Origin of the sequence: Futiania mangrovi, from assembly GCF_024158125.1 — a bacterium.
Taxonomy (GTDB): domain Bacteria; phylum Pseudomonadota; class Alphaproteobacteria; order Futianiales; family Futianiaceae; genus Futiania; species Futiania mangrovi.
Genome location: NZ_JAMZFT010000004.1, coordinates 221876 through 275805 on the forward strand (window position 1 = coordinate 221876; position 53930 = coordinate 275805).

Below are 53930 nucleotides of genomic sequence, written 5' to 3' on the forward strand. Positions count from 1 at the left end.
CGGTGATCTGTTCGGTGTGCACGGGCGCGGTCCTGCTCGCGGAGGCGGGATTGCTCGACGGGCTCAACGCCACGACGCACTGGTCTGCGGTCGATCTCATCCGGACCTGCTATCCGGGCGTCCAGCTCGTTCCCCAGCGGATCCTGACCGCGGCGGGCGACGGCGACCGCATCGTGACGAGCGGCGGTGCGTCGGCGTGGGAGGATCTCGCACTCTATCTCGTCGCGCGCTTCTCCAGCGGGACGGAGGCGGTGCGCATCGCCAAGATCTTCCTGCTCGGCGATCATTCGGAGGGGCAGCTGCCCTTCGCGGGCGCACGCAAGGCGCGCCGCCACGACGACGCCCTCGTGGGCGATTCGCAAGCCTGGATCGCGGACAACTACCACCGGCCGAACCCGGTCGCGCGCATGGTGGAGCGGTCGGGCCTGCCGGAGCGGACGTTCGTGCGCCGCTTCCGGGCGGCGACGGGCTATGCGCCGATGGACTATGTCCAGACGCTGCGGATCGAGGAGGCCAAGCACCTGCTGGAGACGACCGCCCTGCCGGTCGAGGAGATCGCCGTCGAGGTGGGTTACGAGGACCCGAACTTCCTGCGACGCCTGTTCCGCCGCCGCGTCGGCATCACGCCCGCGAAGTACCGCCAGCGCTTCTCCCGCGTGGTGCGGATCGCCGCCGGCTGACGGGAGTGCTCAGACGGCGGGCAGGGCGGGTTCGAACGTGTCGGGGCTCGCCCGCCGCCAGCGGTCGAGATAGCCGAACCGGTCCTCCTCTCCGCGCAGCAGGAAACCCTCCGGCATATAGGGATAGACCTCCTCGCCCGTGACCATGTCGCGGTCGCGTTCCCGCATCAGCAGGTGATGGGGCAGAAATGCGCCGGGGTGGGAGAGGCCTGCCGCACCCGTCATCTCCGCCAGCGCCTTCAGCGTGTTCTGGTGGAAGCGGAACACGCGCTCCGACTTGTCGGGCACGTCGAGGGCGCGCTGGCGCAGCGTGTCCTGCGTGGCGACGCCCACGGGACAGCGGTTCGTATGGCAGGCCTGCGCCTGGATGCAGCCGACAGCGAACATGAAGCCGCGTGCGGAGTTTGCCCAGTCGGCGCCAAGCGCCAGCGCCTTGGCGATGTCAAAGGCGGTGACAAGCTTGCCCGATGCGCCGATCCTGATGCGCTCGCGCAGTCCCGTCCCGCGCAGGGTGTTGTGCGCAAACGTCATCCCCTCGATCAGCGGCATGCCGACGTGGTTGGCGAATTCGAGCGGGGCAGCGCCCGTGCCGCCCTCCTTGCCGTCGATCACGATGAAGTCCGGCACGACGCCGGTTTCCAGCATCGCCTTGACGATGCACATGAACTCCCGCCGGTGACCGATGCAGAGCTTGAAGCCCACGGGCTTGGCCCCGGACAACTCCCGCAGCCGCCCGACGAACTCCATCAGGCCGGTCGGGGTCGAGAACTCGGGGTGTGCGGAGGGCGAGACGCAATCCTGCCCCATGGGCACGCCGCGCGCCTCCGCGATCTCGGGCGAGATCTTGGCGGCGGGCAGCACGCCGCCGTGGCCGGGCTTGGCGCCTTGGCTGAGCTTCACCTCAATCATGCGGATCTGCGGGTCGGCGGCCTGGTCGCGGAACTTTTCTGCGTCGAACCGGCCCTCCGCGGTGCGGCAACCGAAATAGCCCGAGCCGATCTCCCAGATCAGGTCGCCGCCGCCCTGCCGGTGATAGCGGCTGATGCCGCCTTCGCCGGTGTCGTGCGCGAAGCCGCCCTTCTTCGCGCCGATGTTGAGCGCGAGGATCGCGTTGGCCGACAGCGCGCCGAAACTCATGGCCGAGATGTTGTAGAGCGACGCCTCATAGGGCTGGCGGCAGTCCGGCCCGCCGATGTGCACGCGGAAGTCATGGTCCGCGATATGCTTCGGCACGACCGAGTGCGTGATCCACTGGTATCCCGCGTCATAGACCCGGGCCCGGGTGCCGAAGGGGCGCTTGTCCTCCACGCCCTTGGCGCGCTGGTAGATGAGGGAGCGTTCGTCGCGCGAGAACGGTTCCTCGTCCTGGTCGCTCTCGATCAGGTACTGGCGGATCTCGGGCCGAATCCCCTCGAACAGGAAGCGCATGTGGCCGAGGACCGGATAGTTGCGCAGGATCGCGTGGCGGGTCTGCAGCAGGTCGCGCACGCCGAGGACGCTGAGCGCACCGAAGAACACGAGCGGTACCGCGAACCACGCGCTCAGGGCCAGTCCGACGAGTGACAGCACGGCAAGCACACACACGCCCGCGAACACGACATAACGTTCCATGGCGTGCTTTCCCCCGCTCGCTTCGTCCCTGACCGAACGGTAGCACCGCCGCACTCGCGCGACCAAGAGCGACCCATGCCGTTTGCCCGGATGGCCTGCGTCCCTGTATGGATGGGAAAACAACAAGGGAGGCGGCCCATGATCCCCTTTTCCATCCTAGACCTGTCGCCGATCTGCAAGGGCGATACCGCGGCGGACTCCTTCCGCAACACGCGCGACCTCGCGGTCCATGCGGAGGGGTGGGGCTATACCCGCTACTGGCTGGCCGAGCATCACAACATGCCGGGCATCGCGAGCGCGGCCACGGCGGTGGTCATCGGCCATGTCGCGGAGGCGACGAAGACGATCCGTGTCGGTGCGGGCGGGATCATGCTGCCGAACCATGCGCCGCTCGTCGTGGCGGAGCAGTTCGGCACGCTCGCCACGCTTTACGGGCCGCGCATCGACCTTGGCCTCGGGCGCGCGCCCGGAACGGACATGATGACCGCGCGGGCGCTGCGCCGCGGCCTCGACGGCAGCGACAATTTCCCGCACGACGTGGTCGAGCTGATGCGCTACCTGGCCGACGACACGGACGCGGGCGATGCAGGCCGGAAGGTGCGCGCGGTGCCCGGAACCGGCACCAACGTTCCCGTCTGGATCCTGGGGTCGAGCCTCTATGGCGCGCAACTGGCCGCGCACCTGGGGCTGCCCTATGCGTTCGCCTCGCACTTCGCGCCGGCCGCCCTCGACCAGGCGGCGGAAATCTACCGCGAGACGTTCCGCCCCTCGGCACATCTGCCAAAGCCGCACTTCATGATGGCGATCAACGTCTATGCCGCGGAGACGGAAGCGGAAGCGCTGCGCCTGAAAAGCTCCCAGCAGCAGGGCTTCGCCAATCTTCGGCTCGGGCGCCCCGGCCCGCTGCCGCGCCCGGTCGACGACATCGCGGCGGTGCTGGGGGGCGCGACCCTCTCCATGGTGGAGCAGGCACTTGCCGTCTCCGCGACCGGCACGCCCGAGATGGTGCGCGCCGATCTTGCCGCGCTGATCGCCCGCTACCGGCCCGACGAGGTGATCCTTGCGGGCCAGATATTCGATCACAAGGCGCGGCTTGCGTCCTTCGAGATCGCGGCGGACGTCATGCGTGCGCTCGACGGGGTTGCGGCGGTCTGACGCGCGCATCCCGCGCCGGGCCGCCATGCCGAGGGGGAAATTGACAAGGGCGCGCCCGCGTCCCTAACCTAACGGACGTTAGAAAACTGTCCCGCGCCGTGCCTGAAGGCAGAACGACAGGAACCGCAGGGACGAGGCGACCAGAGAAACGCAAGGGAAGGAATGCCTGACATGGGTGGCAACGCCGGCGACCGCTACGCGGCCTATACCAAGCTGAAGATCGACTATCCGGCGGAGCGCGTGCTGCGCATCACCTTCAACCGCCCGGAAACCTACAACTCCGTCGACGCCGAGACGCATACCCAGATGACCGACATCTGGCGCGACATCGACCGCGACCCGGACATCAACGCCGTGATTGTGACGGGCGCAGGCAAGGCGTTTTCGGCGGGCGGCGACTTCTCGCTGATCGAGCACATGACCGGCAACCACGAGGAACTGATGAAGACGTGGAAGGAGGCCAAGGACCTCGTCTACAACGTCATCAACTGCAACAAGCCGATCATTTCCGCGATCAACGGCCCGGCGGCGGGTGCCGGGCTCGTCGTGGGCATCCTCGCCGACATCTCGATCGCCGGGAAATCGGCGAAGCTGGTCGACGGGCACCCCCGCCTCGGCGTCGCGGCGGGCGACGTGGCGGCGATCATCTGGCCGCTGCTGTGCGGCATGGCCAAGGCGAAATACTATTTGCTGACCTGCAAGCCCGTGTCGGGCGAGGAGGCCGAGCGCATCGGCCTCGTCTCCATGTGCGTGGAGGACGACAAGCTTCAGGAAACGGCGCTCGACATCGCGACCGACCTCGCCAACGGGGCGCAAAGCGCGATCCGCTGGACGAAATACTCCCTCAACAACTGGCTGCGCCAGGCGGGGCCGATCTTCGACACCTCGACCGCGCTGGAGATGCTGGGCTTCATGGGCGAGGACGTCCGCGAGGGCGTGAAGTCGCACCGCGAGAAGCGCAAGCCGCAGTTCCGCAAGGACTGCCCGATCTGAGACGACGGCCGAGCTGAAAAGAGGGGGCGGGCCTGCCGGTCCGCCCCTTCGCGTGTCAGCCTAATGCTGCGTGAAGCGGGGCGTGCGCCGTCCCTCGAAGGCTGCGAGGCCCTCGCTCACGTCGTCGCCCTGCAGATGCACGATCACCGCGTCGCGCTCCATCCTGATGCCGCCCTCGAGCGGGCAGTCGAGACCCTGGCGCGCCAGCCGTTTCATCTCCGCGAGCGCCGGCCTGCTGCGCGTCGCGAGCGTGCGGGCATAGGTCATCGCCTCTTCCTCGAGGCTCGCGAGAGGCACCACCCGGTTGACGAGGCCGATGGAAAGCGCCTCGTCCGCCTCGATCCAGCGCGCGGTCAGCAGCAGGTCCATCGCCCGGCGCAGGCCGACGAGACGGGTAAGCCGCTGACTGCCGCCCCACCCGGGGACGAGGCCGAACTGCGCGTGCTGATCGCCGAAGCGCGCGACGTCTGCCGCGATGCAGACGTCTGCCGCGAGCATCAGTTCCAGCCCGCCCGCAAGGCACAGGCCCTGCACCGCGCAGACGACGGGCAGGGGAGACGCCTCGAGCCCTGCCAACGTCGCGTTCCCGGTGTCGATGAAGGTCGCAAGCTTGCCGGCATCTGTGCGGATCCCCTTGACCTCGGCGAGGTCGGCGCCGGTGCAGAAATGCTTGCCCTGCGCGCGCAGGAGGATCGCCCGGACGGCTGGATCCGCCTCGAACCCGCGCCGCGCGGCGTCGATCGCCTCGTGCACCGCGCGGGAGAGGCAGTTGAACTTGTCGGGCCGGGCCAGCTCGATGACGCCGACGCCGTCCTCGCTCCAGGTCTTGACGGGTTCGCTCATCGCCGCCTCACGCCTTCTTGTCGTATTGAAGCGCCACGCGGCCGGCCTTTTCGCGCGCGATCACCAGCTTCTGGATCTGCGCCGTGCCGTCGCCGATCTGCAGGCCGAGCACGTCGTTGTAGCGCTGATGGTGCGGCAGGTCGGTCGTGTAGCCATAGTGGCCGTGCAGGATCAGGCACTGGTGCAGGATCTCGCAGGCGGTCTTGGGCACGTACCATTTGCACATGGCGGCCTCGGCGGTGTGCCGCTCCCCCCGGTCGCGCAGCGCCAGCGTGTGGTAGCACAGCTGCCGCATCATGGTGAGCTGGGTTTCCGCTTCCGCCAGCGGGAAGCTCACGCCCTGGTATTGCACGATGGGCGCGCCGAACGCCTCGCGGCCCTTCACATATTCCCATGTCTCGTCGACCGAGGCCTGCGCCGCCGCGAGGCACTCGAGCCCGATCAGCGCGCGCGAGAAGTCGAAGCCGACCATGATCGTGCTGAACGCGCGGTCCTGCTCCGACATCATGCATTCGGCGGGGACGTACACGTCGTCGAAGAAGGCCGAACCTCGCGCGACCGGCTTCGTGCCGATGTCGTCGAAAGCAGTGCGCGTGATGCCCTTATCGCTGAGGTCGACGAAGAAGGCGCTGACGCCGCGCGAGGCTCCCGCAGGATCGCCCGTCCGTGCGAAGACGACCGCGGCGTCGGCCTGGGTGGAGAAGCTCATCGACGTCTTTTCGCCGTTGAGCCGCCAGCCATTGCCCGACCGCTCCGCGCGAAGCTGAAGGTTCGCCGCGTCAGAGCCGCCGCGCGGTTCGGTGAGGCCGAGGCCGATGATCGCCTCGCCGGCCGCGACCCGCGGCACCCACTCCTTCGCGATGTCGGGCGAGGCGTGCTTGGCCACCATGCCACCCATCAGCGAGGCCAGAAGCTGGACATAGCTGATGTTGAAGTCTGCGTAGGCGATCTCCTCGATGATGACGCCGGCCGTCACCGAGCTTTCGCCCATGCCGCCGTATTGCTCGGGCAGGTCGCAGCCGACGAGACCGAGCGCCCCCATTTCCTTCACCAGTGCGCGGTCGATGTCGTGTGTGCGTGCGCGCTTCAGATAGCTGGGGGCGAGTTTTTCCCGCGCGAAGCGGCGTGCTGCCTCGCGGTAGGCCTGCTGTTCTTCGGTCTGCTGGAACGGTGCGGTCATGGGGTGTTCCTTCACCTCGGTGTCGTGGGGCCGTGCAGCCGGGCTAGACGCAGGGACAGGACCGGCCGCCCGGGCGGCAACGGCCGCCGCGCGTGCTTGTGGCGCGCGGCGGCGATGTTCAGCCGTGCATGGTCAGGCCGCCGGAGACCGAGATGGTCTGCCCGGTGATGTAGCCTGCGTCGTCGCTCGCCAGGAAGCAGACGATGCCCGGATAATCCTCGGGCTGGGCCAGGCGGCGCAGCGGGATCGCCCGCTTCAGCCCCTCGACGATCTTCTCGCCGCTCTCTCCTTGCGCCACTTCGGCGAAGAGGGGGGTGTCGGTCGGGCCGGGCGCCACATTGTTCAGCGTCACGCCGGAACGGGCGAGTTCCCGCGCCACGGTTTTGGTGAAGGCGATGAGCCCGCCCTTGCAGGCGGAATAGACCGCCTCGCCCGAAGACCCGACGCGGCCGGCGTCCGAGGCGATGTTGATGACGCGGCCGGCGCGGCTTTCCACCATGTGCGGAAGAACCGCGTGGTGCATGTTCAGCGCGCCATAGAGATTGATGTCGATGACCTTCTTCCAAAGGTCCATGTCGGTCTGCAGGAAGGGGACGATGCGGTCCCAGCCCGCGTTGTTGACGAGAATGTCGATGCGGCCGGCAGCCGCCAGTTCGCCGACTGCCTTGTCGACCTGGCCGCGATCGGTGATGTCGACCGTGAAGGCGCGGGCCTTGCCTCCGTTCGCCACGATCTCGTCGGCAGTCTTCTGCGCGCCCTCGCCGTTCATGTCGAAGATCGCGACATTCGTGCCTTCTTCGCCGAAGCGCCGGCAGATCGCGCGACCGATACCGCTGCCGCCCCCGGTGACGATGGCTGTCTTGCCGTTCAGGCCCCTCATGGCTATTACCCCTCCCCGTGCTTGGCTGTGTACCGCCAGCTTGGCGGCCGGCATGTGCCGCGCCTTTCTTGTTTCTAACGTGTGTTAGAATTTAGTAGGGTGCTGTGGCCGCTGTCCAGAAGGAACTCGCCCGATGACCATGCAGGCGATGCAGACCGCCCGTGTCGTGCCGATGAAGAAGTCGGACCGGACCCGCGAGGAGATCCTGCGCAGCGCCGCGCGGCTGTTCCGCGACCGGGGCTATCACGCTTCAACGCTGCGCGAGATCGCGCAGGAGGCGCAGATCAAGGCCGGAAGCATCTATTACCACTTCGGCTCCAAGGACGAGATCATCGACGAGGTGCTCGACCTCGGCCTGCGGGAGGTCTTCAATGCCGTGCACGCGGTCATGGAGGCGGACCGCGACAATCCCGACCACCGCGCGCGGATCGGGCGGGCGATCCGGGAGCATCTTAACCTGCTTGTCGCACATGGGGAGTTCACCTCCGCAAACATCCGGATCTACGGGCAGCTGCCGGAGGACGTGCGTGCCCGCCACCGGCCCTTGCGGCGCCAGTACGCCCAATTGTGGGAAGACCTCCTGAGCGAAGCGCGGGATGCAGGTGCGGTGCGAAGCGACATCGAGATCGTACCGCTGCGCCAGTTTCTGCTGGGCGCCCTCAACTGGACCGTCGAGGTGTTCAGGCCGGACCGGGGCTCGCTCGACATCCATGCCGACCGGTGCATGGCGCTGGTCCTCGACGGGATCAGCACGGGCGCACGTAATCGCTTGTAGGGCTTTCTAACGAGTGTTAGTTTTTTCCCGAGGGTGCGGCACAGGAACCATATAACGACCGCGCCCCGCATGGGGAGGAACGGCTCTTGACGAACAAGGGCGCGGACCCGGGCTTCGGCTTCGGGGAAGAGAAGTTGCGCGACACGCCAACCGTTTACAGGCCGGGCCTGTTTTCCGGGCAGACGGTCGTTGTGACGGGCGCGGGAAGCGGCCTCGGAAAGGCGATTGCCACGCTGTTCGCGCGTCTCGGCGCCACGCTGGCGATCTGCGGCCGCAACGAGGAGAAGCTGGCGGCCTCGGCGGATTTCCTGCGCGGTTTCGGCGGCGAGGTGACAGCGCTGCCCCTCAACATCCGCGACCAGGAGGCGGTCGAGGCCTTCGTGGCCGAGATCTGGGACCGGCACGGCGGGATCGACGTGCTGGTGAACAATGCGGGCGGCCAGTTTCCCCAGGCCGCGCTCGACTTCAAGCCCAAGGGTTGGCTCGCGGTCGTCGACACCAACCTCAACGGCACCTGGTGGGTCATGCAGGCGGTGGCCCGCCGCATGGTCGAGGCCGGCCGGCCCGGCGCGATCACCAGCATCGTCGCCGACATCTGGCGCGGCATGCCCGGCATCGCACACACCTGCGCGGCGCGGGCGGGCGTGATCTACCTGTCGAAGTCGGTGGCGGTCGAATGGGCGCCCCATGGCGTCCGGGTCAATTGCGTGGCGCCGGGCTGCTGCGAATCGACGGGCTTTTCCAACTATCCGCCAGAGGGCACCGCGACCTACTGGGAATCGAACCCGTTCCTGCGCCCCGGCGACGAGTGGGACATTGCGGAAGCCGTCGTCTATCTCTCCGCACCCTCGGGCAAGTTCATCACCGGAGAGGTCGTGACCGTCGACGGCGGCCAGCAGATGTGGGGCGACCCCTGGCCCACGGGGCGGCCGGAGTATTTCCGGTTGAAGGAGGGCGGGCCGGCACTGCCTGGCAGGGAGGGCGAGGGATGACCGGCCGGTCGCCGATCCTCGCCTGCGAGGGGATCGAGCGCCGCTTCGGCGGGCTTGTCGCGGTGACCGGTGTCGACATGCATATCAGCCACGGCGAGATCTTCGGTCTCGTGGGCCCCAATGGCAGCGGCAAGACCACGCTGACCAATGCGATCACCGGCTTCTATCCGCCCAACAAGGGGCGCGTCCTGCTCGACGGGACGGACATCACGGGGATGCCGCCGCACCGCATCGCCGCACAGGGCGTCGCCCGCACCTTCCAGAATCTTGCCCTCTTCAACGGTCTGACCGTGCTCGACAACATCCTGCTGGGCCGGCACGTCCACATGCGGCCGAGCGTGTTCCGGACCGCGCTCTACTGGTGGCTCAGCAAGCCGGAGGAGATCGCCCACCGCGAAGCCGCCGAGGAGATCATCGAGTTCCTTCAGCTGCAGGGCATCCGCAACGAGCTTGTCGACGGCATCCCCATGGGTCTGAAGAAGCGGGTGGAGCTTGCCCGCGCGCTCGTCTCCGAGCCGCGCCTGCTGATCCTCGACGAGCCCATGGCGGGGATGAACCAGGAAGAGAAGGAGTACATGGCGCGCTTCATCCTCGACGCGCGCGACGAACGCGGCGTGAGCGTGCTGCTGATCGAGCACCACATGGACGTCATCGTGGGCGTCTGCGACCGGATGCTGGCGCTCAACTATGGCGAAATGATCGGCATGGGTGTGCCGAAGGACGTCGTCGCCGACCCCCGGGTGGTCGAGGCCTACATCGGGGGCACCCATGACGCAGAGTGAGCCCCGCGTGATCACGTCCACACCATTGCGCCAGGGCGGCCCGTCGCCGGAGACGACATTGCTGCGGCTGCTGGCGGAGAATGCGCGCACGCACGGTGCCGACGTCGCCTTCCGCGAAAAGGACCGGGGCATCTGGAAGGAGACAAGCTGGGCCGCCTTCTACCGCGAGGTGTTGTGTGCTGCCAGCGGGCTGGAGGAGCTGGGCTTCGGCCAGGGGGATGCGCTCCTCATCCTCGGCGACAACCGGGTCCGGCTCTATGCGGCGATGCTGGGGGCAGCGGCGCTGGGCGGCTACGCGATGCCGGCCTACCCGGATGCGACCATCGAGGAACTTCGCCACTTTGTCGACGAAGCGAACATCTCTGCCGTTGCCGCCGAGGACCAGGAGCACGTCGACAAGGCGCTGGAGCTTGTAGCGGCCGGCTACGACATCCGGCACATCATCTATGACGACCCGCGCGGCATGGGCCACTACAACTTCCACGGGCTGAAGTCGTGGGCCGACCTGCGGCGCGCCGGGGAGGACCGGCTGGCCGCCGATCCCGCGCTCGAGGAGGATCTGCTCGCGCGCTTCGGGCCGGACGGTCCCGCGGTGTTCATGCATTCCTCGGGCACGACGGGCAAGCCAAAGGGCATCGTGCTCACCCAGCGGAACCTGCTCACCGGCGTGCGCAGCGCCTACCAGGGCGGTGCGTTCGACGAGGGGGAAGAGGTCCTCGCCTATCTGCCGATGGCCTGGGTCGGCGATTTCGCGGTGACGATCGCGGCGGGCATCGCCTGCCGCTTCGCCATAAACATCCCCGAGCAGCAGGAGACGATGCTGCGCGACATGCGGGAAGTGGCACCGACCTTCTATCTCGCCGCGCCGCGCAGCTGGGACAATCTGCTGACCGCGATCCAGGTGCGGATGGAGGGGTCCACATCGCTCAAGCGCTGGATCTACAGGGCCTTCATGGGGCGCGCGATCGCCGCGGAGAACCGCCTCCTCAAGGGTGGGGAACCCGGGCGGTGGGAATGGCTGTGGCGGCGTGCGGGCGAATGGCTGGTGTTCGGGCCCATCAAGGATCAGTTCGGCTTCTCGCGGCTCAAGAATGCCCTTACCGGCGGCGAGGCGATCGGCGAGGACACCTTCGTCTTCTACCGTGCGCTCGGCATCAAGCTGCGCCAGCTCTACGGCCAGACCGAAACCAGCGCCTTCAACGCCATCCAGCGCCCGGACGAGGTGCAGTTGCACACCGTTGGCCGGCCGCTTCCCGGCGTCGAGGTGCGGATCGCCGGGGATGGCGAGATCATGGTGCGCAGCGAGAGCGTCTTCGGCGGCTACTTCCAGGACCCCGTGGCATCGGCCAAGGCACTGGAAGACGGGTGGCTGCACTCGGGCGACGCCGGTTACCTGGAGGACGACGGTCACCTGGTCGTGCTGGGCCGCCTGTCGGAGGTCGTGCACACCGCGGCGGGCGAACGGTTCGTGCCGAATTACATCGAGAACCGCATCAAGTTCAGCCCCTATGTCCGTGACGCAGCGGTGGTCGGGGCGGGCCGCGACACCCTGGCGGCCATGCTGTGCATCGACTTCGATGCCGTCGGCCACTGGGCGGAGATGAACGGCGTGCCCTACGTCTCCTACGCCGACCTGTCGCAGCGCGCGGAGGTGCAGGATCTTCTCGCCCAGGCCATCGCACGTACCAACGAGGCACTCCCGGATGCGCTGAAGGTCCGCCGTTTCGCCAGTCTGCACAAGGAATTCGACGCCGACGACGGCGAGATCACGCGCACGCGCAAGCTGCGCCGCAACGTCGTCGAGCAGCGCTATGCCCCCGTGATCGAGGCGCTCTACAGCGACCGGACCGAGGTCGAGGTCGAGGCGCGGATCACCTATGAGGACGGCACGACGGGCGTCATCGCGCGCACGCTGCGCCTGCGGGAGGTCTAGATGGAAGCGGTCTTCGTTCTCGAACTTGCAGCCAACGGGGCGTTGACGGGCCTGCTCTACTCGCTCGTCGCGATCGGCCTTGTGCTCATCTACAAGTCGTCCTCGGTGCCGAACCTCGCGCAGGGCGCGCTGACCATGATGGGCGCCTATCTCGTGCTGGCCTTCGCACAGCAGGCGGGCGCACCGCTCTGGCTGGCTATCCCGCTCGCCATGGTCGCCATGTTCGGGGCCGGCCTGGCGATCGAGCGGGTGGCGCTGCGCCAGCTCGCCGGGCGCCCGATCGTGATGATCCTGATGCTGACACTCGGCATCGACATCTTCCTGCGCGCAACGATCATGGCGATCTGGGGCGGCACGTCGCGGCCGATGGGACTGGGGGTGAGCTACGATCCGCTCTTCGTCGGCCCGCTGCTGATCAGCAGGGTGCACCTGATCGGTGCCAGCATCACCGTGGGCGTGTTCCTGGTGTTCCTGTTCTTCTTCCGCACCCGGCTCGGCATCCGGCTCAGGGCGATCTCGGACGACTACACCGCCTCCTGGTCGGTCGGCATCCCGGTCGAAGGCGGCATCGCGCTTTCGTGGGCGCTGGCGGCAGCGGTCGCCACGGTGGGCGGCGTGCTGTGGGGCGAGGTGCAGGGCGTCGATCAGGCCTTGTCCTTCCTGCTTCTGAAGGCGCTGACGGTGGCGGTCCTCGGCGGCCTCGACAGCGTCGGCGGCGCCGTTCTGGCGGGCATCCTGCTGGGCGTGTTGGAGAATGTCGTTTCCGCCTACCTGGATCCGCTGGTCGGCGGCGGCAGCCGTGACCTCGTGGTCGCGGCGGTCCTGATCCTGACGGTGATGATCCGCCCGCACGGCCTGTTCGGCCGCCACGACATCGAGAGGGTCTGACCGGTCATGTTCTTTCGCCAGGCAGGCATCAAGCACACGGACTACGGCGCCGACCGGGAGCTGTTCCCGATCCCCGCGGACCGCTACATGCTGTGGGGTCTCCTCGCACTCGCGGTGCTCGCGCCCGTGCTGGTGAGGGATCTCACGCTCAACAGCTATCTCCTGCCGTGGCTGATCTGGACTACAGCGGCGCTTGGTCTGAACCTCGTGCTCGGCTGGGCCGGGCAGTTGCATCTGGGCTACGCGGCGGTGATGGCGGTCGGCGCCTATTCGGGCGTACACGCGGCCCGCTTCGGCCTGCCGTGGGAGGCTGCGATCCTGATTGCCGGCCTTTCGGCGTCGGTCATCGGCAGCCTGTTCGCCGTGGCCGCGCTGCGGGTGAAGGGCCTTTATCTCGCACTCACCACGCTCGCCATGCAGTTCGTCATGGACTGGGTGCTGACCCACTCACCCGACATCACCGGGGGCAGCCACGCCTCGCTTCAGGCCCCGCCCTTCCGCCTGCTCGGGCAGCGGATCGACACCGACGCCGGCCTCTATTACGTCGCGCTCGCCTGGTGCGTCCTCGTCACGATCTTCCTGCTCAACCTGCGGCGGACGGCACTGGGCCGGGCGCTGGTCGCGGTGCGCGAAAAGGATTACGCGGCGGCGATCCTGGGCGTGAACAGCTTCCGCTACAAGCTGGTGGCGTTTGCGGCCTCGGCCTTCATCGGGGGCATCACCGGGCTTCTGCTCGTGGCCTGCTTCTATTTCTCGGTTTCGCCGGAGCAGTACAACGTCAACGTCTCGATCCAGGTGCTGGCCATGGTCATCATCGGCGGCCTGGGGAGCATCATCGGCTCCTATTTCGGGGCGGCGCTCATCCTGCTGACGCCTGGCATCGCGAACGGACTTTTTGCGTGGGGCTCGGAGCTCCTCGGCCTGCAACTCAGCCCGGAGACGCTCGCGCATGTCCCGAACGCGGCCTATGGCGCGCTGATCGTGGGCTTCCTGATCGTCGAGCCCCTGGGGCTCGGCAAGATCTACGGCAACATCCGGAATTATTTCCTCGTGTGGCCGTTCGGATACGTGAAGAAGTAGGGGGCGACATGACAGCCGGCACAGAAGCCCCGCCGATCCTGTCCCTCATCAATGTCGAGGTCATCTACGACTTCGTGTCGATGGCGGTGAAGGGAGTGTCGCTGACCGTGCCGGAGGGCGGCATGGTCGCGCTCCTCGGCTCCAATGGCGCGGGCAAGAGTACGACCCTCAAGGCGATCAGCGGGCTGCTCAAGGCCGAGCGCGGGCGCGTCAGCCGGGGCGAGGTGATCTTCCAGGGCCGGCAGATCGGCGACGTGCCGCCGCAGGCGCGGGTCGCCATGGGAATCGTCCAGGTGCTGGAGGGCCGCCGGGTGTTCGAGCACCTCACGCCGGACGAAAACCTCGAGGCAGCAGCGGCCCGCAGCCTGTCGGGCAGCCAGATCGCCGCCGAGAAGGACCGGATCTACGGCTATTTCCCGCGCCTCTTCGAACGGCGGCATGCCCAGGCGGGCTATCTGTCGGGCGGCGAGCAGCAGATGCTCGCCATCGGCCGGGCGCTGATGACGCAACCCAAACTCCTGATGCTCGACGAGCCGTCCTTGGGGCTTGCGCCCTTCCTGGTGCGCGAGATCTTCGAGATCATCCAGCGCATCAACCGGGAACAGGGGTTGTCGGTCCTGCTGGTCGAGCAGAACGCGCTCGCCGCGCTGGAGATCGTTTCGCACGGCTACCTGATCGAGAACGGGCGCGTCGTCATGCACGACACGGCAGAGGCCCTGCGCGCCAATTCCGACATCCGGGAGTTCTACCTTGGTGGCTCGGAAGGCAAGAACTTCCGGGACATCAAGCACTACAGCCGGCGCAAGCGCTGGCTGACTTGAGCGCACGACGCAAGACAAGCCGGTTCGCAACGAAACCGGCCGGACGAGGGAGGAAACCATGACACTCGCAAGACGCATTGCAGGCGTGGCGGCAGGGATCGGCCTCGCGGCCGCCTTTGCCGTGCAGGCCCAGGCAGCGGAGCCGGTGAAGTTCGGTATCTGCTACGACCTCAGCAAGGCCTACACGTTCATCTCGCCGCAGGTTCTCCAGGGCGCCAGGGACCTTGCGACCCTGACGAACATGAAGGGCGGTATCGAGGGGCATCCCATCGAGATGGTGGTGCAGGACCACGGCAACGAGCCGCAGCGCGGCATCGAGTGCTATGAGCGGCTGAAGCGGGAAGGCGTGATGATCTTCGACATGCTGTCGACGCCGGTGTCCATCGCCGTGTTGCCGCGGATCATGCAGGACCAGAACATTCTCCTGCAATCGCTGGTCGGGCGCGGCGACGCGGTCGACGGCGAGGTGTTCAAATGGGTGTTCCCGGTCGGACCGACCTATTGGGGCCAGGCGGCCAACGACATCGAGTTCATCCGCCAGAAGAGCGGCGGAAAGCTGGAGGGCGTGAAGGTCGCCTTCGTCTATCTCGACTATCCCTTCGGCCAGGAGCCGATCGGCATCCTCAAGAAGCTGGCGGAGAAGGAAGGCTTCGACCTGCAACTCTTCCCCGTGCCGCTGCCGGGTAACGACCAGGCCACGACATGGAGCCAGATGCGCCGCTTCCAGCCCGACTGGATCATCAGCTGGATGTTCTCGAACGCGCATGTGGTCGCCTCGCGCGAGATGAAGCGCAACGGCATTCCGATCTCCAAGTACCTTTCGGTCAACTGGCTGAACGAGGTCGACATCCGCAACATCGGCCCCGAGGCGGCGGCCGGCCTGAAGCGCGGAACGAACGTCGCGGGCGGTCAGGAAGTGCCGATCATCGCCGAGATCATCGACAAGGTGTACGGCGCCGGCAAGGGTGCGGGCGACCGCAAGGCGATCGAGGACGTCTACTACAACACCGGCGTCGCGATCTACTCGGTCGCGTTCGAGGCGGTGCGCAAGGCCATCGCCGACCATGGCTTGCCGCTCACCGCGGAGAAGGTGAAGGCCGGGTTCGAAAGCCTGAAGGAGTTCGACGCCAACGGCTTGCTCGCGCCCGTCACGGTCACCGCCAGCGATCATGGCGGCGGCGGCAAGACCCGCGTTGAGACATGGGACGGCACGAAGTGGGTTCCGGAAACGGACTGGCTGTCGGCCTATACCGACGTGGTGTGGGAAAAGGTCCGCGAAGAGAGCTCGAAGTTCGCCAAGGACCAGGCGAAGCAGTAATCCCTTGCCGGGGGCGCAGACCGCTTGCGCCCCCGGCATATCCCGCCTTACGGGGCCGCGCGGGGCCGCCATGCGATCCGACATGCCATCGGCATGCTGGACAGGCGGCGCGAGCTGTTGGACACTTGTCCGTACAGCTACGTATGACGCCGCGTCACGGTGCGACCGTGACAAGAAGAGCGAACCTGGGAGGTGACATGACCGTTCGACCGACGCGCCGTTTGCGCGAACTTCTGGCTGGGCCGGATCTTGTGATCGCGCCGGGCGTTGCGGACGCGCTCAATGCGCGGATCGTGGCCGAAACCGGCTTCGACGCGATCTACATGACAGGAGCGGGCACGACTGCCGTGCGCCTCGGCATGCCGGACGTGGGCCTAATGACCATGGTCGAGATGGCCGACAACGCGGGCCGCATTGCCGACGCCTCGGGCCTGCCGCTCATCGCCGACGCGGACACCGGCTATGGCGGGCCGGTCAATGTCATGCGGACCGTCCGGACCTTCGAGAAGGCGGGCGTGGCCGGCATCCACATCGAGGACCAGCAGTGGCCCAAGCGCTGCGGTCACCTGGCCGGCAAGACGCTGATCCCGGCGGAGGAAATGGCAGCGAAGATCCGGGCCGCGTGCGACGCGCGCCATGACGACGACTTCGTCATCATCGCGCGGACCGACGCGCTCGCGGTGGATGGGATGAACGCCGCGCTCGACCGGGCTGCAATCTACGAGGAGGCGGGCGCCGACCTGATCTTCGTCGAATCTCCCCGCAACATGGAGGAGATATCGGCGATCCCGCGGGCGCTCACCAAGCCCGCGCTCTTCAACATGGCGTCCAGCGGCAAGACCCCATTCCTGTCGAAGGAGGAGATCGCGGCCGAGGGCTTCAAGCTGGCGATCTACCCCAACTTCGCACTGCTCTCGGCGATCTCGGCGGTGCGCAAGACGCTGGGCGAGCTGAAGCGGACCGGCACCGTCAGCCACATCGTGAACGACATCGCGTCCTTCCGCGAGTTCTTCGACCTGATGGGCATGAAGCAGGTGCAGGAAATGGAGGCCCGCTACGGCATCAACGAAGCATCGCGCGTCGACTATTGAGCCCGGCGGCGTGCGGACACCAAGGGCGGAAGCCGCCTGACAGGGAGGAGACCACAGTGAAGAAGACCCTAGCGCTCATCGCGGCCGGCCTGATGGCCATGGCAGGGGGCCTTGCCCCGGCCGCCGCACAGGATGCCAAGGACTGGCCCAAGGACGACACGCGCATCCGGATCGTCGTGCCCTTCGGCACGGGCGGCAGCACGGACCGGCTCGCCCGCTCCATCGCGTCCTTCCTGCCGAACCATCTGAACGACACGCCGGTGACCGTGGTGAACAAGCCCGGCGCATCCGGCTCTGTCGGCTCGGCCTGGTTCATGCAGCAGCCTGCGGACGGCGGCTGGTTCCTGGTGACGCACGCCGTTCCCTATCTCGCCAACAACATCCTCGTGATGAACGCCCCGGTGAAGTGGGAGGACTACGAGTTCATCAACATCCAGTGGCCGCAGAGCCAGCTGTTCGCGGTCGGCAAGGACACCGGCTACACGACGCTGAAGGAACTGATCGAGGACATCCGCAACAATCCGGGCAAGGTCAGCTCCTCGATCCTGCATGGATCCGGCGCCCACCTGCAGCTCCTCATCATGCTCGACAAGCTCGGCATCCCGCGGGACAACGTGCGCTGGGTGACCTACCAGGGCGGCGGCCAGCAGCGCGCGGCTGTGGCCGGCGGCAACGTCACCTTCATGTCGACCTCTGCCGACGGGACCGAGGGGATCAAGGACCTCATCACGCCGCTCGCCATCCATTCCGAGGCCGAGGATCCGAACTGGCCGGGTGTGCCGCTGGTGAACGATGTGCTTCAGAAGGAGTACGGCATCACGGTGCCGGGTGTCGGCAACACCTATGCCTCGCTCGTCGGTCACAAGGCTTTCCGCGAGAAGTATCCGGAGCGCTGGGAGACCTTCGTGAAGGCCTACGAGGAAATGCTCAAGAGCGAGGACTACCAGAAGTTCGCCGAGCGTTCGGCCCTCGGAGCCCAATGGTTCGGGCCCGAGAAGTCCACCGAGATCCTCAATGCCGGTTACGCGGTCATGGAGGAATACAAGGACACCTTCGAGAAGTAACCACGTATCCCGTGCGGACGGGCCGGCGGCGCCTCGGCGCCCCGGCCCGTCTGCCGACCGACGGAGGGGTCTGCCATGAGCCGTCTGCGCCTGCGCGCGCCGTCCTGGGGCCATCTCGCCTTCATCGGTGCGGCCGCGGCTTTCCTGATCTGGTACTTTCTCGATGCGTACGGCGCGTCCTCGCGTCTCGAGAACCTGATGCTGATCGCGCCCGCCACTGCGATCGGGCTCGGGCTTTGCCTGTTTCTCGCCGCGGCGGAGTTCGTGACCGTCGAGGGAGCGGCACCGCGCACGGCGCTGCCTGCCGTCGACCCGCGCGTGCCGCTGTTCATGGCGCTGCTGGCGGCCTACGTGGCCGCGCTCGTCTACGACCTTGGCTTCGACGTGGCGAGCTTCCTCTTCCTCGCGGCGTCGCTGTGGGTTCTCGGGGAGCGGCGGCCGACCCTGCTCGTCGTCTTTCCCGCGGTCTTCACGGTGCTGATCGTGCTCGGCATGCAGGAATTGCTGAGCATACCGGTGCCGACCCTTCTCTTCGATGACATGTGAGAGGCACCTGACATGATCGACATGGCCGGTGTCGCTGGCGCCGTCGACATCCTCACCCACAATGCGGGTGCCTGGCTCGTGGTGCTGCCGGGGTTGCTGATCGGGTTGATCTTCGGAGCGGTCCCGGGCCTCTCGATTTCCATCGGAATGGCGATCTTCCTGCCGCTCACGCTCTACATGGATTTCCTGCAGGCCATCCTGTTCCTGACCGCGATCTTCACGGGCGGCGGTTTCGGCTGTGCGATTCCTGCCATCCTGATGAACATCCCGGGCACATCCGCCGCGGTGGCCACGACGTTCGACGGCTATCCCATGGCGCGGCGGGGCGAGCACAACATTGCGCTCGGCGCGGCGCTCGCCGCCTCCACCATCGGCACGGGGCTCAGCTATCTCGTGCTGTTCCTGTTCGTCTCGCCGATCGCGTCTGTCGTGCTGCGGCTGGGTCCGTCCGAGATGTTCGTGGTGGCGATCTGGGGCATGTCGCTGATTGCCGTGCTGCGCGAGCGCTATTTCGCGCGCGGGCTTCTGGCGGGCGTTCTCGGCCTGCTGATCGGCACGATCGGGGTCAGTGCGCTCGGCTCCTTCCGCGGGACCATGGGCTCGATCTACCTGTTCGACGGGGTTCCCGCGATCCCGGCGCTGATCGGGCTGTTCGCGGCCTCGGAACTCTTCAACCTGATCCGCACGGACTACCTGGTGGCCGACGAGGAGAAGCGGCGGCTGAACCTGCGCGGCATCCTCGCGGGCGTGCGGCTGGCGCTGCGCTACCCGGTCGAGATCCTGCGCGGCGGCGTGATCGGCAGCCTGATCGGCGCGATCCCGGGCGTCGGCTCGTCGGTCGCGAATCTCGTCTCCTACGCGGATGCCAAGCGACGCGCGGGCGCGGGCGGCAATTTCGGAAAGGGCGATCCGCGCGGGGTCATCGCGTCCGAAAGCGCCAACAGCAGCTCCGAGGGCGGCTCCATGGCGACGCTGCTCGCGCTCGGCATCCCCGGCGGCGGCGGCACGGCGATCATGCTCGCGGCCTTCGCCACGCATAATGTGACGGGTGGCCCGCGTTTCCTCGCCGACAACACCGACGTGGTCTACGCGATCATCTTTGGCAACCTGGTGCAGGTGATCCTGTTGCTGATCGTGGGGCTGGGCTTCATCTTCGTCGCCAGCGCCATCGTGAAGGTGCCGCTGCGCCTGCTGGTGCCGACGGTGATGATGATGGCGCTCCTGGGCTCCTACGCCTACACCGGCAGCATCGCCGGGCCGGTCACGGTCGCGGTGTTCTCCGCGCTGGGCTGGGTCATGCGGCGCTACGAGTATCCGGTCGCGGCGACGGTCATCGGCATCCTGCTCGGCGGCATGATCGAGGGGGAGATGCTGCGCACCTACCAGCTCGCGAGCGGGCAGTTCGCGGAGTACGTGATGGGCCGGCCGGTGACGCTGATCCTGCTGCTGCTGCTGGCCGCGTCCCTGGCCCTGCCCGCCGTCCGCACCTACCGCCAGCGCAACGCGCTTCTGAAGGAGAAGGCCTGAGACCATGTCCGAACCCAGGACGATGTTCCAGAAGATCTGGGATGCCCACCGCGTTCTCGACGACCCGGCAAGCGGGGAGACGCTGCTCTACGTCGACCGGCTGCTGCTGACCGATTCCTCGTCCTTCCACGCCTTCGACATCCTGGAGAACGAGGGCTGGACCGTGCGCCGCCCGGCCCAGGTGTTCGGCGTGCCCGACCATTTCTCGCCGAGCGGAGGGCGCACGCTCGACGCGGTGGACGACGCCGACCGGCGCGCGCGGATCGAAGACCTGAAGCGCAACTGCGCGCATTGGGGCATTACCCAGTTCGGCATGGACGACAGGCGCATGGGCATCACCCATGTCGTAGGGCCCGAGCAGGGGATCACGCTGCCCGGGACCATCGTGCTGTGCGGCGACAGCCACACCTCGACCCACGGGGCGCTCGGCGCGCTCGCGTTCGGCATCGGCGGGCAGTCGGCCCACGTGCTCGCGACCCAGTGCCTGTGGCAGAAGCCGCTCAAGACGCTGCGCGTGAGCGTGAACGGCACCCGCGCAGCCGGCGTGACCGCGAAGGACGTGATCCTGGCCGTCATCCGCGAGGTGGGGGCGGGCGGGGCATTCGGCCATGTCGTCGAATACGCGGGCGAGGCGGTCGAAGCCATGTCGGTCGAGGAACGGCTGACCATCTGCAACATGACTATCGAGTGCGGCGGGCGCGGCGGCCTCGTCGCCCCGGACGAGAAGACCTTCGCCTATCTCGAAGGCCGCCCGTACGCCCCGAAGGGCGCGCTGTGGGACGAGGCGGTCGCGGCCTGGCGCCAATTGCCGAGCGATCCGGGCGCGCGCTTCGACCGGGAGATCGCACTCGACGCCGCCGCCATCGCGCCCATGGTGACGTGGGGCAATACCGCGGCCGACGGGCTGCCCATCGACGGACATGTGCCCGACCCGGCGGGCGAGCCCGACCCAGACCGCCGCGCGGCGATGCAGCGCGCGCTCGACTACATGGGCCTCGCGCCCGGAACGGCGCTCAGGGACGTGACGGTCGACCATGTCTTCATCGGCTCCTGCACGAACGGCCGGATCGAGGATCTGAGGGCCGCCGCCGCGGTCCTGAAGGGGCGCAAGGCGAAGGTGCCGGCACTCGTGGTGCCCGGATCGGGCCTCGTGCGCGCGCAGGCGGAGAAGGAGGGTCTCGACCGCATCTTCATCGAGGCCGGCTTCCGCTGGGGGCATGCCGGCTGCTCCATGTGCGTCGGCATGAACGGCGACACGATCGGGGCAGGCAAGCGGTGCGCCTCGACCTCGAACCGTAATTTCGTCGGCAGGCAGGGACCGGGCGCGCGCACGCATCTCGTCAGCCCGCCCATGGCGGCAGCCGCTGCGGTCACGGGCCGCCTGACCGATGTGCGCGACCTGATGTCCGAGGGAGGTGCGGCATGAAACCCTTCACCCATCACGAGGGCGTGGCCGTTCCCATGGACGCGCTCAATGTCGATACCGATCAGATCCTGCCCGCGCGCTATCTGCGCAAGCGCAAGGCCGATCCCGACTATCACCTCTACCTCTTCCACGACCTGCGCTTCGATGCCGAGGGTGCGGAACGGCCGGAGTTCATCCTGAACCAGCCCGCATGGCGCGGTGCCACGGTGATCGTCGGCAACGAGAATTTTGGCGGCGGCTCCTCGCGGGAGGCGGCGGCCTTCGCGCTCGACGCCTTTGGCGTGCGGTGTGTCATCGCACCCAGCTTCGGCGACATCTTCTTCAGCAATTGCCTGAAGAACGGCATCCTGCCGGTGCGGGCCTCGAACGAGGCATGCGCGCGCTTGCGCAAGATGCTGCACGCCCGTCCGGGTGCGACGCTCTCCATCGACCTCGAGGCGCAGACCGTCACCGACCCGGAGGGCGGGGTGCTCTCCTTCGATCTCGACAGCTTTGCCAGGCGCAACCTGATGAAGGGCCTCAGCCCCATCGGCCTGACTATGGAGCACGACCCCGAGATCGCGGCGTTCGAGCAGGCCTACGCGGCGCGCGCGCCCTGGGCCGTGCTCTGAGGCCAGGTGGCAGAGGCAGCCGGAATGGCAGACGCTCGCGCACAGGGGACATGGGACTATATCGTCGTCGGTGCGGGCAGCGCCGGCTGCGTGCTGGCGAACCGGCTGACGGCGGACGGGCGCACGCGCGTGCTGCTGCTGGAAGCGGGCGGCGAGAACCGGCATCCGCTCGTCTCGATCCCGGCGGGCTTCTACAAGCTGCTGACGGACGCGCGTTTCAACTGGCGCTTCGCGACCGAGCCGGACCCGGCGGTGGGCGGGCGCAGCATCGCCATTCCGCGCGGCAAGGGGCTCGGCGGCTCCTCGGCGATCAACGGCATGATCTATGTGCGGGGCCAGCCGCTCGACTATGACGGCTGGGCGCAGCTCGGCAACCGCGGCTGGTCGTGGGAGGACGTGGAGCCTGTCTTCAGGCGGATGGAGGACACGCGCATCCCGTCCGCCGATCCCGCGATCCGGGGACGGGGCGGCATCCTGCCGGTGCAGGAGGTGCGCGAGAAAACCCCGCTGATGGACGCTTTCGTCGCGGCGGCGGAGGCGGCGGGCTACCCGCGCAACCCGGACTATAACTCGGGCGACCAGGAAGGCTTCGGCTATTATCAGCTCACCCAGTCCGGGAACCGGCGGGCGAGCGCCGCGGACGTCTACCTCGCCCCGGCGCGCGGGCGGGAGAACCTGACGATCCACACCGATGCCTTCGCACAGCGTGTGCTGCTGACGGGGCGCAAGGCGACGGGCGTGCGCTACCGCCGAGGCGGAGAAGTCGTCGAGGCCCATGCCGCGCGCGAGGTGATCCTGGCTGCGGGTGCGCTGCAATCGCCGCAGCTTCTGGAACTCTCCGGCATCGGCGACGGCGACCTGCTGCGCGGGTTCGGCATCGAGGTCGTGCACCACAGCCCCGGCGTCGGCGCCAACTACCGCGACCATTACGCGACCCGGGCAAGCTGGCGGCTGCGCGACGTCGTGACGCTCAACGAGCGCTCGCGCGGCCTGCGCTTCCTCGGCGAGGTCGCGCGCTACTACCTGCAGGGGCGCGGCATCCTCACCCACGGTGCGGGCATCGCCTTCGGCTTCGTGCGCACGCGCGAGAACCTGGCGACGCCCGACGTGCAGTTCTTCCTGGCCGACGCGAGCTATGCCGACCCGGCGACGCGCGACCTGCACCGGCAGCCGGGCATGACGCTCGCCATCCAGCCCTTGCGGTCGGAAAGCGTCGGCAGCGTGCACGTCCGCTCCCCCAACCCTGAGGATCCGCCCGCGATCCGGCCCAATTTCTTCACGGCCCGCAGCGACCAGGAAAGCCTGATCGAGGGCATGAAGATCGGCCGCCGCATCGTCGAGCAGGTGCCGCTCAAGCGCTACCTCGACCTCGAACTCACACCCGGCAGGGACGTGCGGACGGACGAGCAGTTGCTCGCCTACGGGCGCGACACCGGGCAGACCATCTATCACCCGGTCGGCACGGCGAAGATGGGCGTCGACCCCATGGCGGTCGTGGACCAGCGGCTGCGGGTGCAGGGGATCGAGGGCCTGCGCGTCGTCGATGCCTCGGTCATGCCGACCATCGTGTCGGGCAACACCAACGGGCCGGTGCTGATGATCGCGGAGCGCGCCTCGGCGATGATCCTTGAGGACGCGCGGGCCTAGTCCGCGAGGCTGGGCCGCGCGCGGCGCACCTCGCGGTTCAGGAAGGCCGCGAGGATCGCCTTCAGGATGTCGCCGGGGATGAAGATCAGCACGACCGTCACGGCCTTCAGCAGCGACATCTGCGTGATGAGCGAAAGCCCGACGACGCCGAAGCCGTAGAGCACGACGATGCCTCCGATCGCGCTGGCGAGGATGCCCGAGAGCATCGGCCCCATTGCCGCGAACGCCCGGTAGAGCAGGCCGATGACGATGGCGGCGACCGGCCAGCCGACGAGGAAGCCCACGGTAGGGCCGACGAAGACGCCGAGGCCGCCGCGCCCGCCCGCAAGCAGGGGTGCACCCAGCGCCACCACCGCGATGAAGACGAGGACGGCGGCCGCCCCTCTCCAGGGGCCGAGGATCAGGCCGGCGAGCATCACGCCCAGCGTCTGCGCCGTGATCGGCACGCCGCCCGCGAAGGGAATGGTGATCTGCGGGATGAGGCCGAGCGCGGCAATGAGGGCCGCGAACAGTGCGACGCGGGCGACGGTGGTTTCCATGTCTCTATCTCCGGTCGAAGCCGCCGCGCGCGGCCAGCGCCAGCGCGGCATGGTCCGCATCGTCGAGTGCGGACAGGATGAAGGGGGTGACGAGCCGCCAGGTTGGACGGCGCGGCGAGCGGGCGCGCCAGGCGAGCGTCAGCATCCGCCACCGCTCCGCCAGCATGGGTGCGAAGCGCAGCGTCATGGTGATGGCGACGGCGATGGGGCGCGTGGGGATGCCCGCCCAGCGTAGAGGCGCGAGCAGCCGGTCGAGGACCGCCAGCATCTGCGACAGCGCGGTCGATGCCGAGACGAGCGTCGCCAGCAGCACGAGGATGCCGATGCGCAGGCAGACCGCGAGGCCGAGCATCCAGTCGCCCAGCAGCCCGTGTGCTAGGAAGGCGAGCGCGAGCATGATCCCGATGGGCTTCAGCGTGCGTAGCAGGCCGAGCGCGCCGACGCCCCCCAGCAGCGCGAGCACGCCCGCGAGAAGCGCGCCGAGCACGAGCGGGTCGGTCACGAGGAAGAGCGCGACGCTCGTGAGCGCGAGCGCCGCAAGCTTCACGCCCGCGGGCATGGCGCGCAGCCAACGCGCGCGTATCGTCACGCCGACCATGCGCTGTCCGCCTGTCCTTCCGCCTGCATCGCCGCCAGGAAGGCGGGCAGCACGTCCGCCGGCGCCCCGTCCGCGCGCACGCGGCCCGCGTCGATCCAGAGGACGCGGTCGAAGCTCTCCACGGTGTCGGGGTCGTGGCTGATCATGACAGTTTGCTGCGGCAATTGCGCGATGAATGCATCGAGCCTGATCCGCGTCGGGATGTCGAGGCCCGTGTAGGGCTCGTCCAGCAGCAGCACGCGCGGCTCCATCACCAGAACCGCGAGAAGGCAGACGAGCCGGCGCTGCCCTTCGGAGAGCGTGGAGACCGCGCGGTCACGCCAGCCGGCGATGCCATGCGCCTCCATCAGCGCGAGGGTCGTCCGCTCCGCCTCGGCCTGGGGCACGGCGTTCTCGGTCAGGCCGAAGGCGATCTCCTCCAGCACGGTCGGGCAGAGGATCTGGTGGTCGGAGTTCTGGAACAGGAAGCCCGCGACGGACAGCGAACCGAAGTCGCGCTTCGCGGGATCGATGCCATAAAGCCTGACGGTTCCCGCATCCGGGCGGATCAGGCCCTTGATGACGCGGGCGAGCGTGGATTTTCCCGATCCGTTGCGGCCGACCAGCGCCACCCGCCGCTCGGTCATGTCGAGAGAGATGCCGTCGAGGATGGCGCGCCCGCCCCGAACAACGCTGACGTCTGTCAGGTGGATGCCATCGGTTGCGCTCACGCCCTTCCCATCATCATGCGATAGCGGATCTGGTCGAAGACGACCGCCAGAATCAGCAGCCCTCCGAGCAATACCATCTGCATGTAGGAACTGACCTGCGCAAGGTTCATCCCGTTCTGCGCCAGCACGATGAAGAAGGCGCCGAGCACCACGTTCTCGACCCGCCCGATGCCGCCGCGCAGAGAAACGCCCGCGATCACACAGGCCGCGATCGATTCCAGCGCGATCGTGCCGCCGAGGTTCGCCTCGCCCGATTCGACGCGCGCGGTGAGCAGCAGGCCCGTGAGCGAGGCGATCAGCGCGCAGATGCCATAGGCCACGATCAGCGTGCGCCTCGTGTTGATCGCCGACAGAAGTGCGGCCTTCGGGTTGCCGCCGACCGCATAGATGTGTGCGCCGATGCGCATGCGCGCCATGAAGACCCACATGATGGCGATGGTGAGGATTGCCACGAGCACGGGAACCGGCACGCCCCACACCCTGCCGAAGCCGAAGAAGTTTCCGAACTCGTAGGGGATGCCGGACACGGGCACGCCGCCGGTGAGGAAGAGCGAGATGCCGGCTGCGACCGAGCTTACCCCCAGCGTCATGATGAAGGGCGAGACGCCGAATGCCGCGACGCCCACGCCGTTTACGAGGCCCACAAGGGCGGCCGCCGCGAGACCGCCCAGCGCGCCGAGCGCGATGGCGAGCCAGACCGCATCGGGAAAGATCGCCGCTGCCGCCACCATGCCCATGGCCGATACGACCGAGGTCAGTGCCACGACCGCCCCCACCGAGAGGTCGAAGCCGCCCGTGATCAGCACCAGCATCTGTCCCAGCGAGACGAGGATCAGGTAGACCGACTGCCGGAACACGTTGGTCAGGTTGTCCACCGTCAGGAACCGGTCGGAGACGCCGGAGAAGATCAGCAGGGCGCCCAGCAGGAAGAAGGGCAGGACGCCCAGCCGGATGAATACCGCGCGCAGCATCCCGAGCGGCGTTTTCTGCGAAGCGGTTTCGGCCTCGGTCGTGGCTTGGTCCGTCATGTGCGGGTCACCCTTCGAAGAAATGTGCGAGCACGGCGGCTTCGCTGATCTCGGCCTTGGGCAGTTCGGCCGTGATGCGCCCGTGCGAGAAGACGAGGAGGCGGTGGGCGAGGTTCATCGCCTCGGGCAGGTCCGATGAGATCACCACCACGGCCTTGCCCGCCTCGGCGAGGCGCTGCACGAGGCGGTAGATCGCCGCGCGCGCGCCCATGTCGACGCCCACCGTCGGCTCGTCGAGGATGTAGACGTCGTAGTCCTTGCCGAGTCCGCGCCCGAACAGCGTCTTCTGCTGGTTGCCGCCGGACAGCTGCGCGACGAGCCGGTCGCGGTAGGCGGGGGGAAGCTCCACCTGCTCGGCGACGGCGTCGGCTTCGGCGTACATCTCCTTCCAGGGAAGCAGACCGAAGCGCGTCTCCTTGCCGATCATGATGCCCTGCGCGAGGTTGTCGCGCGCAGTGAAGGCCAGTTGCAGCCCCTCGTTCTTGCGGTCGGGCGGCAGGTAGTAGATGCCGGCGTCCATTATCTTGCGCGTTGGCGCGCCGGTGACGTCCGCGCCGCGCAGCGCGACCGTGCCGCCCTGCACCGGCAGCAATCCCATCAGCGCGCGGAAGCAGCGCGACTTGCCCGACCCGACGAGGCCCGCGATGCCCAGGACCTCGCCGGGGCGAACCTCAAAGTCGACGCCCTTGACGCCCCACGCCTTCAGCCCGCGCACCTCCAGCAGCGGGTCGCCGGGCGCTGCCGCGATCTGCGGATAGATCTCGGAGATCGCGCGCCCCGCCATCATCTCGATCAGCTGGGCCTCGGTCGTTTCCGCCATGGCGACGGTGCCGATCTTCGCGCCGTCGCGCAGCACGGTGATGCGGTCGGCGATGCGCTCGAACTCCTGGATGCGGTGCGAGATGTAGATGACGCCCACGCCGCGCGCCTTCATCCGGGCGACCACCTTGAAAAGGTGCTCGACCTCGCGGTCGGTCAGGGAAGCCGTCGGCTCGTCGAGGATGAGGATGGAGACGTCGGCATGAAAGGCCTTGGCGATCTCGACCATCTGCTGCTGGGCGCGGCTCAGCAGCGCGACCATCATGGTGGGGTCGATGTCGAATTCGAGCTCGGCGAACAGGTCGCGCGCGCGGCGCACCATGCCGCGCCGGTCGGTGAAGGGGCCGCGCTTCGGCTCGTCGCCGAGGAAGATGTTCTCCGCGACCGTCATGGTCGGGACCAGCGAGAATTCCTGGAACACCGCGGAGATGCCGCGCGCCCGGGCATCGGCGACCGACTGGAAGGCAACCTCGGCGCCCTCGACCCGGATCGTGCCCGAGGTGGGCGGCGTCGCGCCCGCCAGCATGGAGATCAGCGTCGACTTGCCCGCGCCGTTCTCGCCGAAGAGCACGTGCACCTCGCCCGCCTTGAGGTCGAAGTCGACCGCGTTCAGGGCGACCACGCCGGGGTAGCGCTTGGTGAGCGCGCGGGTCTCGATCAGGGTGTCGCGTTCGGGCATGGCCGGGCTTTTGCCTCGCTGCCGCTTCTCTCGCCGGGAGTGAGTGTATCAGGAAAGGGGCTGCCGGGCGCGCGGCCCTGAAAAGGGGGCGCCCGGCAGCGGTGTCGTCGGGTCTTACTGGACCGAGAAGACCGGGCTGAAGCCTGCCGGCGGCAGGATGTTCGTGCGCTCGACCGAGGAGACGTTGTCCTGGTCGACGACGAAGATCTTCGGGCCGACGTGCTTCACATAGTCCTTGCCCTCGAGGATGCGGACCGCCTGGTCGACCGCGATGCGGCCCTGGATGACCATGGAGTCGGCCGGCGCGGCGAGGATGAACTTGCGGTTGATCCCCTCATAGACGCCGGGCGTCATGTAGAAGGAGATGAGGTCCACCTTGCCGACGAGGCCGCGCTCGCGGATCAGGCCCTGGGCGGCTTCCGCCGTCACCGCCGTGCCCGCGATGTAGCGCACGTCGGGGCTCGCCTGCAGCACGTCCTCGACGAGGCGCAGCTGGGCTTCCTTGCCGGTGTCGCCGTAGCGCGGCTCCAGCACTTCCACGGCGGAGCCCTTCACGGCCTCCATGAAGCCCTGGTGCGCGGCTTCCACCCAGCCCGCGCCTGCCGGGCCGGGGAACCAGCCGACCTTGACCGTCTCGGATCCCGCCGGATGCTTGGCGGCGAGATAACGGCCCGCTTCCGCGCCCATCGTCTTGAAGGAGACGAGCGACTTCGCCGCGAGGTCGGGCGAGGACATGCCGTTGATCACGTCGATCACGGGCACGCCCTGCTTCTTCAGTTCGCTGACGAGGTTGTTCAGGCCGTCATAGGAGATGGCGCCGATGATGACCGCCTGCGCGCCGCCTGCGACGCAGTCCTCGATCTGGCTGATCTGGTTGGCAAGCTCGGTGTAGCCGCCGGCCTCAAGGACGCGCAGCTTGACGCCCAGGCGGCGGGCTTCCTCGACCACGCCATAGTCCACGCCCAGCCAGTAGGCGTCCTTCATGTGCGGGAAGGACACGCAGATGTCCCAGGCCTTGGAAGCCTTCTCGAGCGGCACGTAGGAGATCTTCTCGACCTTGCCGTCGGCGGCGAAGGCGGGGGTGACCTGCTCGGCCTCATAGGGGAACCAGTCCTGCGCATGGGCAGCGCCGGTCATGGCCACCCCCATCGCCAGTGCAAGTGTCAGATGCTTCATCTTCTCTCTCCGCTGTCAGTGTCTCGTTGGGTTGTTGTCGTTGGGACCGTCAGGCGAGGGCCTCCTCGATCTTCGCCTTCAGCGCGCGCCGGTCGGCCCGGGCCGCCAGCGCCTGGTCCATGTCCACCTTCACGAACCGGGTGGGGGTATGCGGCTGGAGTTGTCCGATCAGGTCCATGTCGGCGGAGATGATCGCGCCCAGCGTGAAATAGCCGCCGCCCGACACCGCGTCGCGGTGCAGGACGATGGGTTCGGTGCCGCCCGGCACCTGGATCGAGCCGTAGGAGTAGCAGCCGTCCACGATGTTCGACGGGTCGGAGCCCGCGCCGAAGGGCTGCTCGCGCTCGTTGAAGGTCAGCGGGCGGCCGCCGCGGAAGCGTACGCCCATGCGGTCGGCCTCGGGCGCGACCTTCCACTCGTCGTCGAAGAAGTTGCGGCCCGCCTGCTCGGTGATGAGGCGCCAGTAGAGGCCCGGAAGCACCCGCAGTTCGGCCGGGTTACCCGGCATGCGGCGCAGCTTCTCCGGCACGCTGCGGCCTTCCTTCACGCCCGTGTCCCCGCCGAAGGGCACCATGTCGCCGGTGGCGAGCGCGCGCCCGTCGAGCCCGCCGAGCGCCCCGATCGCATAGGTCGAGCGGCTGCCGAGGTATTCCGGCGTCGTGATGCCGCCGGAGACCGCGATATAGGCCCGCGCGCCGGCCCGCAGATAGTCGAAGGTCAGGACCTGGCCTGCCTTCACCTTGAACGCGGTCCACGGCTCCTTCTCCACGCCGTCCACGCGGGCCGGCAGGTCCGCGCCGGTAACGGCGACGGTTGCATCCTTCTCGAACTCCAGCTGCGGACCCATGAACACGCTTTCGAGCGCGGCCGCGCCCTGGTCGTTGCCGACCAGCAGGTTGGCGGCCCGGAGCGCCAGCCGGTCCATCGCCCCGCCGATCGGAATGCCGAGGTGGAAATAGCCGGGGCGGCCGAGGTCCTGGATGGTGGTCAGCAGTCCGGGATTGAGAACCTTAAACGTCATTGAGGGCCCCCATCAGCTTGGCGTTGAAGCCGTCCATGTCCGCGTTGAAGGCGTCGAGGTCGAAGTCGACCTCCGCGATCTTCGGCGTGTAGCGGTTGGCCTGCACGTCGGCGAGCGTCTGGTCGTATTCCGCGCGGTCGATGGGGCGGAACTTCACGATGTCGCCCGGGTTGTGGAAGACCATGAAGTCGCGCAGGTAATTCGTTTCCTGCTTCGGGTCGAAGATGGTCATCGGCGTGATGCCGAACATCTGGTAGCCGCCAGCGCCGCGCACCGAATAGACGCAGGAGAAGCAGCCGCCGTAGCCGACCGTCTGCTTGGGCGTGTCGGTGCGGGGGCGCACATATTTCGGCACCTCGAGCTGCCGCGACCGGTCGACCAGCTGGTAAAGGAAGGGCAGGCCCGCCACGAAGCCCACCATGGAGACGAACCACGGCTGGGAATGGTGGGCGGTGATGAAGTCCTCCACCGTGTCGAAGCCGTTGATCCGCGCGGCATAGTCGAGGTCGGTCCCGTTCGGGTCCTGGTGCCGGTCGCGGAAGCGCATCAGCGTCTCGTGCGTCCAGGGGTCGCGGTAGAAGACGGGGAAGTCGATGATGCGGGTCTTGAGCTTCTTCTCCGCGCTTTCGGCCGTGTGCTCCAGCGCCTTCAGTTCGGCCAGCATGTCGTCCGGCTTGATCCGGTCCGGGTCGAACTTGACCTGGAAGCTGGCGTTCGCCGGGCAGATCTCGGTCACGCCGTCGATCTCGGCGGCCCGGACCGCATTGGTCATGGAGAGGCTCTTGAAGAAGGCGTCGAGCGACATCTCCTCGTCCATCTCGACGAAGATGTGCTCGTCGCCTCCGAATGAATAGCGTGTCTTCATCGCAAACCTCCTAGTCGGCGGTCAGGGGGTTGGTCTCGAGCCAGGGCTCGAGGAACTGCGTGTGGAACTCCCCCGCCCGCACCGCCGAGTCGGCGGCGAGCGCGGCATGGAGCGGGATGGTGGTCTTGGCGCCCTCGATCTTCAGGCGTGCGAGCGTCTCGGCCATCTTCGCGATGGCGGCTTCGCGCGTCGGCGCATGGACGATCAGCTTGCCGAGCAGCGAGTCGTAGAAGGGCGGGATCTGGTAGCCCTCGTAGATCATCGCGTCGAAGCGGATACCGTCGCCCTCCGGCACCTCCAGCGTCCCGATCAGCCCGGGGAAGGGCATGAAGCTGTTGGCCGGGTCTTCGGCGTTGATCCGCACCTCGATGGCGTGGCCGTCGAGGCTTATGTCCTCCTGCCGCATCGACAGGGGTGCGCCGCCCGCAACCCGGATCATCTCGGCGACGAGGTCGATGCCGGTCACCATCTCGGTCACCGGATGCTCGACCTGGATGCGGGTGTTCATCTCGATGAAGAAGAACTCGCCCGTCTTCGCGTCGTAGAGATATTCGAGCGTGCCCGCGCCGCGGTAGTTGACCGCCTCGGCAAGCCGGACGGCAGAGGCGCACAGCGTCTCGCGCGTCGCCGTGTCGAGGCAGGCGGCAGGCGCCTCCTCCCACACCTTCTGGCGGCGGCGCTGAAGCGAGCACTCGCGCTCGTAGCAATGCACCGCGCGCGTGCCGTCGCCCAGGATCTGCACCTCGATGTGGCGGGCGTCGCGGATGACACGTTCGAGATAGAGACCGCCGTCGCCGAAGGCCGCCTGCGCTTCCGAACGGGCCTGCGGGGCGAGGCGGCGCAGATCCTCCGGCGTTTCGGCGATGCGGATGCCGCGCCCGCCGCCACCCGCGGCGGCCTTGATCATCACCGGGTAGCCGATCTTCTCCGCGGCGGCCGCGGCCTCGTCCGCGGTGCCCACGCGCCCGTCGGAACCGGGCACCACCGGCACGCCCGCAGCGATGGCGGCCTCGCGCGCGGCGGCCTTGTCGCCCATGCGGCGGATCGTGTCGGCGGAGGGGCCGACGAAGATCAGGCCCGCGGCCTCGACCGCCTCGGCGAAGCCCGCGTTCTCGGCAAGGAAGCCATAGCCGGGGTGAACCGCGTCGCAGCCTGTCTCCTTCGCGGCGGCGATCAGCGCCTCGATGTTGAGATAGGATTTCGCGGCCTGGGGCGGACCGACACAGACGGATGCGTCGGCGAGCTTCACGGCAAGCATGTCCGCGTCGGCCTCGGAGTAGGCCTGCACGGCCTCGATCCCCAGCGCATGGGCCGCGCGGACGATGCGGACCGCGATCTCGCCCCGGTTGGCGACGAAGAGGCGGCGAATGCCCATGCGGCTCAACCCTCGAGCTCGACGATCACCGCGCCGGCGGCCACCGGCTCCTCGTTCTCCACGGCAAAGCGCTTCACCGTGCCGGCGGCGTCCGCTTTCACCTCGATGAAGGTCTTCATCACCTCGACGAGGCCGACCACGTCGCCCACCGCGACCGTGTCGCCCTCGGCCTTGAACGGCGGCTCCTCGGGCGAGGGGCGGCGGTAGAAGGTGCCGGGGATGGGAGAGCGGATGTCCGCCATGGGTGTCCTCCTTCGGGTCTGTATCGGTCTTTGCGGGCGCGTCCGCCGCGGTCAGGCGGCTTCGGCGAGGATCTCCTCCGCGGGCAGGATGCGGATGCCGGCGTCGAGCAGGCCCTTGCGCACGGCCTTGCCGATCTGCAGCGCACCGGGCGTGTCGGAGTGGAAGCAGATCGACTCGAACTCGATGTCGATCACGTCGCCCTCTACCGTCTTCACCTTGCCCTCGGTGCAGGCACGCAGGCACTTCTCCGCGACCTCTTCCGGGTTCAGCGCGCGCATCCGGCGGGTGAAGACGATGCTGCCGGTGTTGGAATAGTCGCGGTCCGCGTAGAACTCCCGCACGGTCTTGAGCCCCGCGGCCTTGGCGATGCGGTAAGTTTCGGACACGTGCATGCAGAACACGGCCGTCTCCGGGCTGCACTTCGCCAGCGCGTCGACCAGCAGTGACGAAAGCTCCACGCTCCGCGCGGCCTCCATGTAGAGTGCGCCGTGCGGCTTCACATGCTGCAGCTTGGTGCCGTGGCGGCGCGTGAACTCGCGCAGCGCGCCGACCTGGTAGAGGATGTCGTTGACCAGTTCCTCAGGGTTGGCCTGGATCACCCGGCGTCCGAACCCCTGCAGGTCGTTGTAGCCCGGGTGTGCGCCGACGGCGACGCCGCGCTCCACCGCGCCCTTGACCACCTTGTCCATCAGGTTCGGATCGCCGGCGTGGAAGCCGGTTGCGACATTGGCGGAGCTTATCAGCTCCATCAATTCCTCGTCCGACGCCTCGCTGATCCGCCAGTAGCCGAAATTCTCACCGAGGTCGCAGTTCAGGTCGATCGTTTGCCGTCTCACGGTGCATCCTCCGCTGGTCGCGCCGTTGGATCGCCCCCCGGGTGGCGCGGTCGTCTTGGTGAAAGGGTCGGCCCTCAAGGGGTATGGAATCAAATCGAAAAATATGTGCTTGCGAATTCTCCCTATCCGATAAACGATGTTCCGGCGAATTCACGAATTATTGTTTTTGGTCAAATGGTTGATGGGTGGGTTCATGCGAACCCCCATACCAGTCTTCTGAGAAATCGATGGTGCAGTATCTGTTTTTGTTGGGGGCGCGATGAATTTCCGCCATGTGAAGTACTTCGTTGCAACCGCGGAACTGGGGCAGGTCTCCCGCGCAGCGATGGAGTTGTCGATCTCGCAATCGGCCATCACGACGGCGATCAAGGAGCTGGAGGCGCAGGCCGGCGCGAAGCTGTTCGACCGCACCGCGCAGGGCATGGAACTGACGCAGGCGGGGCGGAGGTTCCTTGCCTCCGCCTACCGCATCCTCGCCTCCATCGAGGAGGCGCTGAGCCCCGGCGTCGCGGACGAGGGCATCACGGGGACCCTGTCAGTCGCGGCGTCCTACACGGTCCTCGGCTATTTCCTGCCGCAGCACCTTGGCCGGCTCGAACGCCGCTACCCCAATCTCAAGATCCAGCTCTACGAGCTGAGCCGGGAGATGATCGAGGACGGGCTCGTCACCAACCGCTTCGACATGGCGGTGGTGCTGACCTCCAACGTGAACAATCCGGAGCTTTCGACGGACACGCTGCTGAGTTCCCAGCGCCGGTTGTGGGTGCCGTCCGGGCACCCGCTGCTGAGCGCGGAAAGCGTGGGCTTCCGGGAGATCTCGCGCGAGCCCTACATCATGCTGACGGTCGACGAGGCGGCGCACACGACCCTGCGCTACTGGAACCGGACGGACTACCAGCCCTCGGTGCGGCTGAGGACCTCCTCGATCGAGGCGGTCCGCTCCATCGTGGCGAACGGGCAGGGGGTAACGATCCTGTCGGACATGGTCTACCGGCCCTGGTCGCTGGAGGGAAAGCGGATCGAGACGATCATTCCGTCGGAGCCCGTGCCCTCCATGAACATCGGCCTCGCTTGGCGCAAGGGCGTGGAACTGACGCCCTCCATGCGGCTCTTCCGCGAGTATTTCAGCGAAACCTACCAGACGCCGCAGAGCTATCTGCCGCGTTAGACTCCCCGAACCGAACAAGGAGACGCCCCATGCGACCCAAGGCCGTTCCCGTCCGCAGGATCGAGAACGAGGTGACCATCGTCACGGAATGGCAATTCGAGAAAGACGCGGAGACGGGCTGGCACCGCCACGAATACGATTACCTCGTGATGCCGCGCGGGGCGGGCCGCCTGCTGATCGAAAGCGCAGAGGGAGAGGCGATTGCCGAGCTTTCGCCCGACAATCCCTATTTCCGGCAGGCTGGCGTCGAACACAATGTCGTCAACGCGACCGGTGCGTCCTTCGCCTTCGTCGAGGTCGAGTTCAAGCGCCGCTGAGAGGCGCAAGGCCCACTCAGGACGCCGCGGGGCCAGCGTCGTCCAGGTCGACCGTGACGTTCGTCACCTGCGGTTCCACGGCTTGCACGGCCTTGCGCTCCTCGTCGGTCCATGCCGCGACCAGGATCAGTTGCGCGGGCGTGCCTGCACCGTTGGCCTGATCGGCCGGCACGGGCTCGAAAACGAAGAGTCCCTCCTGGCCGAGGTAGAAGGTGTGGTCGCCAAGCGCGTTGCGCAGTGTCTCCATCGCGGGGTTCTCTTCCTCGACCGGCTCGACGTCGAGCGCGTTTCGGACGGCGGTTACCTGGGCTTCGGTGAGTCGCATGTGATCCTCTTCTCATGTGGGATGGTCTGGAAACGAAGGGGGCAGACCCCGGGCGAAGACCCGGAAGGCCCTTCGACATGAACGGAAGACTTGGCTGTGAACGTCCGTCGTTCGTGTGAGGCGCCGCCCATCCCCTGCATGGGGTTGGAAGACATGGCGGTGCACATCCTTGCGCGGACAAGCCGTTCCGGCACCGCGCGGCTTCGGGTCGAGCCCCCTGGCTCACCGCTCAACCTAGTGGCTTTTTCCCATCAGTTCAAACCGTGGGGGCGCCGTGCTTGAAAGGGCGCGCGCGGTTTCCCAAGATCGCCCGTCAGGGCCTTGCGGAAGGGGGCAGCATGAGCGGGCGCGAAAAGCGGTATCCCAGGCTTCGGGAGCTTTATCTGGGACGCAGCCCGGCAGCGGTGCGATTCCGGTTTGCCCAACTCGTGCTCGATCTCGCGGTGATCGCGCTCTTTTTCCTGACGACCGTGATCGGGACGCCCGCCTGGATCCTCGTGGCCGATCTTGTCTTCGCGGCACTGATCGGCGCGGATCTCGTCGCACGCTGGCTTGTCGCGTCCGACCGGCGCAAGCTCGTGCTCGATCCGTTCACCTGGGCGGACATCGCGGTGCTGTTCAGCCTACTCGCGCCCCTGGTGTTCGGGAATTTCGCCTATCTGCGGGTGCTGCGGGCGCTGCGGATCCTGCGTTCCTACCACGTGCTGCGGGAATTGCGCCGCTCCAACAGCATCTTCGAGGAGCACGAGGAGGTACTGCAACGCAGCCTGAACCTCGTCGTCTTCATCGTGATCGTGTCGGCCACCGTGTTCGTCTTCCAGGAGGGGCGGAACCCCGCCATCGCCAACTATCTCGACGCGGTCTATTTCACCGTGACGGCGCTGACCACGACGGGCTTCGGCGACATCACGCTGGTGGGAACGAGCGGGCGGCTTCTTTCCATCCTGATCCTTGTGGGAGGGGTCGGGCTCTTCCTGCAACTCGCGCAGTCGATCTTCCGGCCCAAGAAGGTCGACTTCACCTGCCCGGGCTGCGGGCTGACGCGGCATGAGCGCGACGCCGTACACTGCAAGCATTGCGGGCGCGAACTGAAGATCGAGACGGAGGGGGCCTGAGCGGGCGGGGGGCTTTCAGTCCGCGATCGTCGGACCCGTCTTCTGGACGAGCCCATCCTCGTCGCGGCCCGCGCGATTGATCGCCGTGCTGACCGGCGTCGCCTTCAGGCGCCCGTCGGGCCATGGGCGCAGCAGCGCGGCTGCCGCGTCCGGATCGCCCGTGAGCCAGGTCTCGAAGTTTTCCGCCGCGAGGATCACCGGCATCCGGTCGTGGATGCGCGCGGCGAGCCGGTTCGCTTCGGTCACGACGATGGTCATGCTCTCGATCGCGTCAGGGGTGTTTTCGCCGCCGTCTTCGGGTTTCCACCGTTCCCATAGGCCCGCGAAGGTCATCGGTCCCTCGTCCTTCGGCTGGATGAGGTAGGGTTGCTTGCCGTGCCCGGTCGCCTGCCATTCGTAGAAGCCCGTGGCGGGCACGAGGCAGCGGCGCGCCCGGAAGGCTGCGCGGAAGGCGGGTTTCTCCCGCACCGTCTCGGCCCGCGCGTTGAACATGGAATAGCGGCTGTCCGGCCCCTTGCTCCAGGCGGGCACGAGGCCCCAGCGTACCTGTTGGAAGGTGCGCGCGTTGCCCTCCATCCGGACGATGCCCGTCTCCTCCGTCGGCGCGATGTTCCATCGGGGCGCAAGGTTGGGTGCGGCCTGGGCGGCCGTGAGGTTGTAGAGGGCGCGGATTTCCGCCCAGGTCATGGTGTTGGTGAAGCGGCCGCACATGGATGCCGCCCCCCGCCTATGTCGTCAGCAGCAGGGCAAGCTGGCGAGAGCGGGCGACCAGCGCGCCGGTCTCGTCCCACAACTCCCCGTCCTCGACGAGCATGCCGTTGTGCAGGTCGCGGGTGCGGAAGCGCCCGGCGATCCAGCCCGGCGCCGGCACGCGGCGCACCTGCACGGTCAGTTCGACCGTCGGCACCCAGCCGACCGCGCCGAGAAGCCCGTATAGCGAAGGCGGAAAGGCGTCGGCGAACAGGATGAGCGACAGGGGATCGGGCGCGCGTCCGTCGCGGAAGCGGACCCAGCCCGCCATCTCCGCCCGGCCGGCGGCGCCTGCGTCCGTGAAATCGGGATGCACGCGGATGTCGAGGCGCTTCAGGATCGCGAGGTCGACACCCTGCGCCATGCTGTCCCGGTTGGAGCACGCCTCCGGCGGCGGCAGGTCGTCGGGACGCGGGATGGTCAGTTCGGGTCCCCCGCTGTCGGCTCCGAACTGCGCGGCATCGGCGAAGCCTGCCATGAGGCGGATTCGTTCCTGTCCGTCCTGGTGCAGCGTTGCGGTCGCGGTCGCCATGCGGCGGCCCGCGCGGACGAGCGAGGTGCGCACCTCCGCCGGTTTCTCCGCGAGGCCGGGGCGCAAATAATGCGTGGTCACGGTCGCGGGGAAGTCCCGCCCCGTCACCTGCGCCATGGCGTTGAGCGCGATCCCGGCGAGGTAGCCGCCGTTCGGGTTGCCGCCGATGCTCCAATGGGGCGTGACGGCTGCGGCCCAGCGGTCCTCGCCCGCCGCGCTGACGGCGGTCTCGATGTCATAGTGCCAGTTGGACATGGGCCGGGACTTTGCCAGCAGGCTCGCCCCTTGTGAACCCGTGCAGCGCGCGGGCGGCCCCTGCGTCAGGCGAAGACGACCGTCTTGTGGCCATTGAGCATGACCCGCCGCTCGACGTGCAGCTTGACCGCGCGGGCCAGCACCCTGCTCTCGATGTCGCGGCCGACCGCGACGAAATCCTCCGGGCTCAGCGCGTGGGTCACGCGCTCGGTCTCCTGCTCGATGATCGGGCCTTCGTCGAGGTCGGGCGTGACATAGTGCGCGGTCGCGCCGATCAGCTTGACCCCGCGCTCGTGCGCCTGGTGATAGGGCTTGGCACCCTTGAAGCTCGGCAGGAAGGAGTGGTGGATGTTGATGATCCGCCCGTAGAGCCGGTTCGACAGCTTGTCCGACAGCACCTGCATGTAGCGGGCGAGCACGACGAGGTCGGCGCCCGTCTCGTTGACGAGGGCGAGCAGTTTCTCCTCCTGCTGGGTCTTCGTGTCCTTCGTGACCGGCCAGTGGTGGAAGGGCAGGCCCTCGATCTCGGCGGTGCGGGCGCTGTCGGGGTGGTTGGAGACGATGGCGGCCACCTCCGCGTCGAGCCAGCCCACGCGGATCTGGTAGAAGAGGTGCAGCATCGCGTGGTCGAACTTCGAGACCATGACCACGATGCGCGGCTTGGTGCCCGTGTCGGTCAGCGCGGCCTGCATGGCGAAGCGGTCGATGGCGGGCTTAAGCCGCCGCTCGATCTCCCCGCGCGTCGCGGCTGCGGGCGCGGTGAAGGCGATGCGCATGAAGAAGCGGTTGGTCTGGCGGTCCCAGAACTGGTTGCTCTCGGCGATGTTGCCGCCGAGGTCGGCAAGCTCGGCGGTGATCGCGGCGACGATCCCCGGACGGTCCTCGCAGGAGAGGTTCAGGACGAAGCTACGGTCGGACATGGACGGGTCGTGCTCCTGGATGCGGGCGGGTTCGGGACGGGCAATCGGACGCGCGCCCTTTTCTGGCGTCACCGGCGGCCGGGAGCAAGCGGGAATGCGGGAGTGGGACGGAAAGTGGTGCCCAGGGGCGGAATCGAACCACCGACACTGCGATTTTCAGTCGCATGCTCTACCAACTGAGCTACCTGGGCGCCGTGTGCGGGGAGGTTGGTACGGGATCGCGTCCCCCGCGCGCGAGGCAGGGTTGTAGGGGATCGGACGGCCTCTGTCCAGCCCTTCCGTCAGCGGAAAAGCGTGCGGGCGGCGGGGCCTTAGCGCTCGTCCTCCGGCTCGCCCCCGGGGCCCCCAGCCGGCCCTCCTCCCGGCCCGGGCGCGGGCTCGTCCGTCGGGATCGCGTAGACCCCCTTCAGCCAGCGGCCGAGGTCGATCTTCTGGCACCGGTCGGAACAGAACGGGCGGAAATCGGCCGTCGAGGGCTTGCGGCAGATCGGGCAGGGCGTGGGTTTGGCGGGGGGTCGCTCTTCTGTCATGCGGGTCAGGCTTACGCGCCCGCCGCCCGTTCCACAAGGGCTGTCGCAGGGCTCAGGCCAGGATCGGCGACGATGCGGACGGGGCGCCCCGCGCGGGCGTCGAGATCGGCGCGCAGGTCGGCCTGCTGGCCCAGCCAATGCGCGACCGCGGGCGCAACGCGCAACACCGCCGCGGGGAATTTCAACCCCTTCGCTTCCCGCGCGGCGAGGCGGGCGGCGCCGAGCGCCGCGGCCTCCACCGACGGCGCGGGGCGGGCGTCGGGCGCGGTATAGAGGGTCTTGAGCGAGGGGCCGAGGCGCGTCCTCACCATCTCCATGAGCCCGAGGCGCGATGGCGGCAGCACATCGACGCGCGCCGGGTCGTCGCGGGTGGCCGCCCGCATCTCCTGGTCGAGGCGGGCGCGCACGGCGTCGCCCTGCGCCTCGATCACGTCCACCACGATCGGCCCGCCCAGTGCGCGCAGCCGCATCTCGCGGGCGAGCGCTTCCACGGCCTCCGCGTTCGTGCGCGCTGCGGTGCGGACGGGGTCCGCCTCTCCCCGGCCCGCGTTGACGTCGACGGCGACCAGCGCTTCGGTCTCCTCGATCACGAGATTGCCGCCGGAGGGCAGGGCGACGCGCGGCTCCAGCGCGGCGGCGATCTGGCCCGCCGTGTCGTGGCGGTCGAAGACGGACGTGGCGGCCGCCGTCTCGATCCGGGGGGCGAGATCGGGCGCTACGGTCTCGGCGATACGGGCAAGGCGGTTGCCGAGCGTCGTGTCGTCGGCAGCCACGGTCTCGACCTCGGCGAGGTGGCGCAGGATCTCGTACTCGGCGGCGAGTGGCGCTTCGTCCTCCCGCGCGATGCCGGACCAGAGTGCGGCCAGCGCCTCGATCTCGTGCAGCAGATGCCCCTCGTCGGCGTTGCCCGCGGTGCGGCGGAAGATCAGGCCACCCGGAACGGGCGCACCCCCAGCCAGCCGGGCAAGACGCGCCTCTGCCGGCGTACCGCCCAATGCGCGCGACAGCCCGTGCCCCCGCCCGTGCGGGCGGTAGACGACGCGGGGACCCGCGAGCGCGATGCGTGCCGTCAGCCGCGGTCCCTTGCCGTTCACGGCCTCGCGCGTGACCTGAAGCGTCAGCCTGTCGCCGACGGCCGGTGCGCGGGCGCCGCGGGCAAGCTCCTTGGCGGGCAGGAAGCCGGTCACGCCGCGGCCCAGAGCGACGAAATGGCCGTCAAGCGCGGGGGCGGCCTGGGAAATGCGTGCGGGCAGGACGGCGCCACGCGCAGGCCAGCGCACGGCGCGGTCATGCACAAGCTCGGTCAGGCGCCCGCCGGCGACGCGCGCGATGCGCACCTCGCCCGGGCCCGACTCGATCAGCAGTTCATTCCCGCGCATCGTGGCCGCCGGGTGTGATACAGCTCGCTGCGAGCAGAGCCGCCGTCTCGGCCAGCGGCAGGCCGATCACGGCAGAGCAGGAGCCGTTGATCCAGGGGATGAACGCCTCGGCATAGCCCTGGATCGCATAGCCGCCCGCCTTGCCGCGCCATTCGCCGGTGGCGATGTAGAGACCGGTTTCGGCGGCGGAAAGCCGCTTCATGGCAACGCGGGTCTCCACCCGCCGGGTGCGCAGCGTGCCGTCTGCCGCGACGGCCGCCACGCCGGTGATGACACGATGGCGGCGGCCCGAGAGCAGGGCGAGGCAGGCGCGGGCCTCGGCCTCCGTCTCCGCCTTGGGCAGGGCGCGGCGCCCGCAGGCGACGACCGTGTCGGCGGCCAGAACGACGCATCCGGCGCGCAGGTCTGCAACGGCGCGGGCCTTTTCGACCGCGAGCCGCAGCGCGAGGTCGCGCGGCAACTCTCCCTTGCGGGGCGTTTCGTCGATGTCGGGTGCAAGAACCTCGTCGGGCGCGATGCCGAGGCGCGCCAGCAGGTCCCGCCGCCGCGGCGAGGCGCTCGCCAACACCAGACGGGGGCGGGGCGCGCTCAACTTACTTGAAGCGATAGGTGATCCGGCCCTTGGTCAGGTCATAGGGCGTCATCTCGACCTGGACCTTGTCGCCGGCGAGCACGCGAATACGGTTCTTGCGCATCTTGCCCGCCGTGTGCGCGATGACTTCGTGCCCGTTCTCGAGCTGAACACGAAACATCGCGTTCGGAAGAAGCTCCACGACAACACCCGGAAACTCGAGCAGTTCCTCTTTGGCCATTCCCAATCCTTGCCACGTTATTCGCGGCGGAACATGGCCGCGTGCGGCGCAAAAAGCAAGTGCGCGGTTGGATAAAGGTCAAGGGCCGCTCAGACGCGCGGGAGCGCCTTGGCCCCGAAGCGGGCTCTGATCTTCTCGAACAGCGCGTCGCGGACCTGGCGGTAGGCCTCCATCCGCTGCTCGCGGTTGCCGCTGGCGAGCGAGGGATCCATGGTCGGCCAGTACTCGATCTCCACCGCCATGGTGCGGGTCAGGTCGACCGCCTTGTGCTGGGCCTCGGGCGACAGCGAGATCACGAGGTCGTAGTTCGTGTCTTCCAGGTCGTCGAAGGTCTTGGGAACATGGGAGGAGAGGTCGATGCCGATCTCGTCCATCGTGGCGACCATGAAGGGGTCCGGATCGGTCGTGCGCACGCCGCAGGAATCGACGAAGACCACGCGGCCGTAGAGGTGCTTCATGATCGCCTCGGCCATGGGCGAGCGGATCGCGTTCTGGCTGCAGGCGAAGAGGACCGCGCCCGGCAGGTCCTCACCGTGCGGTCCCTTCATCGCGCCCTATCCCTTGATGTGCAGGACGCAGATGAGGGTGAAGAGACGGCGCGCGGTCGGGAAGTCGACCGCGATCTTGCCCTTCAGGCGGTCGCGCAGTGTCTCTGACCCCTCGTTGTGCAGGCCGCGGCGGCCCATGTCGATCGCCTCGATCTGCGAGGGGGGCGCGGTGCGGATGGCCTGGAAATAGCTCTCGCAGATCAGGAAATAGTCCTTCACGATCCGTCGGAAGGGGCCGAGCGCAAGGATGATCGTGCCGTGGTCGGGCTCGCTCTCGGTCGAGATGTGGAACACCAGCCGGTTGTCCTGGATCGCGAGCTTCAGCAGGTATGGGCCGCCGGGGCTGCCCTCGGGCCGGAAATAGTTCTCGTCCAGCAGGTCGAAGATCGCGACCTTGCGCTCATGCTCGACATCCGCGTTGCGCCAGCCGACGGTGGCCTCGTCCAGTGTGACGTCGACGAGGCGGAACCGGGGGTCCGGCGCGGGTGCGATGTCGTCCGTTTCGCTCATTCCGCCGCCAGGTTCAGCCGTATGGAGAGGGAGAGTGCGTGGGCGCCGAGCCCCTCGGCCTCCGCCAGCCGGATCGCGTGCGGGGCGAGCGTGCGCAGCCCCTCCGCCGTGCAGCCGACGATGGTCGTGCGCTTCATGAAGTCGAGGACCGACAGCCCGCTTGCGAAGCGGGCGGACCGCGCGGTCGGAAGCACGTGGTTCGGGCCGGCGATGTAGTCGCCCACCGCTTCCGGCGTATGGCGGCCGAGGAAGATCGCGCCCGCGTTGCGCACGCGCGCCATCAGCGCCTCCGGATCGGCGACGGCAAGTTCCAGGTGCTCCGGCGCGATGCGGTCGATCAGCGGGACGGCTGCGTCGAGGTCGGGCACGGTGACGATCGCGCCGTGCCGCGCCCAGCTTTCGCCCGCAATGGCAGTGCGGGGGAGGGTGGCGAGGTGCGCCTCGACCGCGCGGGCGACGTCGGCGGCGAAGGCCTTGTCGTCGGTGATCAGGATCGACTGGGCGGCGGTGTCATGCTCGGCTTGCGAGAGGAGGTCGGCCGCAATCCAGGCGGGGTCGTTCTGCCCGTCCGCCACGACGAGGATTTCCGACGGTCCCGCGACCATGTCGATGCCGACCGTGCCGAACACCTGCCGCTTGGCGGCGGCGACATAGGCGTTGCCGGGGCCGACGATCTTGTCGACCGGCGCGATGGTCTGCGTGCCATAGGCGAGCGCGCCCACGGCCTGCGCCCCGCCGATGCGGTAGATCTCGGTCACGCCGGCAAGCCGGGCGGCGGCGAGCACCAGCGGGTTCAGGACCCCGTCGGGGGTGGGCACCACCATGACGATGCGCTCGACCCCCGCGACGCGCGCGGGCAGTGCGTTCATCAGCACGGAACTCGGATAGCTCGCGGTGCCGCCGGGAACATAGAGTCCCGCTGCCGACACTGGCGTCCAGCGATGGCCCAGCACGACGCCCGCGGCGTCGGTGAACCGGTCGTCGGAAGGCTTCTGCCGGGCATGGAAGTCCGCGATGCGGCCCGCCGCGACCTTCAACGCCTCCATCTGTGCCGCCGGCACCTCGGCGACGGCGGCGTCGACCTCCTCTGCCGCGATGGCAAGGCGGTCGGGCGTCAGCGCCAGCCGGTCGAAGCGCTGGGTATACTCGATCAGGGCCGCGTCGCCGCGGGCGCGCACGTCTTCCAGGATCGCATGCACGGCATCGTTCACGTCGGCCGCCGTCTCCCGCTTCTGGGAAATGAGGGCGTCGAAGGCGGCGTCGAAATCGGCGGCGGTCTGGTCGAGCGTGACGGGCATGGGCTGGCTTCCGGTTCGATGGCGTGCGCAACCCCGCCTATATAGGGGCTCGGCGCGCGGGCGTCACGCGCCGGCGCGTTCCCATGCCTTGCGGATCAGTCGTGCGCGGGACGCGATTTTGCCGTCCAGGGCCGGGTGAGGTCGCGCAATTGCGCCTCGACCGTCTCGACCTCCAGCCGGATCTGGCCGCCGCCCGCGAAGACGAGGTCGATGGAGAGACCGCTCTCGTCCTCGTTGGAGACGATGGCCAGCAGCTCCAGCACATGCGCCTCGTCGGCGAGCGGGATGCCCCTGGCCTTCGCGCTCCGCACGTTCTCGAAATGGAGACCGGTGCGGGTGCGCAAGGGACGGCGGGTGCGGGCGGCGCCTTCCCCCTCCCATACGAAGCGGTTGAGCACGAGGGCGAAACGCCGTGTGCTCGGCAGGAAGCGCATGTCGCCCACGCGCACCAAGGCGTCCTGCAGAAGGGAGGAGAAGACCATCAGGTCCTCCTCGTCCTGTGCGATGAGTTTCAGCCCTTCGGCCAGTGCGCCGCCTGCCCTCGATCCCTTGGTCACCCTCGATGCTTCTCCCGAAACTTGCGCGGTCCCGCTCAGTCGGACAGGCGCCGGATATCGGCACCGCACGCGCCGAGTTTCTCTTCCACGCGCTCGTAGCCGCGGTCGAGATGATAGACCCGGTTGACGACGGTTTCACCCTCTGCCGCCAGGCCGGCCAGCACGAGGCTGATCGACGCGCGCAGGTCGGTCGCCATAACGGGCGCGCCCTTCAGCCGGGGCACGCCCCGAATGACCGCGACCGCGCCCTTGAGCGTGATGTCCGCGCCCATCCGCATCAGCTCCGGCACGTGCATGAACCGGTTCTCGAAAATCGATTCGTGGATCGAGGAAGCCCCGTCCGCAACCGTCAGCAGCGCCATGATCTGCGCCTGGAGGTCGGTCGGAAAGCCCGGATGGGGCTGCGTTTCGATGTCGATGCCGCCGTGGCGTCCGTTTTTCGGGCGCACGTGCAGGCCGCCCGGCACCTCCTCCACGGCGATGTGGATGCGGTCCAGCACCTCGATCAGCGCGCCCAGATGGTCGGCACGTGCCCCCTCCAGCGTGATCGCGCCCCCGGTGATGCCCGCGGCGACGGCGTAGCTTCCGGCCTCGATCCGGTCGGGGATGACGGCGTGCGTCGCACCCGACAGCGCATCCACGCCCTGGATCGTGAGGCGCGAGGAGCCCGCCCCCTCGATCCGCGCGCCCATTGCGCAGAGACAGTCGGCGAGGTCGGCGATCTCCGGCTCGCGTGCGGCGTTCTCGATCACCGTCTCGCCCTTCGCCAGCGTTGCCGCCATCAGCAGGTTCTCGGTCGCGCCGACGGAGACGAAGGGCAGGCGGATGCGCGCGCCGGCGAGGCCCTTCGGCGCGCGTGCAATGACATAGCCGTCCTGCAGGTCGATCGCCGCGCCCAGTTGCTGCATGCCCTTCAGGTGCAGGTCGACGGGGCGCGTGCCGATGGCGCAGCCGCCGGGCAGCGATACCTTCGCCTGCCCGAACCGGGCGAGCAGGGGGCCGAGGACGAGGATGCTCGCCCGCATCTTGCGTACGAGGTCGTAAGGCGCGACATGCGCGCGGACCTTGCCGCCGTCGATGGTCAGGCGGCGGCCGTGATTGCCGGGCGCGGCCGGGTCGGGTTCGAAGCCGATGCCGGTCCCCAGCTCCTCCATCACGCGGGCGAGCGTGCCGATGTCGGCGAGGTCGGGGACATTGGTGAGCGTAAGCGGCTCCTCCGACAGGAGCCCCGCCGTCATCAGCGGCAGGGCGGCGTTCTTCGCCCCGCTGATGTGAATGGTGCCTTGAAGCGTGCGCCCGCCGCGCACCGCGATCCGGTCCATGCCTGCCGATGCTCCCCCTCGTTGCGGGACCCGCGTGCCGGTCCCTGCGCGACCTGATAGCCGAGCCGGCGATTCCCGTACAGTCTCGCGGGCGCAAGGGGGCGTCTAGGCGCGAAGTGCGGCAAGGATGGGGCAAGCTGCGCGCCGGGCCGGCTCAGCTCGGTTCAGCTCAGCTCAGCTCAGCTCAGCTCTGGGGCGTCTGCGGCTCGTCCCCCGAACCGGAAGGGGGCTTGCCGCCGCCGGCAGCAGCGGGATCGGTTGTGTCAGCCGCGGCCTGCGATTCGGCAAGGCGCCTGGCTTGCGCCTTGCGGCGGCGCAGGTTGGCGCGCAACTGCGCGGCAAGGCGCGCTTCACGGTCCTTGGTGGCGCTCATTTGAGGCTCTCCCTTGCCTGTCTTGCCCGGGCGGGCGGGCGATCCGGCGGGAACGTCCGCGATTGGCAGGAGGGCCGGATACGCGCTTGCGCCCGCGCGGCGAGTATGGCAGTTTCCGCCGCGCTTCGCACGCGGGGGTCCTTTTTCCGCGCCCGGCGCCCATGTAGCTCAGTGGTAGAGCACTCCCTTGGTAAGGGAGAGGTCGCGTGTTCAATCCACGCCATGGGCACCATCCCTTCCCGCCTCAAATCCTGCAAGGCCGGGTCCAGAAAGACCGGGTCCAGTGCCCTCAGGCGCCGGCGCTGAACTGCGCGACCGTCGTGCGTCCCGCCGCCTGCGGCGTGCGGCACGAGGCGAGGCGCCGCAATTCGGCGAAGCGGCGCGCGACCTTGTCCGCCAGACGCTTGCGCCGCACGGGCGCGATCGCGGACGCGGCATAGTGGGCGGCGATGGCCTGGCGCACCCGTTCGGCGTTCGCGGGGTTCGGCGTCTCCGACACGTCCCAGGTCCGGCCGCGCACGAAGCAGGTCCCGGCGAAGTCGCGGCGCGCCTCCTGCACCGTATCGAGTTCGGCGAGGCCCGCGCGCCCGGCCGCGGCCCTGAGCGTCCACGCACTGAAATTGTGGATGTGACCATAGTGGAAGATGTTGCCGCGCGACTTGGTAGCGGCATAGCCGACGATGTCCGGCACCTCGACATAAAGGACGCCATCCTCGGCCAGCCAGGATGCGAGGCGCTCCAGCGAGGCCACCGGGTCTGCCATGTGTTCCAGCACATGATTGAGGCGGATGAAGTCGAAACTGCCGGGCGCGAAGTCCACGTCCTCGATCCCGCCGCTGGTCACGTCGATCCCGAGCACCTCCCGGCAATAGGCCGAGTAGGAACGGTTGGGCTCCACCCCGCGTGCCTCGAGACCGAGTTCCTGGGCGAAGAACACGAATTCCCCCGACCCCGCGCCCATGTCGAGCACGCGCCTGCGCCCCTCGATCACCGGCCACCACGTCCGGAAATAGGTCTTCACGCGGTCGAAATTGCGGATCACCTGGCGCATCCGGGGGCGCACCTTGCCCTTGTAGTCGACGCGGTAGGCGTCGGCGTAGAAGGCCGCCAGCTCCTCCGCCGACGGGACCGGCCAGTTGTAGACATGACCGCAGGAGGCACACAGCAGCGTGGCGAGAGGCTTTCCGTGACGGTCGGTGTCGGAGACCTGCGCGCTTTCGCGCGACAGGCAGATCGGGCATTGGCCGGTCATGAAGCTACTCTCGCAAGGCGGACGATGGCGATTCAGCGGGAGAATGCGCGATTTGCGCGGCTCTGGCCAGATGCTTGCGCCTCACGAGAACTGGATGACCGCGAGAAGGACCGCGGCCAGCGCCGCGCCTTGCATCGCCATGCCATAGCGCCGCATCCGTGCTGGGTCTGGCGGGGTGCCCGCGCGGGACCGCCCGACGCGATAGACGGTCGCGCGGACCGCGACGGCGGTCAGGACGACGACGGCTGCCAGCTTCATCTGGAAGACGGGTGCGGCCAGCAGGCCCTGCCACTGACCGGACCAGACCAGAAGCGTGCCGCTCGCCCACAACAAGGCGAGGCCCGCCAGCGATCCGTTGGCCAGACGCGGCATCAGGCGGCGGAGTGCGACGCGCCCTTCGCCATCGGCGCGTGCCGCCGCCATGCCGGTCAGCAGGCTCGCGAAGCCCAGGCCGATCCCGGCCGCGAGGCCGACGAAATGCAGAAAGCTGAGCAAGGCCGTCATGGCGTCAGAGACTAGCCCGTCCGCGCGGCGGCGGCCAGTGCGGTCCGTCGCCCGCGCAAACGGCGTTCGGCGATCCGTACTTGCATGGTTAATGCGCCCCGCGTGTCTGCGCGAGGTTGGGGTTGTGGCTAAAGTTTTATTAAAATCAGTGGCAAAGGGCTGCGGCGAGAGGTAGCGTCAAGGCAGGTTTGCGTTCTCGGGGAATGGGGGAGACAGCCGTGGACACGACGGAAGGCGCGCTGATACAGGCGAGTATCGACGGCATCGTCGAGCGCCTCGCCGAGTTGAACCTGAACCTGATCATCGAGCGGGATTTTGCAGAACTGCGCAGGTTCATGGAGTCGCAGGGGTCGTTCTTCGTCAATCCGACCTTCCATCCCGACATCGCCCACAAGGGCGTTGTCGACGCCTTCTGGCTGCGGCTGGAGGACCAGGACGGCAAGGTCGTCGCCTCGCACGCCGACCGGGTGTTCGAGACGCCGGATTTCATGGAAACGCATATCCGGCGCGCGGAGCTCTGGACCGGCGTGCCCGGACCGGATCCCTACATGGAGGGCGTGGCGTTCGACGAACTGCCGGTCACGATCGGCGGTGTGGTCAGCCACTCGGGCTCCATGTGGATCGACAAGGACTGGCGGAAAAAGGGCATCGCCACCTTCCTGTCATATCTCAGCCGATCGATCCACATGCGCAACTACGGTACCACGGTGCACACCGGCCTGATCCTCGAAGGGATCTGGAAAACCGACGTCTGGGGTATCTCATACGGCTACCCGCGCGCAGTGCATTGCCTGAAGGGCTACTGGCCGCCGATCGAGAAGGTGGTCGACCTCTGGATGTGCTGGATCGACCGGGCTGAATCGCTCGACGCCATCCGCGCCCTGCCGCGCCATGCGCAGGCGCCGGTCCCTGTGCCCGGCCTGACGGACGACGGCCGGTGGATCGGGCGCGGCGCCCATGCTGCGTCAGCCGAGCTTCAGTGGACCCGGCCGTCCGACGCGATCAGCACGGCGGTAACCGATGCGCCGTCCGCCGACAGCGGTAGCGCGATCTGATCGTAGCTGCGCACCGCGCCGTCCATCTCGATCCGCACGGTCTGGCAGAGCGGCGCACCGGTAAAGGCCACCGCGATCAGGTCCTGCTTGATGCGCAATTGCGCGCCGCCGTCCCCCCAGGGGCGCACGCGGCCCGCGCTGCCCGGCAGATGGCCGTGCACGTCATGTACGGCGAAATCGCGCCCGATCTCGACCAGGTGCATGTTCACGCCGGAACGGGAGCAGACATCGAGGCTGTCGGTCATGTCGCCAAGCGTCGGCATGCGCTCGTCCGCGCGCGCCGCGCGCCAGGCGCGGGCCAGACATTCGAGCCCCGGATGGTCGAGCGTGTAGCGGGAGAACGGATGCTTTTCTCGTGCGAAGCCACTCAGATGTCCCTGTCCGGCGGAAGTGAATTGCGCCGGAATGTTGCGTTCGCTCATGAAATTCCCCGATCCGCAGCGCCTGAAAGACGGCTTTCAGGGTGCGTCCAGAGGTGTAAAGAAAGTGCTAAATGCCTAAAAACTCAGCTCTTAATCTTAATCCTACATTAATACTCAGGAATTTAATTTTATTGGGAGAAAGCGGTTCGGCGCGGACGGACGATCTGGCAGCGCCGGTCGAAGGGTAGGGATGGCATGTCATTCAGCGCCATGCAGGACATCGCGCAGCACCTCGAGCTCTCGCTGGACGAGCTCGACAGCACACCATTGCTGCGGGAAATGTACGCCTGGTGGAACAAGGGCGACGACCTGCCGCACTGGAAGGAGGTCAGCCCGTTCTCGATCCCGCGCGGGCTTCTGCCGCGGGTCATCCTGGTCGAGATGAGCGAAGACCCGGTCCGCTTCAAGATCCGCCTCGCCGGCACGGCGTTGTGTGCAGAGCAGGGGTGGGAGCTGAAGGGGCATTACGTCGACGAGATCTACAACGCCCGCGACTACAAGGTGATCGAGGCCAACTATCTCGATTGCGCGAAAACGCGGAAGCCGCGGTTCTCCGAACGCCACGTGCTATGCACCACGGGCAACTGGGTCGTGTACCGGGTCCTCATCCTGCCGCTGCGGGGCGACGATGGAGCGGTCAAGGGCTTCGTGTCCTGCTCTGCGGCAATCAATCAGTAGCCGGCGCGGCAGACCCTCCCTCCCGGGGCGCGCCGGGGCTGCTCAGCACGTTCCCGGTCCAGCGCCGGTGCAGCCAGAACCATTGATCCGGATGCTCCGCGATCCATGCCTCGAAGCGGCGATGTACCTGCTGCACGAGGGCCGCGGGCGCATGCGGGTCGCGCGGATCGAGCCCGGGGGCAAGCGTCAGCGGCGGCTCCACGCACACGCGGAAATGACCAGGCGCCAGCCGGATCGCGCGTACAGGCACCATCGGGATGCCGAGACGCAGCGAAAGTTCCGCGGCAGCGCCGGGCGCGCGCACCGGGCGCCCGAAGAAGTCGATCTCCACCCCTGTGTTGAGGCGCTGGTCGACCAGCATCAGCACGCTGCCGCCGCCCCTCAGGTGCCGGAAGATGCCACGCGCGCCGGCGTGCCCCTTGTGAAAGAGGCCGCCGCCGGTGCCCGAGAGGACGCGCCAGGTATGCGCATCCACCAGCGGGTTGTTGAAGGCGCGGTAGACCATCGAGGGGTTGATGCCTTGCCGGCGGGCGGCGACGCGGATCGCCTCCCAGCAGGCGAGGTGCGCGGAGACGAAGATCGCGCCCTTGCTGTCCGCCGCGATGCGGTCGAGCACGTCGGTTCCCTCGACGCGCACGCGCGCGGGCTCTTCTTCCAGGGCACGGAGGTGGGCGAGGTCGGCCGCGACCTGGCCGAGGTTGTCCCAGACGCCGCGGGCGATCTTTTCGCGCTCTGCCGCCGGGCGGTCGGGCCAGACCAGCGCCAGCGTGTCCAGCGCACGACGATGCGCACCGAGCCGGGGGCCGAGCCATGCCATCAGGCGGCCGCAGCCACGCGCCGCACGGTCATAGGGCAGGGCGCCGATAACCTGGTGCGCGGTCCAGGCAGCGGCATACTCCATCCGGTGCCGCAGCCGGGTCAGCGCGGTGCGGCGGTGGGCCGAGGGATGGGGCGGAACCTCGAACTCGTCCGTGATGCGCGTGCGGTCAGCCCTTGCCTGGGTCACCTGCTGCCCCGTTGCCCGATGACTTGAAGAGGCGGGGCGTCACGGACGCTGCGGGGGTGTCGGTCGTGCGCGCATAGATGTCCTCGAACCGCACGATGTCGTCCTCCCCCAGGTAACTGCCCGACTGAACCTCGATCAGCGACAGGTCCACCCGGCCGGGATTCTCCAGCCGGTGCGTCATGCCGATGGGAATATAGGTCGACTGGTTCTCGGTCAGAAGCACTTCCTCGGTCCCGCGCGTCACCTTGGCCGTGCCGCGCACGACGATCCAGTGTTCCGCCCGGTGGTGGTGCATCTGCAGCGACAGGCTGGCGCCCGGCTTCACCATCAGGTGCTTCACCTGAAAGCGGTCGCCGGCGTCGATCGTCTCGTACCAGCCCCAGGGGCGCAGCACACGCTCGTGCGTGGCGAACTCCGGCCGGCCTTGCGCCTTCAGCGCGTCGACGAGGGATTTCACGTCCTGCGCGCGCTCTCGCGGGGCGATCATCACGGCGTCGGGGGTGGCGACGACCACGAGATCCCTCACCCCCACGGCGGCGACGAGGGGACCGTCGCTGCGCAGCAAGCTGTTCTCCGTGTCGAGCGCCAGCACGTCGCCCTGTACCCGGTTGCCCGCGCCGTCGCGGTCGCCGACGTCCCAGAGCGCCGACCAGGAACCGATGTCGCTCCAACCGAGGTCGACGGGCAGGACGACGGCCTTGTCGGTCTTCTCCATGACCGCGTAGTCGATGGAATCGGACGGGCAGGCGGCGAAGGCCGCCTTGTCGAGACGCAGGAAGTCGAGGTCGGCCTGGCGCTTCTCGACCGCCTCGGCGGTCGCACGCGCCATTTCGGGCGCGAGGCGGCCAAGCTCCTCCAGCCAGGCGCGGGCGGAAAAGGCGAACATCCCGCTGTTCCACGAATAGCCGCCGTCGGCGAGGTAGCGTTCGGCGGTCGCGGCGTCCGGCTTCTCCACGAAGCGGGCGACGCGCCAGACGCCGTCGGCGAGGCTCTCCCCCCGCTCGATATAGCCATAGCCGGTTTCCGCCCGCTCCGGTGCGATGCCGAAGGTGACGAGATGGCCCTGCGCGGCGAGGTCGCCGGCACGCGCCACGGCGGCGCGGAAGGCGTCCGTGTCGCGGATGTGATGGTCGGCGGGCAGCAGCAGAAGGACGCCGTCGGGGTCTTGCGCGGCCACGAGATGGGCGGCGACGGCCGCCGCGGGCGCGGTGTTGCGGCCCACGGGCTCCAGCGCGATGGCCAGCGGCGCGACGCCGATCTCCTGAAGCTGGGCCGCGATGAGGAAGCGGTGCTCCTCGTTGCAGACAACCAGCGGCGCGGCGCAGGTGGCAGCGTCGAGGCGCAGCACGGTCTCCTGCAGCATGCTCCGGTCCGAAACGAGGCGCTGGAGCTGCTTGGGATAGCTCGCGCGCGAGACGGGCCAGAGCCGGGTGCCCGAGCCCCCGGACAGGATGACAGGGTAGATCTTCGCCATGGTGCGGTCCGTTCTTGCAACAGCGTCTGGCCGGACTTTGCCAGACCATGCGCCAAGGGATGGTTAAGGGCAAGCCACGGTGACCGCTCGGGCGAAACGTTTGCCACAGTCTCGCCACGGGAGCTTCACGCTTCAACCGCGCTGCGGGGGCAGTGTCGCGGTCCGGCCCCGGCAGGCGGGTCAGACGGGAGCGTCAAGGTGGTCATGCGGTTGCGTGGCGTGAGGATGGGCAGGCTTTCGGCGGCGCTGGCACTTGCGCTGACAGGCGCGCTGGCGGCGGGCGCGTATGCGGCCGAACCGCCCGCCGGCGTTGCGGGGATGCCGAACCGCCCTGCGGCGATCCAGCCGGTCGGCGAGGCGCATATCAGCGGCACGGGCCCGGCGGCCATCGTCGGGTTCGCGCCGGGCAGCGCGGAAGTACCTCCGGCGGGCGTGCGCGTGCTCTCCCTCTTTGCCGCGCGGGTGCGCGATCACGGCGGACCTGTCGTCGTGCTGCACGAGGACGACGGCTCGGGCCTGACGCTGGAGATGGCGCGCGTCCGCCAGGTGCGCGACCTGCTGAGCCATCTGGGCGTCGAAGTGGCGGATTCCCCGCCGGAGAGCGCCTCCGGCCTTGTCATCGTCGTGACGGGAACGCTGGGCGGGTATTGAGGCTTCGCACTTGTCGCGGCGGTGCCGAGCGGCTACCCAGTCGGCCAGATCGAGACGGGCGCGCCCCCGCGAGGGGCAGCGCGCAGGGAACCGCCCGGGGGGATGCCAGATGACGGAGATCGTTGTGCCGGAAGGCTATGAGCTGACCGCGCCGAGAGGCTTCAACGTGCACGGCGGGCCGGTGTTCGTGCGCAAGCGCGAGGACGGCACGCTGCACTTCATCCTCGACATCGAGGACCGCCACATGAACATGGGCGGCGTCGTCCACGGCGGCGTGCTGATGTCCATGGCGGACGTGACGCTGGGCGTGACGGTGTTCGAGAAGATCGGCCGTAAGGCCTGCGCGACGATCAACCTCGACTGCAACTTCCTCGCCGCCGGAAAGCTGGGCGACCGCATCCAGGGTACGGCGGAAGTGGTGCGCGAGACGCGCGACGTGGTGTTC

The 53930-nt window shown here is 68.2% G+C and carries 59 protein-coding genes and 2 tRNA genes (2 of these 61 running past the window's edge); 26 read left to right on the plus strand and 35 right to left on the minus strand.

Annotated features, from left to right (window positions below):
* Positions 1–680: the 3' portion of a GlxA family transcriptional regulator gene (locus NJQ99_RS15895; protein ID WP_269333858.1), read on the plus strand. 343 nt of this gene lie to the left of the window's left edge; 680 of the gene's 1023 nt are visible here — the last part of the coding sequence; its start codon lies beyond the left edge, outside the window; the stop codon is at positions 678–680.
* A gap of 9 nt (positions 681–689) precedes the next feature.
* On the opposite strand, the gene NJQ99_RS15900 is transcribed toward NJQ99_RS15895, so the two are convergent.
* Positions 690–2291 (minus strand): FMN-binding glutamate synthase family protein, encoded by a 1602-nt coding sequence (locus NJQ99_RS15900; protein WP_269333859.1) that lies wholly within the window; start codon positions 2289–2291, stop codon positions 690–692.
* A gap of 138 nt (positions 2292–2429) precedes the next feature.
* Here NJQ99_RS15900 and NJQ99_RS15905 point away from each other — a divergent pair, with 138 nt between their 5' ends.
* Both NJQ99_RS15905 and NJQ99_RS15910 read left to right on the plus strand, forming a co-directional pair.
* The gene (locus NJQ99_RS15905; protein WP_269333860.1) at positions 2430–3446 is read left to right on the plus strand and encodes an LLM class flavin-dependent oxidoreductase; all 1017 of its coding nucleotides are present in this window, start codon (positions 2430–2432) and stop codon (positions 3444–3446) included.
* Between the two features lie 171 nt (positions 3447–3617).
* Complete coding sequence (locus NJQ99_RS15910; RefSeq protein ID WP_269333861.1) at positions 3618–4439, plus strand: enoyl-CoA hydratase/isomerase family protein; 822 nt, start codon at positions 3618–3620, stop codon at positions 4437–4439.
* A 60-nt stretch (positions 4440–4499) separates the two neighbouring features.
* Here the strand turns inward: NJQ99_RS15910 and NJQ99_RS15915 are convergent, their stop codons facing one another.
* The 3 genes from NJQ99_RS15915 to fabG all read right to left on the minus strand — a co-directional run bounded on the left by NJQ99_RS15915 (position 4500) and on the right by fabG (position 7342).
* Positions 4500–5282 (minus strand): enoyl-CoA hydratase/isomerase family protein, encoded by a 783-nt coding sequence (locus tag NJQ99_RS15915; protein WP_269333862.1) that lies wholly within the window; start codon positions 5280–5282, stop codon positions 4500–4502.
* A 7-nt stretch (positions 5283–5289) separates the two neighbouring features.
* On the minus strand, positions 5290–6462 hold the full coding sequence (locus tag NJQ99_RS15920) for an acyl-CoA dehydrogenase family protein (protein ID WP_269333863.1): 1173 nt from the start codon (positions 6460–6462) through the stop codon (positions 5290–5292).
* A gap of 118 nt (positions 6463–6580) precedes the next feature.
* Positions 6581–7342, minus strand: a complete 762-nt coding sequence (gene fabG / locus NJQ99_RS15925) for a 3-oxoacyl-ACP reductase FabG (protein WP_269333864.1) — start codon at positions 7340–7342, stop codon at positions 6581–6583.
* 133 nt (positions 7343–7475) lie between these two features.
* Between fabG and NJQ99_RS15930 the strand changes: the two genes are divergently transcribed.
* The 15 genes from NJQ99_RS15930 to NJQ99_RS16000 all read left to right on the plus strand — a co-directional run bounded on the left by NJQ99_RS15930 (position 7476) and on the right by NJQ99_RS16000 (position 23843).
* Positions 7476–8117: a TetR/AcrR family transcriptional regulator gene (locus NJQ99_RS15930; RefSeq protein WP_269333865.1), complete on the plus strand. Its 642-nt coding sequence runs from the start codon at positions 7476–7478 to the stop codon at positions 8115–8117.
* Between the two features lie 86 nt (positions 8118–8203).
* Entirely contained in the window at positions 8204–9109 is a 906-nt protein-coding gene (locus NJQ99_RS15935) for an SDR family oxidoreductase (RefSeq protein WP_269333866.1), read from the plus strand.
* Positions 9106–9891 (plus strand): ABC transporter ATP-binding protein, encoded by a 786-nt coding sequence (locus tag NJQ99_RS15940; RefSeq protein ID WP_269333867.1) that lies wholly within the window; start codon positions 9106–9108, stop codon positions 9889–9891. The genes NJQ99_RS15935 and NJQ99_RS15940 overlap by 4 nt, the downstream gene beginning before the upstream one ends.
* A complete protein-coding gene (locus NJQ99_RS15945; RefSeq protein WP_269333868.1) occupies positions 9878–11824 on the plus strand; it encodes an AMP-dependent synthetase/ligase in 1947 nt (648 codons plus the stop codon). The genes NJQ99_RS15940 and NJQ99_RS15945 overlap by 14 nt, the downstream gene beginning before the upstream one ends.
* The gene (locus tag NJQ99_RS15950; RefSeq protein WP_269333869.1) at positions 11825–12712 is read left to right on the plus strand and encodes a branched-chain amino acid ABC transporter permease; all 888 of its coding nucleotides are present in this window, start codon (positions 11825–11827) and stop codon (positions 12710–12712) included.
* Between the two features lie 6 nt (positions 12713–12718).
* Positions 12719–13792: a branched-chain amino acid ABC transporter permease gene (locus tag NJQ99_RS15955; protein ID WP_269333870.1), complete on the plus strand. Its 1074-nt coding sequence runs from the start codon at positions 12719–12721 to the stop codon at positions 13790–13792.
* Between the two features lie 8 nt (positions 13793–13800).
* Positions 13801–14613 carry an ABC transporter ATP-binding protein gene (locus NJQ99_RS15960; protein ID WP_269333871.1) on the plus strand — a complete coding sequence of 271 codons (813 nt, stop codon included), beginning with the start codon at positions 13801–13803 and terminating at the stop codon, positions 14611–14613.
* Between the two features lie 58 nt (positions 14614–14671).
* Positions 14672–15931, plus strand: coding sequence for an ABC transporter substrate-binding protein (locus NJQ99_RS15965; RefSeq protein ID WP_269333872.1), 1260 nt, complete (start codon positions 14672–14674; stop codon positions 15929–15931).
* 197 nt (positions 15932–16128) lie between these two features.
* The gene (locus NJQ99_RS15970) at positions 16129–17022 is read left to right on the plus strand and encodes an isocitrate lyase/PEP mutase family protein (protein WP_269333873.1); all 894 of its coding nucleotides are present in this window, start codon (positions 16129–16131) and stop codon (positions 17020–17022) included.
* A gap of 56 nt (positions 17023–17078) precedes the next feature.
* A complete protein-coding gene (locus tag NJQ99_RS15975; RefSeq protein WP_269333874.1) occupies positions 17079–18086 on the plus strand; it encodes a Bug family tripartite tricarboxylate transporter substrate binding protein in 1008 nt (335 codons plus the stop codon).
* Between the two features lie 75 nt (positions 18087–18161).
* Positions 18162–18632 carry a tripartite tricarboxylate transporter TctB family protein gene (locus NJQ99_RS15980; RefSeq protein ID WP_269333875.1) on the plus strand — a complete coding sequence of 157 codons (471 nt, stop codon included), beginning with the start codon at positions 18162–18164 and terminating at the stop codon, positions 18630–18632.
* A 12-nt stretch (positions 18633–18644) separates the two neighbouring features.
* The gene (locus NJQ99_RS15985; RefSeq protein WP_269333876.1) at positions 18645–20159 is read left to right on the plus strand and encodes a tripartite tricarboxylate transporter permease; all 1515 of its coding nucleotides are present in this window, start codon (positions 18645–18647) and stop codon (positions 20157–20159) included.
* A gap of 4 nt (positions 20160–20163) precedes the next feature.
* Positions 20164–21585 carry a 3-isopropylmalate dehydratase large subunit gene (gene leuC / locus NJQ99_RS15990; protein WP_269333877.1) on the plus strand — a complete coding sequence of 474 codons (1422 nt, stop codon included), beginning with the start codon at positions 20164–20166 and terminating at the stop codon, positions 21583–21585.
* A complete protein-coding gene (gene leuD / locus NJQ99_RS15995) occupies positions 21582–22196 on the plus strand; it encodes a 3-isopropylmalate dehydratase small subunit (RefSeq protein ID WP_269333878.1) in 615 nt (204 codons plus the stop codon). The genes leuC and leuD overlap by 4 nt, the downstream gene beginning before the upstream one ends.
* Before the next feature lie 24 nt (positions 22197–22220).
* Positions 22221–23843: a GMC family oxidoreductase gene (locus tag NJQ99_RS16000; protein WP_269333879.1), complete on the plus strand. Its 1623-nt coding sequence runs from the start codon at positions 22221–22223 to the stop codon at positions 23841–23843.
* Here NJQ99_RS16000 and NJQ99_RS16005 read toward each other — a convergent pair.
* From NJQ99_RS16005 to NJQ99_RS16055, 11 genes are all read right to left on the minus strand, one after another.
* Positions 23840–24382, minus strand: coding sequence for a biotin transporter BioY (locus tag NJQ99_RS16005; protein WP_269333880.1), 543 nt, complete (start codon positions 24380–24382; stop codon positions 23840–23842). The two genes, NJQ99_RS16000 and NJQ99_RS16005, sit on opposite strands and share 4 nt — an antisense overlap.
* 4 nt (positions 24383–24386) lie before the next feature.
* On the minus strand, positions 24387–24980 hold the full coding sequence (locus tag NJQ99_RS16010; RefSeq protein ID WP_269333881.1) for a CbiQ family ECF transporter T component: 594 nt from the start codon (positions 24978–24980) through the stop codon (positions 24387–24389).
* Positions 24968–25690 (minus strand): energy-coupling factor ABC transporter ATP-binding protein, encoded by a 723-nt coding sequence (locus NJQ99_RS16015; RefSeq protein ID WP_269333882.1) that lies wholly within the window; start codon positions 25688–25690, stop codon positions 24968–24970. Before NJQ99_RS16015 ends, NJQ99_RS16010 begins: the two co-directional genes overlap by 13 nt.
* On the minus strand, positions 25687–26661 hold the full coding sequence (locus tag NJQ99_RS16020) for an ABC transporter permease (protein ID WP_407933373.1): 975 nt from the start codon (positions 26659–26661) through the stop codon (positions 25687–25689). The genes NJQ99_RS16015 and NJQ99_RS16020 overlap by 4 nt, the downstream gene beginning before the upstream one ends.
* 64 nt (positions 26662–26725) lie before the next feature.
* On the minus strand, positions 26726–28216 hold the full coding sequence (locus tag NJQ99_RS16025; protein ID WP_269333884.1) for a sugar ABC transporter ATP-binding protein: 1491 nt from the start codon (positions 28214–28216) through the stop codon (positions 26726–26728).
* Between the two features lie 114 nt (positions 28217–28330).
* Positions 28331–29392 (minus strand): TMAO reductase system periplasmic protein TorT, encoded by a 1062-nt coding sequence (gene torT, locus NJQ99_RS16030; protein WP_269333885.1) that lies wholly within the window; start codon positions 29390–29392, stop codon positions 28331–28333.
* A gap of 49 nt (positions 29393–29441) precedes the next feature.
* Positions 29442–30413 (minus strand): 5-oxoprolinase subunit C family protein, encoded by a 972-nt coding sequence (locus NJQ99_RS16035; RefSeq protein ID WP_269333886.1) that lies wholly within the window; start codon positions 30411–30413, stop codon positions 29442–29444.
* Complete coding sequence (locus NJQ99_RS16040; protein ID WP_269333887.1) at positions 30403–31278, minus strand: 5-oxoprolinase subunit B family protein; 876 nt, start codon at positions 31276–31278, stop codon at positions 30403–30405. The genes NJQ99_RS16035 and NJQ99_RS16040 overlap by 11 nt, the downstream gene beginning before the upstream one ends.
* Before the next feature lie 10 nt (positions 31279–31288).
* Positions 31289–32653, minus strand: a complete 1365-nt coding sequence (locus tag NJQ99_RS16045) for an acetyl-CoA carboxylase biotin carboxylase subunit (RefSeq protein WP_269333888.1) — start codon at positions 32651–32653, stop codon at positions 31289–31291.
* A 5-nt stretch (positions 32654–32658) separates the two neighbouring features.
* On the minus strand, positions 32659–32895 hold the full coding sequence (locus NJQ99_RS16050; protein WP_269333889.1) for an acetyl-CoA carboxylase: 237 nt from the start codon (positions 32893–32895) through the stop codon (positions 32659–32661).
* Between the two features lie 51 nt (positions 32896–32946).
* Complete coding sequence (locus NJQ99_RS16055; protein WP_269333890.1) at positions 32947–33732, minus strand: 5-oxoprolinase subunit PxpA; 786 nt, start codon at positions 33730–33732, stop codon at positions 32947–32949.
* Positions 33733–33991: 259 nt separating this feature from the next.
* On the opposite strand from NJQ99_RS16055, the gene NJQ99_RS16060 reads away from it, so the two are divergent.
* Together NJQ99_RS16060 and NJQ99_RS16065 are read left to right on the plus strand one after the other, a co-directional pair.
* Complete coding sequence (locus tag NJQ99_RS16060; protein WP_269333891.1) at positions 33992–34900, plus strand: LysR family transcriptional regulator; 909 nt, start codon at positions 33992–33994, stop codon at positions 34898–34900.
* A gap of 29 nt (positions 34901–34929) precedes the next feature.
* Complete coding sequence (locus NJQ99_RS16065; RefSeq protein ID WP_269333892.1) at positions 34930–35217, plus strand: cupin domain-containing protein; 288 nt, start codon at positions 34930–34932, stop codon at positions 35215–35217.
* Between the two features lie 16 nt (positions 35218–35233).
* Here NJQ99_RS16065 and NJQ99_RS16070 read toward each other — a convergent pair whose 3' ends face one another.
* Positions 35234–35542, minus strand: a complete 309-nt coding sequence (locus NJQ99_RS16070; RefSeq protein WP_269333893.1) for a hypothetical protein — start codon at positions 35540–35542, stop codon at positions 35234–35236.
* Positions 35543–35880: 338 nt separating this feature from the next.
* Here NJQ99_RS16070 and NJQ99_RS16075 point away from each other — a divergent pair, with 338 nt between their 5' ends.
* Entirely contained in the window at positions 35881–36657 is a 777-nt protein-coding gene (locus NJQ99_RS16075; protein ID WP_269333894.1) for a potassium channel family protein, read from the plus strand.
* Between the two features lie 15 nt (positions 36658–36672).
* On the opposite strand, the gene NJQ99_RS16080 is transcribed toward NJQ99_RS16075, so the two are convergent.
* The 14 genes from NJQ99_RS16080 to NJQ99_RS16145 all read right to left on the minus strand — a co-directional run bounded on the left by NJQ99_RS16080 (position 36673) and on the right by NJQ99_RS16145 (position 46443).
* Positions 36673–37368 carry an SOS response-associated peptidase gene (locus NJQ99_RS16080; protein ID WP_269333895.1) on the minus strand — a complete coding sequence of 232 codons (696 nt, stop codon included), beginning with the start codon at positions 37366–37368 and terminating at the stop codon, positions 36673–36675.
* A 16-nt stretch (positions 37369–37384) separates the two neighbouring features.
* Positions 37385–38194 carry a thioesterase family protein gene (locus NJQ99_RS16085; protein WP_269333896.1) on the minus strand — a complete coding sequence of 270 codons (810 nt, stop codon included), beginning with the start codon at positions 38192–38194 and terminating at the stop codon, positions 37385–37387.
* Between the two features lie 65 nt (positions 38195–38259).
* Positions 38260–39114: a formyltetrahydrofolate deformylase gene (purU, locus tag NJQ99_RS16090; protein WP_269333897.1), complete on the minus strand. Its 855-nt coding sequence runs from the start codon at positions 39112–39114 to the stop codon at positions 38260–38262.
* Between the two features lie 115 nt (positions 39115–39229).
* Positions 39230–39305 (minus strand) — tRNA-Phe (locus NJQ99_RS16095).
* Between the two features lie 120 nt (positions 39306–39425).
* Entirely contained in the window at positions 39426–39644 is a 219-nt protein-coding gene (yacG, locus tag NJQ99_RS16100; RefSeq protein WP_269333898.1) for a DNA gyrase inhibitor YacG, read from the minus strand.
* A gap of 11 nt (positions 39645–39655) precedes the next feature.
* Complete coding sequence (locus tag NJQ99_RS16105; protein WP_269333899.1) at positions 39656–41023, minus strand: ribonuclease E/G; 1368 nt, start codon at positions 41021–41023, stop codon at positions 39656–39658.
* Positions 41010–41615, minus strand: a complete 606-nt coding sequence (locus NJQ99_RS16110; RefSeq protein WP_269333900.1) for a Maf family protein — start codon at positions 41613–41615, stop codon at positions 41010–41012. The genes NJQ99_RS16105 and NJQ99_RS16110 overlap by 14 nt, the downstream gene beginning before the upstream one ends.
* A 1-nt stretch (position 41616) precedes the next feature.
* Positions 41617–41835: a translation initiation factor IF-1 gene (gene infA, locus NJQ99_RS16115; protein WP_269333901.1), complete on the minus strand. Its 219-nt coding sequence runs from the start codon at positions 41833–41835 to the stop codon at positions 41617–41619.
* Between the two features lie 89 nt (positions 41836–41924).
* Positions 41925–42383: an arsenate reductase ArsC gene (locus NJQ99_RS16120; RefSeq protein WP_269333902.1), complete on the minus strand. Its 459-nt coding sequence runs from the start codon at positions 42381–42383 to the stop codon at positions 41925–41927.
* Between the two features lie 6 nt (positions 42384–42389).
* A complete protein-coding gene (locus tag NJQ99_RS16125; RefSeq protein ID WP_269333903.1) occupies positions 42390–42893 on the minus strand; it encodes a UPF0262 family protein in 504 nt (167 codons plus the stop codon).
* Positions 42890–44191, minus strand: coding sequence for a histidinol dehydrogenase (gene hisD / locus NJQ99_RS16130; RefSeq protein WP_269333904.1), 1302 nt, complete (start codon positions 44189–44191; stop codon positions 42890–42892). The genes NJQ99_RS16125 and hisD overlap by 4 nt, the downstream gene beginning before the upstream one ends.
* Positions 44192–44286: 95 nt before the next feature.
* Complete coding sequence (locus tag NJQ99_RS16135; RefSeq protein WP_269333905.1) at positions 44287–44748, minus strand: DUF2948 family protein; 462 nt, start codon at positions 44746–44748, stop codon at positions 44287–44289.
* A gap of 35 nt (positions 44749–44783) precedes the next feature.
* Positions 44784–46070, minus strand: coding sequence for a UDP-N-acetylglucosamine 1-carboxyvinyltransferase (gene murA, locus NJQ99_RS16140; protein WP_269333906.1), 1287 nt, complete (start codon positions 46068–46070; stop codon positions 44784–44786).
* A gap of 184 nt (positions 46071–46254) precedes the next feature.
* Entirely contained in the window at positions 46255–46443 is a 189-nt protein-coding gene (locus NJQ99_RS16145) for a hypothetical protein (RefSeq protein ID WP_269333907.1), read from the minus strand.
* 157 nt (positions 46444–46600) lie between these two features.
* Here NJQ99_RS16145 and NJQ99_RS16150 point away from each other — a divergent pair.
* Positions 46601–46675 (plus strand) — tRNA-Thr (locus NJQ99_RS16150).
* A 57-nt stretch (positions 46676–46732) separates the two neighbouring features.
* Here NJQ99_RS16150 and NJQ99_RS16155 read toward each other — a convergent pair.
* A complete protein-coding gene (locus tag NJQ99_RS16155; RefSeq protein WP_269333908.1) occupies positions 46733–47695 on the minus strand; it encodes a class I SAM-dependent methyltransferase in 963 nt (320 codons plus the stop codon).
* An 81-nt stretch (positions 47696–47776) separates the two neighbouring features.
* Positions 47777–48199 (minus strand): hypothetical protein, encoded by a 423-nt coding sequence (locus NJQ99_RS16160; RefSeq protein WP_269333909.1) that lies wholly within the window; start codon positions 48197–48199, stop codon positions 47777–47779.
* A gap of 218 nt (positions 48200–48417) precedes the next feature.
* Between NJQ99_RS16160 and NJQ99_RS16165 the strand changes: the two genes are divergently transcribed.
* On the plus strand, positions 48418–49254 hold the full coding sequence (locus NJQ99_RS16165; protein ID WP_269333910.1) for a hypothetical protein: 837 nt from the start codon (positions 48418–48420) through the stop codon (positions 49252–49254).
* On the opposite strand, the gene NJQ99_RS16170 is transcribed toward NJQ99_RS16165, so the two are convergent.
* Positions 49176–49676: a hypothetical protein gene (locus tag NJQ99_RS16170; RefSeq protein WP_269333911.1), complete on the minus strand. Its 501-nt coding sequence runs from the start codon at positions 49674–49676 to the stop codon at positions 49176–49178. The genes NJQ99_RS16165 and NJQ99_RS16170 overlap by 79 nt on opposite strands.
* A 195-nt stretch (positions 49677–49871) precedes the next feature.
* On the opposite strand from NJQ99_RS16170, the gene NJQ99_RS16175 reads away from it, so the two are divergent.
* The gene (locus NJQ99_RS16175; RefSeq protein WP_269333912.1) at positions 49872–50354 is read left to right on the plus strand and encodes a PAS domain-containing protein; all 483 of its coding nucleotides are present in this window, start codon (positions 49872–49874) and stop codon (positions 50352–50354) included.
* Here NJQ99_RS16175 and NJQ99_RS16180 read toward each other — a convergent pair.
* A complete protein-coding gene (locus tag NJQ99_RS16180) occupies positions 50344–51360 on the minus strand; it encodes a lysophospholipid acyltransferase family protein (RefSeq protein WP_269333913.1) in 1017 nt (338 codons plus the stop codon). The genes NJQ99_RS16175 and NJQ99_RS16180 overlap by 11 nt on opposite strands.
* On the minus strand, positions 51341–52834 hold the full coding sequence (locus NJQ99_RS16185; protein ID WP_269333914.1) for a mannose-1-phosphate guanylyltransferase/mannose-6-phosphate isomerase: 1494 nt from the start codon (positions 52832–52834) through the stop codon (positions 51341–51343). Before NJQ99_RS16185 ends, NJQ99_RS16180 begins: the two co-directional genes overlap by 20 nt.
* Before the next feature lie 198 nt (positions 52835–53032).
* On the opposite strand from NJQ99_RS16185, the gene NJQ99_RS16190 reads away from it, so the two are divergent.
* Both NJQ99_RS16190 and NJQ99_RS16195 read left to right on the plus strand, forming a co-directional pair.
* The gene (locus NJQ99_RS16190; protein ID WP_269333915.1) at positions 53033–53485 is read left to right on the plus strand and encodes a hypothetical protein; all 453 of its coding nucleotides are present in this window, start codon (positions 53033–53035) and stop codon (positions 53483–53485) included.
* A 109-nt stretch (positions 53486–53594) separates the two neighbouring features.
* On the plus strand, positions 53595–53930 hold the 5' portion of the coding sequence (locus tag NJQ99_RS16195) for a PaaI family thioesterase (RefSeq protein WP_269333916.1). It continues 99 nt past the right edge of the window; only the first 336 of its 435 coding nucleotides appear in the window; it begins with the start codon at positions 53595–53597; its stop codon lies off the right edge, out of view.

Bases quoted from the DNA above. Each gene is read 5' to 3' on its own strand.
- NJQ99_RS15900 (WP_269333859.1), bottom strand. From the start codon at position 2,291: ATGGAACGTTATGTCGTGTTCGCGGGCGTGTGTGTGCTTGCCGTGCTG.
- NJQ99_RS15905 (WP_269333860.1), top strand. From the start codon at position 2,430: ATGATCCCCTTTTCCATCCTAGACCTGTCGCCGATCTGCAAGGGCGAT.
- NJQ99_RS15910 (WP_269333861.1), top strand. From the start codon at position 3,618: ATGGGTGGCAACGCCGGCGACCGCTACGCGGCCTATACCAAGCTGAAG.
- NJQ99_RS15915 (WP_269333862.1), bottom strand. From the start codon at position 5,282: ATGAGCGAACCCGTCAAGACCTGGAGCGAGGACGGCGTCGGCGTCATC.
- NJQ99_RS15920 (WP_269333863.1), bottom strand. From the start codon at position 6,462: ATGACCGCACCGTTCCAGCAGACCGAAGAACAGCAGGCCTACCGCGAG.
- fabG (WP_269333864.1), bottom strand. From the start codon at position 7,342: ATGAGGGGCCTGAACGGCAAGACAGCCATCGTCACCGGGGGCGGCAGC.
- NJQ99_RS15930 (WP_269333865.1), top strand. From the start codon at position 7,476: ATGACCATGCAGGCGATGCAGACCGCCCGTGTCGTGCCGATGAAGAAG.
- NJQ99_RS15940 (WP_269333867.1), top strand. From the start codon at position 9,106: ATGACCGGCCGGTCGCCGATCCTCGCCTGCGAGGGGATCGAGCGCCGC.
- NJQ99_RS15945 (WP_269333868.1), top strand. From the start codon at position 9,878: ATGACGCAGAGTGAGCCCCGCGTGATCACGTCCACACCATTGCGCCAG.
- NJQ99_RS15950 (WP_269333869.1), top strand. From the start codon at position 11,825: ATGGAAGCGGTCTTCGTTCTCGAACTTGCAGCCAACGGGGCGTTGACG.
- NJQ99_RS15955 (WP_269333870.1), top strand. From the start codon at position 12,719: ATGTTCTTTCGCCAGGCAGGCATCAAGCACACGGACTACGGCGCCGAC.
- NJQ99_RS15960 (WP_269333871.1), top strand. From the start codon at position 13,801: ATGACAGCCGGCACAGAAGCCCCGCCGATCCTGTCCCTCATCAATGTC.
- NJQ99_RS15965 (WP_269333872.1), top strand. From the start codon at position 14,672: ATGACACTCGCAAGACGCATTGCAGGCGTGGCGGCAGGGATCGGCCTC.
- NJQ99_RS15970 (WP_269333873.1), top strand. From the start codon at position 16,129: ATGACCGTTCGACCGACGCGCCGTTTGCGCGAACTTCTGGCTGGGCCG.
- NJQ99_RS15980 (WP_269333875.1), top strand. From the start codon at position 18,162: ATGAGCCGTCTGCGCCTGCGCGCGCCGTCCTGGGGCCATCTCGCCTTC.
- NJQ99_RS15985 (WP_269333876.1), top strand. From the start codon at position 18,645: ATGATCGACATGGCCGGTGTCGCTGGCGCCGTCGACATCCTCACCCAC.
- leuC (WP_269333877.1), top strand. From the start codon at position 20,164: ATGTCCGAACCCAGGACGATGTTCCAGAAGATCTGGGATGCCCACCGC.
- leuD (WP_269333878.1), top strand. From the start codon at position 21,582: ATGAAACCCTTCACCCATCACGAGGGCGTGGCCGTTCCCATGGACGCG.
- NJQ99_RS16000 (WP_269333879.1), top strand. From the start codon at position 22,221: ATGGCAGACGCTCGCGCACAGGGGACATGGGACTATATCGTCGTCGGT.
- NJQ99_RS16005 (WP_269333880.1), bottom strand. From the start codon at position 24,382: ATGGAAACCACCGTCGCCCGCGTCGCACTGTTCGCGGCCCTCATTGCC.
- NJQ99_RS16010 (WP_269333881.1), bottom strand. From the start codon at position 24,980: ATGGTCGGCGTGACGATACGCGCGCGTTGGCTGCGCGCCATGCCCGCG.
- NJQ99_RS16020 (WP_407933373.1), bottom strand. From the start codon at position 26,661: ATGCTGCGCGCGGTATTCATCCGGCTGGGCGTCCTGCCCTTCTTCCTG.
- NJQ99_RS16025 (WP_269333884.1), bottom strand. From the start codon at position 28,216: ATGCCCGAACGCGACACCCTGATCGAGACCCGCGCGCTCACCAAGCGC.
- torT (WP_269333885.1), bottom strand. From the start codon at position 29,392: ATGAAGCATCTGACACTTGCACTGGCGATGGGGGTGGCCATGACCGGC.
- NJQ99_RS16035 (WP_269333886.1), bottom strand. From the start codon at position 30,413: ATGACGTTTAAGGTTCTCAATCCCGGACTGCTGACCACCATCCAGGAC.
- NJQ99_RS16040 (WP_269333887.1), bottom strand. From the start codon at position 31,278: ATGAAGACACGCTATTCATTCGGAGGCGACGAGCACATCTTCGTCGAG.
- NJQ99_RS16045 (WP_269333888.1), bottom strand. From the start codon at position 32,653: ATGGGCATTCGCCGCCTCTTCGTCGCCAACCGGGGCGAGATCGCGGTC.
- NJQ99_RS16050 (WP_269333889.1), bottom strand. From the start codon at position 32,895: ATGGCGGACATCCGCTCTCCCATCCCCGGCACCTTCTACCGCCGCCCC.
- NJQ99_RS16060 (WP_269333891.1), top strand. From the start codon at position 33,992: ATGAATTTCCGCCATGTGAAGTACTTCGTTGCAACCGCGGAACTGGGG.
- NJQ99_RS16065 (WP_269333892.1), top strand. From the start codon at position 34,930: ATGCGACCCAAGGCCGTTCCCGTCCGCAGGATCGAGAACGAGGTGACC.
- NJQ99_RS16070 (WP_269333893.1), bottom strand. From the start codon at position 35,542: ATGCGACTCACCGAAGCCCAGGTAACCGCCGTCCGAAACGCGCTCGAC.
- NJQ99_RS16075 (WP_269333894.1), top strand. From the start codon at position 35,881: ATGAGCGGGCGCGAAAAGCGGTATCCCAGGCTTCGGGAGCTTTATCTG.
- NJQ99_RS16080 (WP_269333895.1), bottom strand. From the start codon at position 37,368: ATGTGCGGCCGCTTCACCAACACCATGACCTGGGCGGAAATCCGCGCC.
- NJQ99_RS16085 (WP_269333896.1), bottom strand. From the start codon at position 38,194: ATGTCCAACTGGCACTATGACATCGAGACCGCCGTCAGCGCGGCGGGC.
- purU (WP_269333897.1), bottom strand. From the start codon at position 39,114: ATGTCCGACCGTAGCTTCGTCCTGAACCTCTCCTGCGAGGACCGTCCG.
- yacG (WP_269333898.1), bottom strand. From the start codon at position 39,644: ATGACAGAAGAGCGACCCCCCGCCAAACCCACGCCCTGCCCGATCTGC.
- NJQ99_RS16105 (WP_269333899.1), bottom strand. From the start codon at position 41,023: ATGCGCGGGAATGAACTGCTGATCGAGTCGGGCCCGGGCGAGGTGCGC.
- infA (WP_269333901.1), bottom strand. From the start codon at position 41,835: ATGGCCAAAGAGGAACTGCTCGAGTTTCCGGGTGTTGTCGTGGAGCTT.
- NJQ99_RS16120 (WP_269333902.1), bottom strand. From the start codon at position 42,383: ATGAAGGGACCGCACGGTGAGGACCTGCCGGGCGCGGTCCTCTTCGCC.
- NJQ99_RS16125 (WP_269333903.1), bottom strand. From the start codon at position 42,893: ATGAGCGAAACGGACGACATCGCACCCGCGCCGGACCCCCGGTTCCGC.
- hisD (WP_269333904.1), bottom strand. From the start codon at position 44,191: ATGCCCGTCACGCTCGACCAGACCGCCGCCGATTTCGACGCCGCCTTC.
- murA (WP_269333906.1), bottom strand. From the start codon at position 46,070: ATGGACCGGATCGCGGTGCGCGGCGGGCGCACGCTTCAAGGCACCATT.
- NJQ99_RS16145 (WP_269333907.1), bottom strand. From the start codon at position 46,443: ATGAGCGCCACCAAGGACCGTGAAGCGCGCCTTGCCGCGCAGTTGCGC.
- NJQ99_RS16155 (WP_269333908.1), bottom strand. From the start codon at position 47,695: ATGACCGGCCAATGCCCGATCTGCCTGTCGCGCGAAAGCGCGCAGGTC.
- NJQ99_RS16160 (WP_269333909.1), bottom strand. From the start codon at position 48,199: ATGACGGCCTTGCTCAGCTTTCTGCATTTCGTCGGCCTCGCGGCCGGG.
- NJQ99_RS16170 (WP_269333911.1), bottom strand. From the start codon at position 49,676: ATGAGCGAACGCAACATTCCGGCGCAATTCACTTCCGCCGGACAGGGA.
- NJQ99_RS16175 (WP_269333912.1), top strand. From the start codon at position 49,872: ATGTCATTCAGCGCCATGCAGGACATCGCGCAGCACCTCGAGCTCTCG.
- NJQ99_RS16185 (WP_269333914.1), bottom strand. From the start codon at position 52,834: ATGGCGAAGATCTACCCTGTCATCCTGTCCGGGGGCTCGGGCACCCGG.